Origin of the sequence: Chryseobacillus diguaensis (genome assembly GCF_049220665.1) — a bacterium.
GTDB lineage: Bacteria > Bacillota > Bacilli > Bacillales > Bacillaceae > Metabacillus_B.
In genome coordinates, this window is record NZ_JBMKNV010000004.1 from 288,358 (window position 1) to 346,028 (window position 57,671).

Annotated in this window: 57 protein-coding genes and 1 pseudogene (1 of these 58 running past the window's edge); 18 read left to right on the top strand and 40 right to left on the bottom strand. The window is 41.9% G+C overall.

Annotated features, from left to right (window positions below):
• Positions 1 to 102: 102 nt before the first annotated feature.
• On the bottom strand, positions 103 to 870 hold the full coding sequence (locus ACOT8F_RS08685) for an SDR family oxidoreductase (protein WP_421651503.1): 768 nt from the start codon (positions 868 to 870) through the stop codon (positions 103 to 105).
• Between the two features lie 627 nt (positions 871 to 1,497).
• Here ACOT8F_RS08685 and ACOT8F_RS08690 point away from each other — a divergent pair.
• The 4 genes from ACOT8F_RS08690 (at position 1,498) to ACOT8F_RS08705 (ending at position 5,397) form a co-directional block, all read left to right on the top strand.
• Positions 1,498 to 3,393, top strand: coding sequence for a T7SS effector LXG polymorphic toxin (locus tag ACOT8F_RS08690; RefSeq protein WP_421651272.1), 1,896 nt, complete (start codon positions 1,498 to 1,500; stop codon positions 3,391 to 3,393).
• Positions 3,381 to 3,995: a hypothetical protein gene (locus ACOT8F_RS08695; RefSeq protein WP_421651273.1), complete on the top strand. Its 615-nt coding sequence runs from the start codon at positions 3,381 to 3,383 to the stop codon at positions 3,993 to 3,995. The genes ACOT8F_RS08690 and ACOT8F_RS08695 overlap by 13 nt, the downstream gene beginning before the upstream one ends.
• Positions 3,996 to 4,071: 76 nt before the next feature.
• Complete coding sequence (locus ACOT8F_RS08700; protein ID WP_421651275.1) at positions 4,072 to 5,067, top strand: ADP-ribosylglycohydrolase family protein; 996 nt, start codon at positions 4,072 to 4,074, stop codon at positions 5,065 to 5,067.
• Positions 5,068 to 5,124: 57 nt separating this feature from the next.
• Complete coding sequence (locus ACOT8F_RS08705; protein WP_421651276.1) at positions 5,125 to 5,397, top strand: hypothetical protein; 273 nt, start codon at positions 5,125 to 5,127, stop codon at positions 5,395 to 5,397.
• 192 nt (positions 5,398 to 5,589) lie between these two features.
• Here the strand turns inward: ACOT8F_RS08705 and ACOT8F_RS08710 are convergent, their stop codons facing one another.
• Positions 5,590 to 6,273 (bottom strand): hypothetical protein, encoded by a 684-nt coding sequence (locus ACOT8F_RS08710; protein WP_421651278.1) that lies wholly within the window; start codon positions 6,271 to 6,273, stop codon positions 5,590 to 5,592.
• A gap of 98 nt (positions 6,274 to 6,371) precedes the next feature.
• Here ACOT8F_RS08710 and ACOT8F_RS08715 point away from each other — a divergent pair, with 98 nt between their 5' ends.
• Positions 6,372 to 6,584 (top strand): hypothetical protein, encoded by a 213-nt coding sequence (locus ACOT8F_RS08715; RefSeq protein WP_421651280.1) that lies wholly within the window; start codon positions 6,372 to 6,374, stop codon positions 6,582 to 6,584.
• A 280-nt stretch (positions 6,585 to 6,864) separates the two neighbouring features.
• On the top strand, positions 6,865 to 8,661 hold the full coding sequence (locus tag ACOT8F_RS08720) for an SEC-C domain-containing protein (protein ID WP_421651281.1): 1,797 nt from the start codon (positions 6,865 to 6,867) through the stop codon (positions 8,659 to 8,661).
• 795 nt (positions 8,662 to 9,456) lie between these two features.
• On the opposite strand, the gene ACOT8F_RS08725 is transcribed toward ACOT8F_RS08720, so the two are convergent.
• The 13 genes from ACOT8F_RS08725 to ACOT8F_RS08785 all read right to left on the bottom strand — a co-directional run bounded on the left by ACOT8F_RS08725 (position 9,457) and on the right by ACOT8F_RS08785 (position 23,057).
• Positions 9,457 to 9,783 (bottom strand): PTS sugar transporter subunit IIA, encoded by a 327-nt coding sequence (locus ACOT8F_RS08725; RefSeq protein WP_421651283.1) that lies wholly within the window; start codon positions 9,781 to 9,783, stop codon positions 9,457 to 9,459.
• Positions 9,784 to 9,851: 68 nt separating this feature from the next.
• On the bottom strand, positions 9,852 to 11,213 hold the full coding sequence (locus tag ACOT8F_RS08730) for a glycoside hydrolase family 1 protein (protein WP_421651285.1): 1,362 nt from the start codon (positions 11,211 to 11,213) through the stop codon (positions 9,852 to 9,854).
• A gap of 63 nt (positions 11,214 to 11,276) precedes the next feature.
• Positions 11,277 to 12,605 (bottom strand): PTS cellobiose transporter subunit IIC, encoded by a 1,329-nt coding sequence (celB, locus tag ACOT8F_RS08735; protein ID WP_421651287.1) that lies wholly within the window; start codon positions 12,603 to 12,605, stop codon positions 11,277 to 11,279.
• Positions 12,606 to 12,656: 51 nt separating this feature from the next.
• Positions 12,657 to 12,962, bottom strand: a complete 306-nt coding sequence (locus ACOT8F_RS08740) for a PTS sugar transporter subunit IIB (RefSeq protein WP_421651289.1) — start codon at positions 12,960 to 12,962, stop codon at positions 12,657 to 12,659.
• Between the two features lie 253 nt (positions 12,963 to 13,215).
• Complete coding sequence (locus tag ACOT8F_RS08745; RefSeq protein ID WP_421651290.1) at positions 13,216 to 13,533, bottom strand: PTS sugar transporter subunit IIB; 318 nt, start codon at positions 13,531 to 13,533, stop codon at positions 13,216 to 13,218.
• Between the two features lie 11 nt (positions 13,534 to 13,544).
• Positions 13,545 to 15,479 carry a BglG family transcription antiterminator gene (locus tag ACOT8F_RS08750; RefSeq protein ID WP_421651292.1) on the bottom strand — a complete coding sequence of 645 codons (1,935 nt, stop codon included), beginning with the start codon at positions 15,477 to 15,479 and terminating at the stop codon, positions 13,545 to 13,547.
• A gap of 972 nt (positions 15,480 to 16,451) precedes the next feature.
• Positions 16,452 to 17,777, bottom strand: coding sequence for a GntT/GntP/DsdX family permease (locus ACOT8F_RS08755; protein ID WP_421651293.1), 1,326 nt, complete (start codon positions 17,775 to 17,777; stop codon positions 16,452 to 16,454).
• Between the two features lie 55 nt (positions 17,778 to 17,832).
• A complete protein-coding gene (locus tag ACOT8F_RS08760; protein ID WP_421651295.1) occupies positions 17,833 to 18,552 on the bottom strand; it encodes a GntR family transcriptional regulator in 720 nt (239 codons plus the stop codon).
• A gap of 15 nt (positions 18,553 to 18,567) precedes the next feature.
• Positions 18,568 to 19,581, bottom strand: coding sequence for a sugar kinase (locus tag ACOT8F_RS08765; RefSeq protein ID WP_421651297.1), 1,014 nt, complete (start codon positions 19,579 to 19,581; stop codon positions 18,568 to 18,570).
• Complete coding sequence (dagF, locus tag ACOT8F_RS08770; protein WP_421651299.1) at positions 19,574 to 20,329, bottom strand: 2-dehydro-3-deoxy-phosphogluconate aldolase; 756 nt, start codon at positions 20,327 to 20,329, stop codon at positions 19,574 to 19,576. Before dagF ends, ACOT8F_RS08765 begins: the two co-directional genes overlap by 8 nt.
• Positions 20,326 to 21,435 (bottom strand): DgaE family pyridoxal phosphate-dependent ammonia lyase, encoded by a 1,110-nt coding sequence (locus ACOT8F_RS08775; RefSeq protein WP_421651301.1) that lies wholly within the window; start codon positions 21,433 to 21,435, stop codon positions 20,326 to 20,328. Before ACOT8F_RS08775 ends, dagF begins: the two co-directional genes overlap by 4 nt.
• Positions 21,413 to 22,516: an amidohydrolase/deacetylase family metallohydrolase gene (locus tag ACOT8F_RS08780; RefSeq protein ID WP_421651302.1), complete on the bottom strand. Its 1,104-nt coding sequence runs from the start codon at positions 22,514 to 22,516 to the stop codon at positions 21,413 to 21,415. The genes ACOT8F_RS08775 and ACOT8F_RS08780 overlap by 23 nt, the downstream gene beginning before the upstream one ends.
• A gap of 397 nt (positions 22,517 to 22,913) precedes the next feature.
• Positions 22,914 to 23,057 carry a YwzD family small protein gene (locus tag ACOT8F_RS08785; protein WP_421651304.1) on the bottom strand — a complete coding sequence of 48 codons (144 nt, stop codon included), beginning with the start codon at positions 23,055 to 23,057 and terminating at the stop codon, positions 22,914 to 22,916.
• A gap of 407 nt (positions 23,058 to 23,464) precedes the next feature.
• Here ACOT8F_RS08785 and ACOT8F_RS08790 point away from each other — a divergent pair, with 407 nt between their 5' ends.
• The 4 genes from ACOT8F_RS08790 (at position 23,465) to ACOT8F_RS08805 (ending at position 29,962) form a co-directional block, all read left to right on the top strand.
• Positions 23,465 to 25,057 carry an SWIM zinc finger family protein gene (locus tag ACOT8F_RS08790; RefSeq protein ID WP_421651306.1) on the top strand — a complete coding sequence of 531 codons (1,593 nt, stop codon included), beginning with the start codon at positions 23,465 to 23,467 and terminating at the stop codon, positions 25,055 to 25,057.
• Positions 25,050 to 27,815, top strand: a complete 2,766-nt coding sequence (locus ACOT8F_RS08795) for a DEAD/DEAH box helicase (protein WP_421651307.1) — start codon at positions 25,050 to 25,052, stop codon at positions 27,813 to 27,815. Before ACOT8F_RS08790 ends, ACOT8F_RS08795 begins: the two co-directional genes overlap by 8 nt.
• Before the next feature lie 24 nt (positions 27,816 to 27,839).
• Complete coding sequence (locus tag ACOT8F_RS08800) at positions 27,840 to 27,977, top strand: hypothetical protein (RefSeq protein WP_421651309.1); 138 nt, start codon at positions 27,840 to 27,842, stop codon at positions 27,975 to 27,977.
• Positions 27,978 to 28,186: 209 nt separating this feature from the next.
• Positions 28,187 to 29,962 carry a hypothetical protein gene (locus ACOT8F_RS08805; RefSeq protein ID WP_421651310.1) on the top strand — a complete coding sequence of 592 codons (1,776 nt, stop codon included), beginning with the start codon at positions 28,187 to 28,189 and terminating at the stop codon, positions 29,960 to 29,962.
• A gap of 112 nt (positions 29,963 to 30,074) precedes the next feature.
• Here the strand turns inward: ACOT8F_RS08805 and ACOT8F_RS08810 are convergent, their stop codons facing one another.
• The 5 genes and pseudogenes from ACOT8F_RS08810 to ACOT8F_RS08830 all read right to left on the bottom strand — a co-directional run.
• Positions 30,075 to 30,671, bottom strand: a complete 597-nt coding sequence (locus ACOT8F_RS08810; protein ID WP_421651311.1) for a YdcF family protein — start codon at positions 30,669 to 30,671, stop codon at positions 30,075 to 30,077.
• Between the two features lie 311 nt (positions 30,672 to 30,982).
• On the bottom strand, positions 30,983 to 31,279 hold the full coding sequence (locus ACOT8F_RS08815) for an alpha/beta hydrolase (RefSeq protein WP_421651313.1): 297 nt from the start codon (positions 31,277 to 31,279) through the stop codon (positions 30,983 to 30,985).
• Positions 31,280 to 31,751: 472 nt separating this feature from the next.
• Positions 31,752 to 32,828 (bottom strand): glycerophosphodiester phosphodiesterase family protein, encoded by a 1,077-nt coding sequence (locus tag ACOT8F_RS08820; protein WP_421651315.1) that lies wholly within the window; start codon positions 32,826 to 32,828, stop codon positions 31,752 to 31,754.
• A gap of 481 nt (positions 32,829 to 33,309) precedes the next feature.
• Positions 33,310 to 34,917 (bottom strand): phosphodiester glycosidase family protein, encoded by a 1,608-nt coding sequence (locus ACOT8F_RS08825; RefSeq protein ID WP_421651317.1) that lies wholly within the window; start codon positions 34,915 to 34,917, stop codon positions 33,310 to 33,312.
• Positions 34,918 to 35,389: 472 nt separating this feature from the next.
• Positions 35,390 to 35,551 (bottom strand): annotated as a pseudogene (locus ACOT8F_RS08830) (acetyl-CoA hydrolase); the annotation flags it as partial.
• A gap of 306 nt (positions 35,552 to 35,857) precedes the next feature.
• On the opposite strand from ACOT8F_RS08830, the gene ACOT8F_RS08835 reads away from it, so the two are divergent.
• Together ACOT8F_RS08835 and ACOT8F_RS08840 are read left to right on the top strand one after the other, a co-directional pair.
• Positions 35,858 to 36,208 (top strand): hypothetical protein, encoded by a 351-nt coding sequence (locus ACOT8F_RS08835; RefSeq protein WP_421651318.1) that lies wholly within the window; start codon positions 35,858 to 35,860, stop codon positions 36,206 to 36,208.
• Positions 36,209 to 36,217: 9 nt separating this feature from the next.
• A complete protein-coding gene (locus ACOT8F_RS08840; RefSeq protein ID WP_421651319.1) occupies positions 36,218 to 36,424 on the top strand; it encodes a hypothetical protein in 207 nt (68 codons plus the stop codon).
• Positions 36,425 to 36,685: 261 nt separating this feature from the next.
• Here the strand turns inward: ACOT8F_RS08840 and ACOT8F_RS08845 are convergent, their stop codons facing one another.
• The 5 genes from ACOT8F_RS08845 to ACOT8F_RS08865 all read right to left on the bottom strand — a co-directional run bounded on the left by ACOT8F_RS08845 (position 36,686) and on the right by ACOT8F_RS08865 (position 41,573).
• Complete coding sequence (locus tag ACOT8F_RS08845; RefSeq protein ID WP_421651320.1) at positions 36,686 to 37,246, bottom strand: YdcF family protein; 561 nt, start codon at positions 37,244 to 37,246, stop codon at positions 36,686 to 36,688.
• A 440-nt stretch (positions 37,247 to 37,686) separates the two neighbouring features.
• On the bottom strand, positions 37,687 to 38,982 hold the full coding sequence (locus tag ACOT8F_RS08850) for a glycoside hydrolase family 125 protein (RefSeq protein WP_421651321.1): 1,296 nt from the start codon (positions 38,980 to 38,982) through the stop codon (positions 37,687 to 37,689).
• Between the two features lie 212 nt (positions 38,983 to 39,194).
• Complete coding sequence (gene ssb, locus ACOT8F_RS08855; protein ID WP_421651323.1) at positions 39,195 to 39,536, bottom strand: single-stranded DNA-binding protein; 342 nt, start codon at positions 39,534 to 39,536, stop codon at positions 39,195 to 39,197.
• A gap of 210 nt (positions 39,537 to 39,746) precedes the next feature.
• Positions 39,747 to 41,090 carry a beta-N-acetylhexosaminidase gene (gene nagZ / locus ACOT8F_RS08860; RefSeq protein WP_421651324.1) on the bottom strand — a complete coding sequence of 448 codons (1,344 nt, stop codon included), beginning with the start codon at positions 41,088 to 41,090 and terminating at the stop codon, positions 39,747 to 39,749.
• A gap of 15 nt (positions 41,091 to 41,105) precedes the next feature.
• Positions 41,106 to 41,573: a hypothetical protein gene (locus ACOT8F_RS08865; RefSeq protein WP_421651326.1), complete on the bottom strand. Its 468-nt coding sequence runs from the start codon at positions 41,571 to 41,573 to the stop codon at positions 41,106 to 41,108.
• 23 nt (positions 41,574 to 41,596) lie between these two features.
• Between ACOT8F_RS08865 and ACOT8F_RS08870 the strand changes: the two genes are divergently transcribed.
• The 4 genes from ACOT8F_RS08870 (at position 41,597) to ACOT8F_RS08885 (ending at position 43,772) form a co-directional block, all read left to right on the top strand.
• Positions 41,597 to 41,827: a TcaA NTF2-like domain-containing protein gene (locus ACOT8F_RS08870; RefSeq protein WP_421651504.1), complete on the top strand. Its 231-nt coding sequence runs from the start codon at positions 41,597 to 41,599 to the stop codon at positions 41,825 to 41,827.
• 260 nt (positions 41,828 to 42,087) lie between these two features.
• Complete coding sequence (locus ACOT8F_RS08875; protein ID WP_421651328.1) at positions 42,088 to 42,552, top strand: hypothetical protein; 465 nt, start codon at positions 42,088 to 42,090, stop codon at positions 42,550 to 42,552.
• A 65-nt stretch (positions 42,553 to 42,617) separates the two neighbouring features.
• Positions 42,618 to 43,064, top strand: coding sequence for a YwpF family protein (locus tag ACOT8F_RS08880; protein ID WP_421651329.1), 447 nt, complete (start codon positions 42,618 to 42,620; stop codon positions 43,062 to 43,064).
• Between the two features lie 384 nt (positions 43,065 to 43,448).
• The gene (locus tag ACOT8F_RS08885) at positions 43,449 to 43,772 is read left to right on the top strand and encodes a hypothetical protein (protein WP_421651330.1); all 324 of its coding nucleotides are present in this window, start codon (positions 43,449 to 43,451) and stop codon (positions 43,770 to 43,772) included.
• 64 nt (positions 43,773 to 43,836) lie between these two features.
• Here the strand turns inward: ACOT8F_RS08885 and fabZ are convergent, their stop codons facing one another.
• From fabZ to spoIIQ, 8 genes are all read right to left on the bottom strand, one after another.
• Complete coding sequence (fabZ, locus tag ACOT8F_RS08890) at positions 43,837 to 44,265, bottom strand: 3-hydroxyacyl-ACP dehydratase FabZ (protein WP_421651331.1); 429 nt, start codon at positions 44,263 to 44,265, stop codon at positions 43,837 to 43,839.
• Between the two features lie 390 nt (positions 44,266 to 44,655).
• The gene (locus ACOT8F_RS08895) at positions 44,656 to 44,916 is read right to left on the bottom strand and encodes a DNA-directed RNA polymerase subunit beta (protein WP_421651332.1); all 261 of its coding nucleotides are present in this window, start codon (positions 44,914 to 44,916) and stop codon (positions 44,656 to 44,658) included.
• Positions 44,917 to 44,940: 24 nt separating this feature from the next.
• Positions 44,941 to 45,753 carry a flagellar hook-basal body protein gene (locus ACOT8F_RS08900; protein ID WP_421651334.1) on the bottom strand — a complete coding sequence of 271 codons (813 nt, stop codon included), beginning with the start codon at positions 45,751 to 45,753 and terminating at the stop codon, positions 44,941 to 44,943.
• A gap of 18 nt (positions 45,754 to 45,771) precedes the next feature.
• The gene (locus ACOT8F_RS08905) at positions 45,772 to 46,608 is read right to left on the bottom strand and encodes a flagellar hook-basal body protein (RefSeq protein WP_421651335.1); all 837 of its coding nucleotides are present in this window, start codon (positions 46,606 to 46,608) and stop codon (positions 45,772 to 45,774) included.
• A gap of 343 nt (positions 46,609 to 46,951) precedes the next feature.
• The gene (locus ACOT8F_RS08910; RefSeq protein ID WP_421651336.1) at positions 46,952 to 47,953 is read right to left on the bottom strand and encodes a rod shape-determining protein; all 1,002 of its coding nucleotides are present in this window, start codon (positions 47,951 to 47,953) and stop codon (positions 46,952 to 46,954) included.
• A gap of 146 nt (positions 47,954 to 48,099) precedes the next feature.
• Positions 48,100 to 48,375, bottom strand: a complete 276-nt coding sequence (spoIIID, locus tag ACOT8F_RS08915) for a sporulation transcriptional regulator SpoIIID (RefSeq protein WP_421651337.1) — start codon at positions 48,373 to 48,375, stop codon at positions 48,100 to 48,102.
• 239 nt (positions 48,376 to 48,614) lie between these two features.
• Complete coding sequence (locus ACOT8F_RS08920; RefSeq protein ID WP_421651339.1) at positions 48,615 to 48,974, bottom strand: hypothetical protein; 360 nt, start codon at positions 48,972 to 48,974, stop codon at positions 48,615 to 48,617.
• A 20-nt stretch (positions 48,975 to 48,994) separates the two neighbouring features.
• Positions 48,995 to 49,783 carry a stage II sporulation protein SpoIIQ gene (spoIIQ, locus tag ACOT8F_RS08925; RefSeq protein ID WP_421651341.1) on the bottom strand — a complete coding sequence of 263 codons (789 nt, stop codon included), beginning with the start codon at positions 49,781 to 49,783 and terminating at the stop codon, positions 48,995 to 48,997.
• A 140-nt stretch (positions 49,784 to 49,923) separates the two neighbouring features.
• Here spoIIQ and ACOT8F_RS08930 point away from each other — a divergent pair, with 140 nt between their 5' ends.
• Together ACOT8F_RS08930 and ACOT8F_RS08935 are read left to right on the top strand one after the other, a co-directional pair.
• Positions 49,924 to 50,361: a VanZ family protein gene (locus tag ACOT8F_RS08930; RefSeq protein WP_421651342.1), complete on the top strand. Its 438-nt coding sequence runs from the start codon at positions 49,924 to 49,926 to the stop codon at positions 50,359 to 50,361.
• Positions 50,351 to 50,845 (top strand): GNAT family N-acetyltransferase, encoded by a 495-nt coding sequence (locus ACOT8F_RS08935; RefSeq protein WP_421651343.1) that lies wholly within the window; start codon positions 50,351 to 50,353, stop codon positions 50,843 to 50,845. Before ACOT8F_RS08930 ends, ACOT8F_RS08935 begins: the two co-directional genes overlap by 11 nt.
• A gap of 42 nt (positions 50,846 to 50,887) precedes the next feature.
• Here ACOT8F_RS08935 and ACOT8F_RS08940 read toward each other — a convergent pair whose 3' ends face one another.
• From ACOT8F_RS08940 to ACOT8F_RS08970, 7 genes are all read right to left on the bottom strand, one after another.
• Positions 50,888 to 51,268: a hypothetical protein gene (locus tag ACOT8F_RS08940; protein WP_421651344.1), complete on the bottom strand. Its 381-nt coding sequence runs from the start codon at positions 51,266 to 51,268 to the stop codon at positions 50,888 to 50,890.
• A 260-nt stretch (positions 51,269 to 51,528) separates the two neighbouring features.
• Positions 51,529 to 52,560, bottom strand: a complete 1,032-nt coding sequence (spoIID, locus tag ACOT8F_RS08945; protein WP_421651345.1) for a stage II sporulation protein D — start codon at positions 52,558 to 52,560, stop codon at positions 51,529 to 51,531.
• Between the two features lie 314 nt (positions 52,561 to 52,874).
• Positions 52,875 to 54,182, bottom strand: coding sequence for a UDP-N-acetylglucosamine 1-carboxyvinyltransferase (gene murA, locus ACOT8F_RS08950; protein WP_421651346.1), 1,308 nt, complete (start codon positions 54,180 to 54,182; stop codon positions 52,875 to 52,877).
• Positions 54,183 to 54,214: 32 nt separating this feature from the next.
• Complete coding sequence (locus tag ACOT8F_RS08955; protein ID WP_421651347.1) at positions 54,215 to 54,952, bottom strand: YwmB family TATA-box binding protein; 738 nt, start codon at positions 54,950 to 54,952, stop codon at positions 54,215 to 54,217.
• Positions 54,953 to 55,288: 336 nt separating this feature from the next.
• Entirely contained in the window at positions 55,289 to 55,525 is a 237-nt protein-coding gene (locus ACOT8F_RS08960) for a DUF1146 family protein (RefSeq protein ID WP_421651349.1), read from the bottom strand.
• 137 nt (positions 55,526 to 55,662) lie between these two features.
• Positions 55,663 to 57,141, bottom strand: coding sequence for an NADH-quinone oxidoreductase subunit NuoN (nuoN, locus tag ACOT8F_RS08965; protein ID WP_421651351.1), 1,479 nt, complete (start codon positions 57,139 to 57,141; stop codon positions 55,663 to 55,665).
• Between the two features lie 3 nt (positions 57,142 to 57,144).
• Positions 57,145 to 57,671, bottom strand: the final stretch of a protein-coding gene (locus ACOT8F_RS08970; protein ID WP_421651353.1) for an NADH-quinone oxidoreductase subunit M. Its footprint extends 979 nt past the window's final position; only the last 527 of its 1,506 coding nucleotides appear in the window; its start codon lies beyond the right edge, outside the window; the stop codon is at positions 57,145 to 57,147.

Sequence of the window (57,671 nt, forward strand, 5' to 3'; positions counted from 1 at the left end):
CAAATTTAGAAAAGGGCTGTCTTTTCCTTTATGGGCAGAGATACAGGATAGCGGAACAGTAATAAATGTTCTACCTCTAGAATATAGCGATATTATTCCCCTCTATTTAATAGTATTCCCACCGTCAATTACAATATTTTCACCTGTAACCAAATTTGTTGCATCGCAGGCTAAGAATAAAGCAATAGCTGCAACTTCTTCAGGATATCCAAAGCGTCCAAGTGGAATTTCTTTTTTCGCTTTTTCACCTTTTTCCCCAGCCCAAGCCTTTTTTCCTAATTCAGTTAATATAACAGTAGGTGAGATAGCGTTTACTTTAATGTCGAATTGAGCCCATTCATAAGCAAGTACTTTAGTCATTCCAAGGATTCCAGCTTTACTTGCAGCATACGCCACATGATTATCTAAAGCAATAAGGGCTGCTTGGGAAGCTAAGTTGATGATGTTTCCGCCATTTCCTTGCTCAATCATCACACGTCCTGCTTTCTGGCACATTTTAAATGACCCAGTTAAGTTAATATCTATCGTTTTTTGCCAATAAGAATCAGAAATAGTTTCTGCATCATCGAGTAATGCAATACCCGCACAGTTTACTAGAATATCAATCTTTCCAAAGTGCTCTTTAACTTTCTGGACGGCATTGTCCAGACTTTCATTATTCGTAACATCACATTGTACACCCAAGGTGTTTTCTGCATTCAACTCCTTAGCTACTTCTATCACATCATCTTTTAGGTCAAAAATAGCTACTTTCGCACCTTTTTCTAAGTATAATTCTGATACGGCTTTTCCAATTCCACTTGCTCCACCTGTTATAATAGCTACTTTGTCTGTAATATTGAAGTTCTTATCGTATCCTTGAAAATTCATCATTAAGTCTTCCTTTCTATTTTTATATTTTGTTCACGCTCTCATTAAATAGAAGAATTTATTTTTAGAAAAAAAATATAACTTCTCTAAATCGCTTAAATAAAATGATCTAATCCATATTGCGAAGCAAAATTAATCCAAAATATTGATATCTATTAAAATTTTTCACTTACTTTTTTCATTTTAATATTTTTTTTATCATTTTTCCAATACTTATTTTCGTTTTAAATATATTAGTTTCGTTTGTTGTTATTTTTTATTGATATTTTATGAAAAAAGTAAATTCTCTTTTGTGTTGGCCCATCTATTGAAAACCTTGGAGAAAGCGCATTGTTTTTCCTTCAAACTAATTAGCTTATTGAAAAACAGGACATAGGACTGAAGGAAGTTTTAGGAATTAGAGGGAATTTTCAATCTATTATCCTGCTCACGATGGATACAGATTTATTTCTTTTTGCCCCGCTCAAAAGATTACTTCACTAACATTAGTTTAAAATACCTATCCGAAAATTAATTTTCAAAAAAGCCGGGACTTCCTCCTGATTTGGGTAAAGAGTAAAAGGTGTTACCATTTATGTTAGATGTTGTCATATTGCTAAAAACAAATCGAGAAAGGGCTTTTGATGTATGTCGAAAATTCTAGAAGCAGACTCCCTCATCTCCTCGGCCAAACAGCGTGCAAAAGAGTACATAGCACTGGAAGAACAAATGGATCATTTAGACAAGCAAATCCAAGCAATTGTTAATAATGGCAGTTTTACCGGAAAAGGAGCTCAGGCGATCAAAAGCTTTTACTCGGAGCAATCCTCCTGTATCCAAGAATGGAAAAAGCTAATCCAAATGAAAATTGCCTTCTTAAATACAATCGAGGATACTCTGGCAGGAAACAATCTTGCTGATGCCACCGTAAATGGAATTTTACTTGAAAACAGTCTTCCAAACGGCTTAAGAAATGCTCAAAGCCTTGTAGACAGCCAAAAGAGAGATTTAGATAGCATTTTTAATGAAATTGATGATATCCTGCCACTCACCTCTTTTTCGACAGACACCTTTGATCAGCAAATCCACTTAGCCGAAAAAAAGAAGAATGACACCCTTCAAGCTTTAAACCATTCTGACAGCCAGCTGACAAACGAATATGCAAAATCAGAAGAACTTGAACAATTTGTCAAAAGCTATTTTGAAAAACTAACAGGGGCAACAAATGGAGCGAAAGGCATCAACCCGATGAGCTTTAACCCCCGAGCGTTCCACCAAAGCGACCTTTTCAAACAGAAAATAGAAGTCAATAAAAACGCGGATGACTACTTAAAAATCAAAAAAGAACAAGCTGAGAAAAAACGGGCAGCGGGAATAGAAAAGCTAAAGAAAGAACTGCTTAACCCCTTCCATTCTAAAGAAGAATACATCGCCATTGCAGATAAAATCGGCTATGAGAATCTTTCTGCAACGGAAAAACTTGATTACAATTTTTATAAGTTTAATCTTGGTGCTGAAAACGGCATGAGAGATGCCTTCACAGATTTAGGGAACGATCTGTACAACCTTGTCACAAATCCGATGGATTCAGTAAATGGATTTGTAAATGCTGCCCTCCATCCTGTCGATACAGTTACATACCTTGCGATTGCTATAAAGGATTCCTTTATGAAGGACGTCGTAAATGGAGACAGTGAGAGCCGGGGACATTGGGTTGGGTATGTTACTGGGACAATCTTGCCTGCGGTTTTGACTGAAGGAGCTACTGGTGTCGGCAAGACAGCGCTTGGGGCGGCTAAAGCAGGAACCCAAGCTGCAGTACGAAAAGGAATCCATTATACAACGAGAGCTATTGGTAAAGGGAATGAGCTACTCTCACCTTATGGTACTCGTTATGCTCTTTCTGGGGTGAATGAGGGTACATTTAATGTGGTTGATATTGATAGTATAATTGAGAGGGATATTCAGAATGCAAAGATAAGAAATCCTGAAAGGACTTATCGCAATTCAGAAGAGCTGCAAAATGAAAACTACTATAAGAACGTTGAACCTAATAGAATTAGTGATGAAGATCGTGAAAGATTTGCTGGATGGAGGTTTCCTCCTAAAGAAGAAAAGTATTTAAAGTATAAAGAAATCTATGATAATCCAAAATACTATCATCAAGAAACTGGTGCTATTAACTGGCCTAAAAATGATGGGTTTGAAGGAGAACCAGTTAAAATGGTTATTACAAAAGGGGATTATATTGATAGATATGGAGGTCCTTCTGGGGAGTTCTTTTCACCAGCAGGAGTAGAATATGATAAACGTGCCCTTGCTCTGCATAGTGACGAGGAAGTATATTACGTTTACAGAGTAAAAGAAGATTTTGAGCTTATTGGAGGGAAAGCAGCTCCATGGTTTGACAGACCTGGCGGCGGCACTCAATTTTTAAGATATGATGATTTAGGTAAAAGACAGACTATAGAAGAAATGATTGAAGATAAACTTATCGAAGAAATTTTATCAGTAGACAAAGGAGAATTAAGATGGAAGAAGTAATTAGGAAACTTAAAGAGAAATATGCTGTGAATATCCAAGAATCTAAGCATAAACAATTTGCAATTACTGTTTATCCAAAAAATAGTATTGGAGAAGCAAACCAAGACGTAGGATATAAACTATTTAATCAGGAAAATGACTGGTTTTTAGTTAATCTTCAAAGAGACAAGGAGTACCCCTTAGCACAATTTACAACTAAAGAGACCGGATTTTTTGCACTTTATCTCGCTACAATAGAAAAAAAGGATATCAGTAACGACCCTCCTCTAACTGAGTTATCACAGATAGAAGATAATTTGGAAAATGGGGAACCTATACTTAAAAAAAGCATTAATATTAAATTCTTTTCATTAAAGGAAGAAAAAAAAGGGGCTATTTATATTTATGAAGAAAATGGTAAATTCAATGTTTACTATTTGAATTTGCTTGGAGAGAAAATATGGATCACTAAAGGAAGAGCCCTAAGTACATCATTAGAGGTTGTTTATAATTATGCTAAAAGACTTGAAGAATTCGAAGAAATCATCGCACCTTGGAAAAGCACACTAAGCATCCAATTAAAGGATGAAGAATTGCTTAAAAGGACCTTCATAAGAAAATGAATAAAAAGAAAACTATGAGCTTATAGATTTCTTTAAATCCTAATTGAATTGAGTGGATAATATGCCAGGAAAATCAATGCTAGATAGATGGGATGCAGATGACCGCATTTTCTTAACTCTTCGTATTAAAAAAAGGCTTTTTCCAACTCTAATTGGAGGAATAGTTGGCGATGCTTTAGGTGTCCCGGTCGAATTTGAACCTAGAGGTATAAATATATCTGGTATGACAGGCTATGGAACCTATAACCAGCCTCCAGGTACTTGGTCAGATGATACCTCGTTAACCTTATGCTTGATTGAGAACCTGATAGAAGAAAAAGACGAATACGGCTTAATGGAAAAATTCATGGAGTATAGGAATGGTTATTGGACTCCATATGGAAGAATGTTTGATATCGGCCTTGCAACAGATGATGCTATTGAGCGGTATAAAAATGGAATTCCTTTAAATGAATGCGGCGGAGCATCTGTTTCAGATAATGGGAATGGTGCCCTTATGAGAATTTCTCCGCTTATTTTCACTCTATTTCATGAGCCGGATTTTAATAAAAGACTACAGGAAATTGAGCGGGTTGCGGAAATAACGCATGCTCATCCCCGTTCTACAATGGGCTGTATACTTTATATTCAATTGCTTTTTTATCTTTTCCATAATTACGCTCCTCTTGCTGCTTTTGATCATACTTTAAAAACTTGCATACAAGGACTCTCAAGCAACGAAAAATACAAGACTGAATTTGAACACTATCGAAGAATTTTTGACAGATCTATCCTTGATTTGTCTATTAACGAGATTAAATCCGATGGCTATGTTGTCCATTCACTTGAGGCTGCAATATGGTGTTTTCTTATACATGATAATTACCGTCAAGCAGTATTGGAGGCCGTTAACTTAGGAGGCGATACAGATACCATTGCCTTTATAACAGGGACATTAGCTGGTATGCGCTACAAGATTGAGAGTATTCCAGAAGAATGGATAGATGCTTTAGCAAGAAAACAGGATATAGATGATCTCTTAAATCGATTCACTGAGTTTTGTGGCAGAAAGGCTCATCATCAAAGTACATAAGATTTTATTTGGTGGTCTAATGTACCAACTTTAGAAACTTAGCAATAGAAGGATTATATGAGGGAATTAAAACAACAATTTATTAAAGTCCTCTATTTATTAGAACTGCAATACGTTGAAACTCCAAGCCCTATGCTTGAATTGTTACTTAAAAGATACCAAAATGCCCTAAACTTGATTCAATCCAAACCGAATACATGTAAAAGAGAAGAATTCCATATTTCCGGAGGCGTCAGGGCTTACCTTGACAGTGCGAGTGATTACCTTAATCCGCTTTTAGGAGAAATGGCTAAGGCAGAGGAGCTGCTGGAAGATCACCTGAATTCCTGAAAGTGAGAATTTCCTATCAGGAAACGGCTATTTCACGGCTATATTCTTGTAAATAGTATTTATGCTCGAGGAATCTCATGTCGAATAACTCCACTATTTCCCGGAAAATATCGTATTACAAAATAAAAGCGCAAACTCTGTGTTCGCGCTTTATTTATATCTGGAATCTGAAATTTTAAAACAGGTTTAATTTTATTCTGACAAAACTAAATTTGCTGGAATAAGCAGACTAACTACCTTACTTAATCCAGGCTTATTGAAATCAAGATCGAGGTGTGAAAACACTTCCCGATAATGATTAACCCAAGTCTCTTTTCTTGTATCAATATAAGAAGGGTCCTCTTCAAAATTTATTAATACAAGCCATGTTGGTATACCAAGCTTTTCATTTAGCAGATATAAATAAGCTAATCGGTTTGAGAGCTGGTAATAGCGTTCAATCCATATTTTTAATTCAGTATTTGAGCCAAAATACTTTTTTACTTCCTCTAGGACCTTTATTATTCTTTCTTTGCTTTCATCTCTCGCTCTTATTGCTGAGTTCATTTCGTTTACATGTGCTTTTGCCTCAATTAACAATAAACCATACCGCCCGTCTTTTCCTTTTACAGCGGCTATTCCATCCCATTGAGGCCCCATTCTAGCCCATGTCTTGTCCAATACCGTTTTTTTCGCTTTCCAGTCATCCCATAGTTCCATAAAATTATTTCTGTACTCTTTATAACTATCCTTTTTCAAAGGAGACATCCACTCAATCGTCACTTCTCTATCTATAAAGGAAAGCAATGAAGGCGAACTTCCTAAGACCAGGTTATTTAAAAGTTCAGTTTTGTTATTTACTAATTCCCTTATTAAATGTTGACTTCCTTTCTCCATTATTCATCCCCTCTCTATCTTCAATATTTGACAGAATATTTATATGAATATTTTACCATTTTTTGAATTATCAATTAACCAAAAAGAAGATACATAGAATGAAAGCTCATATCATTAATACAAATCAATCTTCAAATTTACAGATCGACATGTTGAAAAATCAAAAATGTGCTGCCTATTACGGTAATTGGAAAAAACTGATTTCTACTATTAAAGCGAATGATATGGTGTTCTTATATAGTAACGGAAAAGGGATTATAGCCAGAGGAGTCGCTACAGGAATTGTTGAAACTGCTGACTATCAAGGATAGCCTGATGAAGAGTATTAATGCATCTCGATCGTTTTCAGGGATTAAAGGATCCTATGCCCCCTTCTGAAATCAAGAAAGTCTCCGGTATAAATGTGGTTTTTGGAACAACATTGTTTTCGTTCAAAAAACAGGAAGCCGGTTTGAGAGTTTGGCAGCAGATTACAAAAGATTATATTTAGGCAGATTATATACGGGTTGACCTCCCACAAAAAATACGATACTAATAGAAAGTACTACTTACTTTACATAAAAGAAATTTAACTATAGATAGGTGAACAAAATGGCAATTGACCGGAATGCTCCATGCCCTTGCGGGAGCGGGAAAAAATATAAGAAATGCTGCATGCTGAAGGAAAATGTGGTGCAGATGAGCGGGGCGAAAGTAGAGCGCTTTATGCAGCGGAAGCAGACGCTTGTTATGAAAATCGGTGATTTTCTTGGCAACCATATCTCTTTCTCAGAATCGCAAAAGCTTCAAGCAGAGTTTAAAGAAAGATCAGGCAATGTTATTCCTGACAGTTCTAAAGTGGGATTGATCGATTTCTGGATCCAATTCTTTTATAAATTTGAGAATGGCCTTCGGGGCATTGAGTGGTTTTATCAGGAGAATGCCGATCGGTTAAAAGGTGAGGAAAAGGAAATGGCTAAGTCCTGGACAGCTCTAAAACCACAGCTGATCCAAGCTGTGGATGTGTCCACTGAATTCATTACGTTTGAAAATATTTTCACAAAGGATACCTATAAAGTCCAAAATAGCGAGAAGCATGAATTCGCTCCTTGGTATGGTACCTTTGCTCTTCTGGAAGCTTTTGAAGGCTCTTACTATTTTAATGGTATGTGGACATTCCAAGACCCAAGAGGGATTCAAGCTGCTGATGAAAAAACAAATGAGCTTGCAGAAAAGCAGAACCTTCCTCTTGAAGAAGTTCTTTTTGACTATTATCCGGAAATTTTTGCTGCCATGCTTGGAAAAGAAGAAAGAAATCTTGATGATAAAAAGCAAGTTACCCATTATCATCAGGAGTACCTCGCAGCGAACGCGCAAGCCTTGCTTCCATTTTTCAGCGGGCAGGAAGCATTCAATATTGACAAATGGAATGATCAGGAGAAACGGATCACCTGGGTCGGCAACTGGATGCAATACGGTGACAGCGAGATAAAAGTGACAGGCACAGCTTTTGTCGGAGAGGTTTTCGGGACGATCTCCATTTTGGACGGGCTGCTTACTTTTATTAGCTCGGATAAAGAAAAAGCTGATGAATTCAAAAAACTGGCTGATGGTCTTAAAGAGCTTCTTTTCTTTAAGAAAGAGTTTGAAGAATCCATCACACTCCCAGCCCATATCGAAGTAAAAAGCCAAATTGCTTATGTAGATGAAGGCGTACCGATGTATTTCGCGAGCTTTGCTCAAAATGCCGTGAGTGAAGAGCTTGATAAACTGCTTCCTGTTTTCAGCAATAGGACCATTCGCGAGCTTGTGGAGGCTGGCGAAAAGGAAAAGGCAGAAAATTGGATGAGACAGAGAGAGTACAATATGTATCAGATTATGGAAACACAGTTTAGCAATAGAGAGGTAACAGCCGACTTTAACTCTGCCAGAAGAGAGCTTGGATTGCCGCTTTCTCCATTTGTAACAGGCGGAGCGGAGCGATATTCGATCCTGAGGAAAGCCGATCATCCAAACTCGTCTATTGTAGCGAATGAAGACATTCCTCTCTATGAAGCGATTGGCTTTACCCCTAACAATGTCCGAAACTTTTATGCGGAAGATCTTAAGGATTTCTTCTGGGAAAAAACAGAGGGCAAATCGGATAACACCATCCGAAAATACCGGAACAACTTATTCGACCTGAGGGAAATTCTTGAAAGCAAAAACCTAGAGAACTGGAATGACTGTGACAGCAGGTTTTGGAAGCAGCTCTTTAAAAAGGATCTTTTTGATTTATACCACACAACATCGAAAACACAGCTGAAGGAATTTGAAAGCACGATGAAGGCATTGGCCAAGTGGCTTGACAAAAAGCATGGGACAAAATTAGCTGAGATCGTTGTTCAGCTTGTCATCATTGCGAGATAAGCAAAAGGAGCCCTTTAACAGGCTCCTTTTGTTTATTCTGATAGAAGAAAAATCAACTTTGATTATATTAATTCGATCCGTTTTTTTTACCTTTTCCCAGACTTGCTTTTTCTGCAAAGCCTGGATCACAAAGGGAAAAAACGTATCCGTATAGACTAACCTAAGTAAATGAGACACTATGAACACCTTCGAGATAATTCACTTAAATTAAGTAATCAATCGGAGGTGTTTTTGCATGGGCAAAAACGTATATTCTAGCATGGCCAAGTTCCTTATCTACCTTAAAAACAATAAAACCTCTCCCCACCAATACGAATAGGAGGAATTTAATTCACAAATATTTGCTTCTCTATATAGGCAATCTTCCCATTTTTTATACTTTGATAGGTTCCGTATATTTGCCGTATTCAACAATGACTTTAACGAATTTACCTCTAGCCCTTTTGGATTTCAGCTTTTCATTTTCAAAGTGCAGATACTTGCGGTCCCATTCGAACTTTTCAGAGCGTTGCTTTTTAACTTCCTTATTTAATTGTACCCTTTTGGCAGCGAGTGGCCCTTTGCCAAAATAATCGCATCATTCGCTGACTCAATGACCGAGCGGAATTTCGGACTTTATGCCATTTACAACATAGGCTTGACTGTTGATTCTGAGCTTCGCGGAACACTGTCCCCAGCACAATCCCAGTTCCCTCCGAATCTGTATGCTGCTCCGAAAACAAAAAAGAACCGGCAAGAGCAAATCCAGAGAATGGGTCTCTTCGTTCCGGTTCTATTATTGATTTAACTAATTTATTAAGTATCAACCTTAGAAAGCTTAAGTAATTCATACAGTTCAACAAACTCTGTTGCCAGGTCTTTTAAGGTGATGGCATTCATTAAATGATCTTGGGCATGGACGAGCAGAAGCGATACTTCAGTTCTTTCTCCGCGCACTTCACCTTGGATTAACGAGTTTTGGATGGTATGGGCTTGGTTTAAAGCTTCACCTGCTTCTTTCAGCTTTTCACGTGCAGCAGTATAGTTACCTTGCTTGGCAGCCATAATCGCTTCCATTGCACTGCTTTTCCCATTCCCGCCGTGTAAAATGATTTGGAAGATTGTGCTCTCCAGATTATCCATTGCTGTTTCCTCCTGTTTTGTTCATACCCCCGCCTCCTAAGGGCGGAGAAAGTGCGTTGCAAACCTTTCTAATCCAGTTCCACTCCATTCGAACTGATAACTTTTTGGTACCAGCCAAAGCTTTTCTTTTTATATCTTTTTAAATCTCTTAAGTCTGTTTCATCACGGTTAACAAAAATGAATCCATAGCGTTTTTTCATTTCGCCTTTTGAGCTTAGAAGGTCGGTTGAACCCCATGTCAGGTAGCCAAAAATCTCGACGCCTTCTTCCATGGCAAGTTTCATTTGCTTAATATGTTCACGAAGGTAGCCGATACGGTAGTCATCTTCTACAGTATCACTTTCATCTAGTTCTTCTTGGACACCAATTCCATTTTCAGTGATAAAAATAGGCAGCTTATAACGATCATACATATCCTTCAATGCCACTCTTAAGCCGATCGGGTCAATTGCCCAGCCCCATTCGTTTGTATTAAGGTGCGGGTTAGGAAGCAGTTCCGGGATAATGACTTCTTCATCGGTATGCTTCGCAACCTTGGATTGATAGTAGCTAATGCTTAAATAGTCTACCGTATTTTCCTTCAGCAGTGCAGCATCTCCTTCTTCGAAAACAGGAGTAATACCTTTGCTTTCCAGATCCTTAAGTACATAGGATGGATATTCGCCGCGTGCGAATACCTCCAGGCTGAAATTGTTCCATAGCTCATTAGCCTTAACACTTGCAAGAACGTCTTCGGGCTTGCTTGAAAAAGGGTAGGTGGTCATATATGTGATCATGCCGGCCATTTTTCCATCCGGGATAATTTCATGCAGTGCCTTTACTGCTTTTGCATGGGCTATGAAGGCATTATGGACAGCCTGGTATCGTAAAGCTTCGTCTTTTTCATCCCTGAGCGTAACGCCCAAAAGCTGCGGCTGTCCGAGGAACAGGTTCTGTTCATTGAATGTCAGCCAATATTTTACCTTATCGCGGTAACGTGTGAATACAGTGCGCACATAGTGTTCAAACAGTTCAACTACATTTCTTGAAGCAAATCCGTTATATTTTTCTGCGAGTGCGAGCGGTGCATCAAAGTGGTACAGTGTGATCACAGGCTGGATGCCGTTTGAGAGCATTTCGTCAAATACATCATCGTAAAATTGCAGGCCTTCTTCATTTGGCTCGCCTTCGCCGTCAGGGAAAATGCGTGACCAAGAGATACTTGTCCTATACGCATTGAAGCCCATTTCTTTAAATAAAGCAATATCCTCTTTGTAACGGTTGTAGAAATCAACAGCTTTATGCCAATTAGAGAACCCTTCCGGCACTGGCCTTGCGTCGACAATTGAAGGACCTTTTCCGCCCTTATTCCAAGCACCCTCTGTTTGGAATGAAGTTACTGCTCCTCCCCATAAAAAACCTTCAGGAATGATGTTCTTTGTCATGATCATATACCCTCTTTCTTTTAAATGAATAATCTCAATAGCCTCAATGGTGCTTTCTAATTTTTTGTATTATGCTGACTTTCTGTTTGCAGAGAATTCTTTTTCTTCCTTTAGCTTCTGTTTATCCCACATCTTGAAGAATGGATAGTAAATAGCAGCGGAAATAACGACGTTTACAAGTTGAAGCACTGCTCCTGAGATTTTCCCACCAGTAGCCAGGAAGCCTCCAATTGGGGCAGGCGTTGTCCAAGGAACCATAATGCCGGCTGTTTTTGCGACAAGGCCTAAATCCATCGCAAAGTATGAAACTGTAACAACCACTACGGGCACAAGGATAAACGGAATCATCATGACAGGGTTCATTATCATTGGGAAACCGAAGATGATTGGTTCATTGATATTGAAAAGCGCAGGTGCTACTGCTAATTTTCCAAGCTGCTTTAATTGTTTGCTTTGGGACCTGAAGAACAGGATAAGCGCCAATCCGAGCGTGGTTCCTGATCCGCCGATTGAGTAGAATATATCCATGAATTGGACGTTAACAATGTTAGGAATCTGCTCACCAGCTGTATAGGCAAGCCTGTTTTCGTCAACAAGCGCTAGCCAGACGGGTGACATGATCCCCCATACTAGTGCCTGCCCATGGATACCCGTTACCCAAAGCATTTGGGCAATGATGACAGCGATAACTGCCCCTAAGAGTGACCCGCCGAGCATCGACAATGGTTTGCCCAGCAATTCTCCGATAATATTATGCATGTTTTCGAATGGGGTAACTTGGAGGATCAAACGAAGGATCCACATTGTAATCACGACCACAAAGCCAGGAATCAGTGAAGCGAATGATTTTGCTACTGCCGGTGGAACTCCGTCCGGCATTCTTATGACAAAATTTCTTTTTACAATCATTCGATAAATTTCAGTAGATAAAAGTGCTACGACGATGGCGACGAACATCCCTTTACTTCCGGTCAGGGCAAGGGGAATGCCTGCTACATCAAATGTTTTATCTATCCCTTCAGGAGTAAAGGGAATTTTATATGGCGTAACCAGCATGAAACTTACCAAAGACACTGCCGCTGTTGATAGAGGATCCATTTTATATCGTTCTGCAAGGCGGTAAGCCACTCCGACGGCAACGAAAATAGCTAGGAGGTCGAAGGTTGCCCCTACAGGATAGAGAAGATTTGTCGACCAGTTGGCGCCAAATATATTTTTCATGAATCCTTCATAACCGGGTATTGGCAGGAATGCCAGAATTAAAAAAAGCGAACCAATGATAACGAGCGGAGTTGTTAAAATAATGCCGTCACGTATTGCTTGAAGATGCCTTTGCTGGCCAACCTTGCCGGCAAATGGCATAATTTTTTCTTCCAGGAATTTTGTAAGCCTATTCATTTGTCATCCCCCTAACTATTTTACTAAGAAGTAATCAGAAAATATAAGGTGTCATTTTTTAACAAGTGCGATGGCACTTTTCAGCACTTCAGGCCCGTTGCACATTCCGTAGAAGACAGGACTTATGGTATCTACTGGGATATTTTTTTCTTCACCAAGTTTTTTCATTTGGGGCAAAAGATAACGTACTTGCGGTCCTAACAATAGAACGTCAGCAGTGTCAACGTGCTGATTGACCGTATCTGCACTTACCGCCCAAATTTTGCAATCCAAGCCTTGTTCGTTAGCGGCATTTTCCATTTTTGTTACTAGCAAGCTAGTAGACATACCAGCTGCACAGCACAGTAGAATATTCATATACGGAACCCTCTTCCTCTATAAGTTTGAACTACTCTCCCTTGTTGGATTTAGTATATTTTAAAAGCGGTTTCATTTACATATAATCTTTTTCCGTTACTCATGGGAAAAAGTTATTAATAATAGGAAAGGGGGGGATTTGAACAGTATTAGGCTTTTTTACGAGGTATGAAAGGAAGAAAAGAAGAGGCGCGGACCAAAATAATTTTCACACAGAAAAAGACCGCAAATTGCCGCGGTCTTATACTGAGGTTTAGCCACCCTTTTTATTATTTTGCAATGCAAATGCTTGCTGCAAAACCTTTTTCCCGTTGAAAGTCCCATAATCTTCAGCCTTGATTAATCCGACTGGGACATTGTTTTCCTCACCTAATTCCATAAATTCCATCATTAAATACCTTACATGAGGACCGAGCAGCAAAACGTCTGCCTGATCGATCTGTTGTGTAACAGCATCTGTAGGAATTGCCCAAATTTCACAATCAATTCTTAGTTCTTCGGCACTTTTTCTCATTTTAGAAACAAGCAAACTTGATGACATACCCGCTGCACAGCATAACAGAATTTTCACTTGCATCCTCCTCAGGAAATATTTTCAGTGAGTAATGAACTGATTTGATCATAAGTTTTGCATTTAATAACCTTCTGAACCAATTGGCTGTTATCGACTATTTTTATCAACATGTCGTACATGTCTTGCAGGTTATCGGTGCTATTCTTTCCTACATTCAGCAAGCATACGAATTGAACTCTTTTTCCGCCCCAATCAATCGGGTTTCGTAAGGTGCAAATCGTCCAAAAGCTAGAATCAGTTTGCGGTGTCATCGGATGGGGGATGGCTACCAGGTTTCCATAACTGGTTGGTGATAATGCTTCCCTTTCCAAAACAGCAGTCAAATAATTCTCAGTTACAAAGCCGGATAAATGGAGGTTACTGCTTAAAAACCTCAATACTTCATCCCTCTCCTCAAAGTCCTGGTCCAAAAAAACAAGCTTCTTCCTTAGATAGAAAAGGGCATGGTTACTCCGTTCCTTGAGACAGCTTTCAATCTTTTCAAGATCACTTTCTCCCAGGATTGTATTGACATGGATGACCGGGATTGGCAATTTATAGGGTACCGGGACAGTGCTAATAATAAAGTCTATTGAATTGAGCTCTGCATTAAGCAGATTATAATAGGGTGTTGTCCCGGCAATTTCCATTTCAACCGCGAACTTCGACCGAATTTTTGACTCTAATAATTTGGCACTGCCCACTCCCGAAGCACAGACAATCATGCATCTCTTCGTTCCTTTTTTCCTTCTTTCCATTGCGGCGCCAATATGCAAGGATAAATATCCTACTTCATGCTCGTTAATATCAATATTCAGTTCTTGTTTTATTACGGATCCTGCAATAACAGCTGCCTGAAAGGCCAGTGGATAATTCGACTTAATATCATTCAAATAAGGATTAGGCAGATTTATTCCGTACCTGAACCGATTAAGGGCTGGCTTAAGATGCAAACTCATGGCAATAAAGAGCTCTTTGTCATTTTTTATCCCCAAGTTAAGCTCTTCGTTAATCGTATCGACTATTTTATCGATTAGAAGGTAAAGGCGCCTGTCAATGATCCCATGCATGTCACGCTCACTAAAATTGAGTTCTGATATTATTTTCGTCCCTAATAGATGAATCGTAATATAAGCAATTTCAACCACCGGAAATTCGATTTTATAAATGCTCTCAAGGGAGGACACGATTTCTTCCGCGACCCTGTACTGCTTGCGCTCCTTGAGATCATCCAATTCTGCTGAAATTACATTGATATATTTCTTGTTTTGAATTCTGGTAATGGCAATGGCAATGTGGATTAAAAGATTACTCAGGCCGATATCCGAAAGGGTTATTCCATGCTCTTTTATATTTTCTATGATAGTCGAGCGGATTGCTGAGATATCTTCTTTTGTGATTGCCTCTATTCCAGCTGTTCTCGGGTCAAAATCAATATCGAAGGTGTTAAAAACCTGGTCAGCAATGCATAAACGGATTTTGAATTCATCCCCTTTACACTTCAAGCCAAAATTAGGACGCTTTTCTAATGTGATCCCATATGAATGTAAGATTTTCTTAACATCGCGCAGGTCATTATTCAGGGTAGATTTGCTGATAAACATTTCATCGGCGATATCATCAAGCTTGCTATACTCTTTCGCAAGCAAAAGCCGCCTTAAGAGATATTGGATACGTTCTTTAGGTAAAGCTGGGGTTTCTCCTGGTTTTTCATTCTCATTCTTTACGATTTCTTGAAGAAGCTCCCTGAATTTTTGGTCGTCTTTAATCACAAGCTGAAACCCGGTTCCTCTAATCGAATGAATATAGGCTCCAGATTTTAATATTAAAACATTAAGTTCCTTTATATCGTTTCTGATCGTTCTCGATGTCACACCGCTCAGCTTTGCTAAATACTCGCTCGTCATCGATGTTTCGGTTCTGATCAATTCTCTTAAAATGGAGGTTGTCCGAGTATTTAACATTATTCTCACTCCTTAAACCTTTGCGCATTCCTTTGAATTTTGTGGTTTTATACTTCTTTATTTCCAGCTAAAAAACAACAGCCTTCCTTAACATAGCCATGGATTAATGCGGTCCTGCTCACGCCTTTGATATCCTGCTGTTCAATAGGTTTTTTATAGGGATAAATGGGAGATTTCTAATCTATGAGGATATGTGAAGAGATTTGGGGAGTTTAGTTCACTTGGGACCTTAGGCTATTTATCACGAATCACGTCTTACACGAGTGCTCAATAGGATTATCCATAAATTCTCGGTTAAATTTGGCTGCTAGTTTCCACTGCAGGCGTCCACTTTCCGCGGGCGGTGCGGGAGCCTCCCGCCTTCCGCCCCAATCAGCAGGTGCTCAAAAATAAAGAACCTTCTTTAAAAGCGCTTACATCAATTATAAACAATTTTTCCTTTATTGGCATAAAATTTACTCATCATTTTGTACTATTACCATTTGTTTTAAATTCTCATTAGAAAATCTTTATACTCTCCAAAGCAGGAAAGAAGCTATCATTTATGTAACTTCTTTTCCATTGAATATCCTGCAACTTTTTCAGCAATGTGTTCACCGGTTTCTTAAAAAATATTTCAATGCCATTATATGAAATCGTTAACCTAATTTAAAGATGAAAGTTATGAATTTTCAGAAAATAAAACTTAAGGATCGGTTCTTAGTCACTGAGCATTTCTGTTCTAGGCTCACCTTGGAAGTCTAGTAATGCTGACAAGAAAGAAACTGTAACAGCATTGGCCAAGAAACATAGCTCTGCTTAAACAAATGATTTCAAGCGCCTTGAAAAATCCGGAAAAGAGGCAGTCCCGCCAAGTATTGCGAGCAAAAGGAGTATAAAAAAGTTCAATTTCACCTTTTTATTCTATTAATTAAAAAATCAAGGACCTTATTTGAGAGGTCCTTGATTTAGTATATTCTCAATTTCCCAAACTTAAATAAACGCGCTCAACAACAAGGTAAACCCAAACGCTACAAAAGAAAGTATTGTCTCCATCACCGTCCACGTTTTGAACGTTTCTTTCACAGTCAGTCCCATATATTCCTTCACAAGCCAGAAACCGGCATCATTGACATGGGAGAACATGAGAGATCCTGCCCCTGTAGCAATAACAAGCAGCTCAAGGTTCACACCTGACATATGAGCGACGACCGGTGACACGATTCCGGCTGCGGTTGTGAGAGAAACAGTGGCTGAGCCTGTTGCAATCCGGATCAATCCGGCTACCAGGAATGCTAGGACTATAGGTGATAGGGAGAGCTGATCGGCCATCGAAGCTATGGCGTTTCCTACTCCGCTTTCAATTAGGATTTGTTTGAACCCGCCGCCTGCTCCGATGATCAGAATAATAGAAGCGAGAGGCATTAAGCATTCTTCGGTCAGTTTTTTGATCAGTGTTTTGTCCATCCCTTGACGATAGCCTAAGAAGAAATAGGCGGCGAAGCAAGAGATTAATAGGGCAATAACCGGACTGCCGATAAATAGCAGGAATTTTTCGAGCCCTGCCGGCATGGACAGATACGGTGCTACAAGGGTTAACAGCATTAATATGACTGGAAGCAAGATGATTAAGAAAGATACGCCAGTTCCCGGAAGCTGGTTAATTTTTGTTTCTACCCGTACAATTGCTGGTTCTCCCTCCGGCTTCACTCTTTTGTGAATCCATTTGGCAAATAGAGGGCCTGCGATGACAGCTGTTGGAAATGCAATGATGAGAGAGTAGAGGAGTACTTTCCCTAGATTCGCTTTATAGATGCCGATGGCGGTCATGGCACCTGGGTGCGGTGGGACCAATCCATGAACGATGGATAAGCCGGCGAGCACCGGAATACCGATCAGTAAGATATTTTGCTTAGCTGACTTGCGGATAGCTATTACAAGAGGAAGCAAAATGACGAGCCCTACTTCAAAAAACACGGGGATCCCAATGATGAATCCGGATAGCAGCATCGCCCATGGCAGATTTTTCGCCCCGAATTTTTTGATAAAAAATTCAGCCACCTGCATACCCGCGCCAGAGTCAGACATCATTTTTCCAAGAATCGTCCCCAGAGCTAAAATTCCGATCAAATGACCGAGCACAGTGCCAACCCCTGTTTCATACGCGCTTACAATTTTGTCCATCGGCACACCGGCAAAAATCGCTAAAAATAAGCTTGCGACCGTTAAGCTGATAAAAGCATGCCACTTCCACCATGAAACTCCTAAAATCACAATGATAATCGCTACAACAGTAATTCCCATTAAATATAACGTCATTTCTCCCACCCCTTTTTAGTAACCGCTTACAAATTTATCAGCCTATGATTGATCCTCAAAAAGAATCACTGTAATTCACCACATAATTATGCTTCTCAGAATCGTAATATCCCTCGCTGTATTCGACGATCTTCCCTGATTCGTCACGCGACCGGCGAATTCTCTTTAGTAAAGCGGTTTGTTGATCAAGTTTTAGTACATCCAAAATATGTTTTGGAGGTATGGCAGCCCCAAATTCATCCTGGAAGGATTCAAGCCTGATGCTGTGTTCTTCTAAAAACCGGTACAGTGAATTGATCTGCAAGTCCCAAATTTCTTTTTCGGATAAATCTAAAGACAAGTAGTGCGTGAAATAAATATAAGGCTCTTGATTCAGCAAATATATCCGCTCGATTTTCAGGCAATTTTCTCCTGATAACGGTGAATGTCCGGCATTTTCCGGCCACTTCGCCTTTTGGATGCGAAGTATTTGCTTTGTGATGTGATGGCCTTCTTCTACTAACAGCTCGGTAAATCGTTTTCCCTTAGACAGTTTGGCATTGGACACATTTGCAATGACCGTTGTGCCGACCCCGCTTCTTTTTTCCACATAACCCTCTAGAGCAAGTTCCTTAATGGCATTCCGTATTGTGATCTTGCTTACTTGAAATTCCTCTTCCAGCTGCGGCTCGGACGGAATGGTGATGTGAATCGGATATACACCGTGCAAAATCCGATCCTTTATTATTTCTTTTATTTGCAGATAGAGAGGTCCCTTTTTTCTGCTTACATTCATCCTTCTATCTCCTGTCTATCTCTTTATATCTCCAGTCATTCCCTGCATTGCAGCAAGGATCTCAGCTTCTTGCGCCATTGGGGTATCACCAGCTGTTGTACAGGCAAGCATCCCTGAGGCAGCTGCAAAGTGAACGGTTTTTTCAGGTGAAAACGAAGCCAGCTCTCCATGAAGAATACCGCTTGCATACGCGTCTCCAGCTCCTATTCGATCATACACGGAAAATGAGATTTTTTCAGAAAATGTGAAAGAAGCGTTTTTGTATAAGTATCCTTGCAGTGAATGGGTGTTATCACTATTGATCCATCGATGAGTGCCTGCAACCGTGCGGATGTGAAATTGTTCAGCAATTTTAGGGATGAGATCCTTAAGCTGTTCCTCTTCTGATTCTGCTGCCGTTTCCATTTCTAAAATATAGATGGCATCCTTTTCATTCATCATGACAATATCGGCTATTGATAGCATTTCCTCATAATGAGGTTTCGCCGCATTGTAGCCTCCATCCCATAAGGACGGGCGATAGTTGCAGTCAAAGCAGACAAGCCCTCCTTTATCCTTCACCTTTCGGGCGAGGGTTTTCATCGTTTCTCGTACGTCTTCTGTCATCGAAAGGGCAATGCCGCAAAAATGAACAGCATCTGTGTTCCCGGCAATCTCCTCCAAATCGTAATCCGCAATAGAAGCTGTATTAAAGCTGCTCTCCAGACGGTTTGTATACGTCACCCGGCTTGCCCGCTGCCCGAAGCCATTTTCTAAAAAATAAAGGCCCATATACTTTCCGCTTTTGCCAATGTACCTACGGCTGATTCCAAGCTTTTGCAAAAAGGCAAGGGCCGCTTCCCCTAAGGGATTATCCGGAAGTCTCGTGACTACATATCCGTCATAGCCGAGCTTTGTCATGGCGGAAACGACATTTACCCCTGTTCCGGAAAAGGTATAGTGCAGCGTGTTCGCCTGTGAAAGCAGCTCATATCCTGGCACCTGCATGCGCATCATCACTTCGCCAAACGCTGTAATGGTTTTAGGCATAATGATCAACCAGCTTTTTCACGATCTCAAGCAAGACTTTTACATCCTCTGGTTTTGTTTTTCCGGATTCTTTCTCAATAATAGAAGAATAGACATGCGGGATGATCTTCGGTACATTGGCTTCCAGAGCTATCCCAACAATCTTCTCAAAATTATCTAAATCAATTCCGCCTGTAGGTTCTAAAGCAAATCCTTCTTCCCCGCAAGCCTTTGCGACTGCCCTGTACTCGTCTTCACATTGCAGTCCTTTCATCGGAAAATACTTCAATGCGCTTCCGCCCATATCCCGGACCAAAGCAATGGCAGCCTTAACCGGCACGATGGCTGATTCCCCTGCTTCAGCACTAATAGGGCCCGTGGAGATGTTAACATATCCTGGTTTCCCGCACGGTGAGACGAGGGCATTAATCCAGCTGTCCTTTTCGCCAAGGTTCGCTCGTGTCACCCCTACTGCAGGGAACACTTGATTGATGTGACTGCCGGCATAGGATTTCACAATTTCCGCAACGACTGCCGCCTGCTTGTTATCCCCAGCGCCAAGACCGATGGACACCGCTTCCTCTATCGCTGCTCCGCATTTATTCATTGCGGCAGCAGCCGTATCGGCATCAGAGAAATCCTTTGAAAGCACCCCAACCAACACATGCCCTTCTGCTGCTTCAAACACTTCCTTCGCATTTTCCAAGCTTCCAGCCAAAACATTCAGTGCAATACGATTTTTGTAAAACCGGTTTTCGATGTGTGTCATGCTTCTTTTCCTCCCAAAATCGCCTGTAATCTCGCTTCAATGACCTGCATGTCATCTCCCTGCAGCGGCCGGGGATCAATATCAAAAAAGCCCTGGCGGATGCCGTAGTCACGGGTGTAAATGGCAATGTACCCATTTTTCAGTTTTTCGTTTACTTCTTTTGCTGTAGTACCGGCTGCGTCGGGGTCGATACTAATGCGCGCCCGATAAATGGCCCGCCCCGCTTCATCCTGAACGATCGATACGCTCACTCCATTGATTGAGCTTAGGGATTCAAGAACCTTCAGGCTTTCCCGTTCTTCTTCGCTTCGATCTTTCTTCACAAAATACTCATCCATGGCCTGCAGCAAGCCGAATGCGGTTTCCTTCCCAACCTTCATGCTCCGGCCGATGCAGTGAAGCTGAACCTTGAGCCACTCTACGTATTTGTCCTTGCCGGCTACGATCCCTGATGTTGGACCTTCAATCGCCTTTGAGCCGCTGTAAATCGCAAGATCTGACACCTGGACATATTTTTTCAAATCCTCCTCGGCAGCCGCATCGATAAGGAAGGGAATATCGTGCTGCTTAGCCACTTCCCATGCTTCTTCAACAGAAATCATGTTTTTCTGCACTGCATGATGGGATTTGACGTAAAGAATCGCTGCCGTATTTTCGTTTATCGCTTCGATCAAATGCTCCGCTTTCCCCTCATTGGCGTAGCCGACTTCCACAGCTTTCCCGCCGCCAAGGTAGACCATTGTTTCAACTGGTGCGCCATATTGCACGTTATGCCCTTTAAATAGAAGGATTTCATTTTTCTGAATCGGCTCCTGATGCAGCCTTTCACTTTTGCGCCGGTTCCCTTCTGTGACAATCGCTGCTACAGACAAGGCAATTCCGCTTGAGGCCGAGTTCACCACAACTGCGGCTTCTGACTCAAGCAGCCCGGCAATATGCCGGCCTGATTTATCCACTAAATCAGCCATCTCCACATAATTCTGCCCGCCCGTTTTCATCGCATCCATTACGGTATCTGCTGGTGCCGACACCCCTAAAATGCTCATCCGTCCGCTAGCGTTAATGACCCGTTTCAAACCGTATTTAGCATTCAATGTATTCTCCATTGATCACCACTCCTTTTACCACGATAGTTTGATCAGCTGTCCGCTCTTCCCCTTCCGAATCCCGGAAGGTTGTTTTCTTGTTCTCTACTGTAAAAAAAGTCAGGTTTGCCGCATCTCCAATAGCGACTCTTCCAAGCTCTGGCCGTTTCAGCCACTTCGCCGGATTAATCGTAACAGCATCAATCACTTCTTTTAGGGAGTAGCCCAAGTATAAAAATTTCGACAGCACACTTGCCATGCTGTACACGGGTCCATTCAACCGGTTTTTACGATAAATATCTGTACTGATTGTGTTAAAACGGATTCCCGCATTTCTCGCCTGTTCGGCTGTACGGAAGGAAAAGCTTGCATTCCCGTGCCCAACATCCAGCTGAACACCCCGGTCAATTGCCTCTAAAAACTTAGGTAATGGCTTCCCGCTTTCGTCGAACAAATTATTCGCTTTTCCATTCAAGTAATGAGTAAGCACATCATTCTCTTCCAGCAGCTCCAGTACTTCATTAATATCAGGCGGACCTGAGCCGATATGAACCATCAGCGGAAGCCCTGTATCTTTTGAAAACCTCCTTGCCATCCGCAGCGGCTCAATGCCATTCGTGCCGACAACACTTTTGCTGATTCTTGCTTTAAGGCCAACAATATAATCCTTGTAGGCAGCAGCACTCTCTTTCAGCTTGTCTTCCTCTAACAAAGAAAGATCGGACAGCTCATCAATCCGCTGCAAACCAATCCGTGAAATATTTAAAAAAGCCAGCACCTTCGTTTTCGACTCTTCGCTGAGATGAATAAGATCCGGCAGCCGGTCCGCTCCCGTACTCCCGGCATCAACAATTGTCGTAACCCCTGTTTTATAGCCAATTTCATCTGCCTCATCACCATACGGGATAAATTCCGGAAAGGCATGCGTATGCAAATCGATCCAGCCACTTGAAGCATAAACCCCGTGCCCGAAATCCACCTTTTTGTCTCCATGCCCTTTTCCGGCAGGAACAATCTCTGCAATTCTTTGATTCTCTACCTTGATGTCTACAGAATCTCCATCTAGTAATCTCACATTCTGCAGCACGAAATTCTCACTCATTCTCCTCATCCTTTTCGGCAACAAATTGTATGCGTTTTCATTATTTTCTATGAGATTAAGTTAACATAGATTAAAATGCTAGTCAATATAACGTTATAATGTTTTGGTATCTTTATTTATGTATTTTTTTATGTTGGCCATTTTCTTCATCTCTTAATAAAGTTTTAAACTTTTATCCAGCTAATACAAAAAAGGAAAAGCAGGAACTTTGTCGGACGATGTCGATGGGCACAGTTTTTGTATCGACAAAAAAAATGAAATTTTAATAGGAAATATAAATTAAAAAACCGAAAATCCCGCAAAAATTTACAAATTGCGGGATTTTCGGATATTTCGGTATTTTGCGGTCTCCTAAAATACGAAAACCCGCTGAAAAATTTCAGCGGGTTTCCTTCATTTAAGAAGCATAAACTTTCTTTATTTGCAGGATAATCTCTTCCAACATTTCTTTTGTTGTTATTTCGTTAGTATACTCACCCTTTGTGTAGGCGTGCATTAGAATTTGCAGAAAATCTTCTTGCTTCATCTGTTTGGTATCCATTTGACAAGATTCCCTTTCATAATACAGTTTTAGACAACTCTGCACGTTGCTTATTATAATAAGAGATTGCTAAATTGGCAATCTTCCTTTAGACCCTTCCGATAAGTCCTGGTTTTTATCTCCCCGAATTTTGCGATATTGAAACCTTTTAAGTCAGGTTTTTTGTGCGGTATAATAGAGGAATTGAATACTTTGTCTAAATGGTGACAATTCTTAGCAGTCCTGTTTTCGTTAGGATTGCGCTTCCGTAAATACTATAAATACGTATTTATAGAGCAGTCGGGGCATCTTTTCTTAAATTTCCTTAAATCCTTTGTGAAGAATTTCTTCACAGTGATAAAAGTACTAAAAATTAAGAAAAGAGCCTTATGTCATCCATTTTCCGGAGAAGGAAAGGAGCATCCTACATGCTTGAGCAAGAGTTGGAGAGGAATACTGTACTGTTTGCTGCCGGTCAGCTGCAAAAAATTCTTTCTCCCAATGACGAGGATCACCGGAACCTGGTGAAAAAGGGAATGATTCTTTACAGACAGGGAAGTGTCTTCAATGTAAAGTCATCTCCATCAATAGTTACAGCAAAGGTACAGGATGTAACTCCTGTTAGCTGTGAGCTGGATCTGGATTTTATTCAGACGAGTACATGTTCCTGTCCAAATGACGGATTGTGCAGGCACTTGCTCGCTTTGTTTCTCTATATATATGCAAGAGTCGAGCGCGTTGGGACCTTTTTGGACACTTGGAACAGCGGCAAAAGCTCCAATGTCCTGGCCCATTTTCACGCAGCTAAAAAAGTGAAGGTGGATGATGCTTCACTTGATAGCTGGTACGAATTTTTCGACTCGGAGTATCAGGAATACCGTTCAAGCAATAATCTGCAGACGGCTGCGGGGCATTATGAGGTTTACTTTGACCGGTTAGTTCGGAAATCTCCTGTCAAAATGGAGATTAAACGTTTTTTTATTATTCATGCTGCTCTCGCGACGGCGCTTCGGATTCTTGATCTTCTTAATGAAAAAAAGACATCACAGCAAATGCAGTACTTGGCTGGCGCTTATATCAATAGTTTAGGGAAGCGTATTTCCACTGAGCTTAACGAAATGAAGCGTTATGCAATGCCGTTTGCGCTTGATCCGCTGCTTGATGCTAGTGTTGAGCGATTCAGGGAGCTTTTGTTCCACTCAAAAGAAATGCCGTTTGAACGGTTCAGTCTTTACCGGAATCTCTGGACGGCTTTATTGAACAGGGAAAAGTGGATCAATCAGGAAAGAGCGTATTTGCAGGATCGGCTTAAAACAGAAGATTTGTTTGGGCCTGAATGCCGTTTGGCTCTCGCTCATCTTGATTTTCTTCAGCGGAACGATGAAAGCATGAGTTCTTTTATAGAAGAAACAGGTGCTGAAGTGTATGCTTTTACCTTTGACTGGATTGGCGAGCTTGCGAACAGAAAGCAATGGAAACGGCTGAGTCAGTGGCTTGATTATATTTACACGCATGCAGGCGAATTTTTCAGCTCCAAGCTGCCGTTTGAAGAAAAGCGAAGTGCTGCCAGCTTTCTATTAAGTGTTCTTCAGGAATATTCGATTCAGACAAAGGAAGAAGATGCTTATGAGAAGGGATGCAGGGTGATGCTCCCCTACAGCTATGCTGAATATTCCTATTTTCTCGCTTTCAGGAAGCAGTTCAAAACGTGGGCGGAGCTGCAGATGCTGATTGGTTTTTCGATTGATGAAGTCGATAAGGAAACGCTGAAGGCTGCAGAAAAAGAAGCGCCGGAGTCTCTCCTTCCTCTTTACCATCAGTTTGTTCGAGTTGAAATCGGACAAAAAAACAGAGAGGGCTATAAAAAAGCTGTTCGAAAGCTAAAAAAAGTGAAAAAGCTGTATGAAAAGCTGAAGGTTAAAGAAGATTGGGAAGACTATTTGGAAAAGCTCCTTCAGGAACATAAGCGTTTGCGCGCTTTCCGGGAAGAATTGGTGAAAGGAAAGTTGATTCATGCTTAATTCTATAACATACAAGCTGCACATTGAACCGGCTGAAGCCTATCACTATTCTGTCTGGTGTACGGCGGAAGACGATGAGCCGATCGCTGTGGAGGAAATGAGGCGGAATCTGTTTACCTGGCACAGATCCTCTCAGAACGGGGCTTTCTTAGAAAACATTAGCTTTATCGGAATTCCTTCCTTTCTTTTATCTCCTTGGATGCTGGTCGAGCTTATTGGGGCGAGGCCGTTTAACTCCCTTGTTGAAATTGAAATGGATTTTGAGATAAAAAATGCTGGGCTGATTGAGGCGGCCGAAAAGGTATATGACCTGATATCAGATGGCGATTTTATGCCGGATTACCACGCATGGCAGCATCAGCAGGCTGGATTTAAACCGATTGAGGAGGAGCTTGAGGGCTTTGAGGCAGAATTGTTTAATGCTGCAGTAAGTGACTTTTTGGAACGGGATGCAAGTCTCCGCAAGGCATGGCATGAGGTGCGGGAGGCTCATCCCGCTCTCACCCATTATGAGGGTCATTTTTTGGATGAACGGGACTGGCTGGAGAAGATCGGTTATATTCTCGATGAGGCACCTTTTACGATTGGTCTGCGGCTGAATGAGCCGGATTATGACGGCGGCGAATGGCGGCTTGAGCTGCTTTTGCGGGATAAGGTTTTGGAGGAAAATGTTCGTGTTTATGACGGCAAGCGGTCGCTTCCCGCCAAGTGGAAGCCATTTGCTGAGAAGATTGAACGGGAGCAGGACCGGTTTAAAGAGGTTGTGCCGTGGCTTTCATTTACAAGCGGCACAACCCTTGTGACAGAGGAAGAAGCGTGGCAGTTTTTAACGGAGTCGAGCGAAAGGCTTGTGAATATGGGCATTGAGATTCTCCTTCCTTCGTGGTGGCAGGTTGTGAAAGAGTCACAGGTGCTCATGAAGGCAAAGGTATCCTCTACGCCTCGAGGCCCTTCTTACGTTGGAATGGACTCGCTTATTGACTTTAACTGGCGTTTTTCAACAAATGGCGTGGATTTTTCCGAAGAAGATTTTCTCAGGATGGTGAACGAAAAACGCCGTTTAGTAAATTTTCGCGGTCAGTGGATTAAGATTGACCCCGCTTTTATCCAGCATGTGAAAAACGTACTGAAGCGTGCGGAACGCGAGGGGCTTCATTTTTCAGATGTGCTTGTGCAGGAGCTCGCTGATCAGGAGCCTGGTGAAGACGGCGAAGAGCTGATTGATCCGAGGATTTTTGCCGGAATTCAAATTGAATTAAATCAGCAGATGAAAAAGATGATTCATCAGCTGACGTCCCTTCAGGATATACCGGATTATAAGGTACCGGAAAGCTTTCACGGGATGCTGCGGCCTTACCAGCAGCATGGTGTGAACTGGCTCCTGTTCTTAAGAGAGCAGAGATTTGGCGCGTGTCTCGCTGATGATATGGGACTTGGCAAAACGATTCAGATGATTGCATATTTCAGCTATTTGATTGAAAAAGAAAAACCAGAATATCCGGCATTAATCGTTGCGCCGACGTCTGTTCTAGGGAACTGGCAGAAGGAAATTGAGAAGTTTGCCCCTCATTTAACGGTGCATCTCCATTATGGGCCGAATCGGGTAAAGGGTGAAGGGTTTGAAGAGCGGATGAAGCAGGCGGATATTGTACTAACCTCTTACGGGCTCGCTGCGTCTGATGTCGAGGATCTGGCTGCGATGAAGTGGAGTACCATTTGTATTGATGAAGCACAAAACATTAAGAATGCTCATACGAAGCAATCGCGGGCCATTCGCCAGCTAAAGGGCACTCATCATATCGCCCTTTCCGGGACGCCGATGGAAAACCGTTTAACTGAGCTTTGGTCGATTTTTGACTTTACGAATCATGGCTATCTTGGTACCCTCCATGGCTTTCATAAGCGATTTGTGCTGCCGATTGAAAAGGATCGGGAAACGGCGACTGTTGAGAGGCTGCGCAAGCTGATTCGTCCGTTTTTACTGAGAAGAACGAAACGGGATGAGCAGGTTGCCTTGAACCTTCCGGAAAAACAGGAGCAAAAGGAATACATTCCATTGACTGTGGAGCAGGCTTCCCTTTATGAGCATCTTGTAAAGGATACATTTGAGCAAATGGCACAGGTAGCTGGGATACAGCGGAAGGCATTGATCCTGAAGATGCTTGGCAAGCTGAAGCAGATTTGCGACCATCCAGGCTTGTATCTAAAGGAAGAGCTGCCAAAACGGGTAGTGGATCGCTCGCTCAAGATCGAAAAGCTGATGGAGCTTGTCACAGCGATTCGGGAGCAGGAGGAAAGCTGCCTGATTTTCACACAGTATATCGCTATGGGTGACATGATGAAGCGGCTTTTGGAACGGGAATTCGGCAAGGATGTGCTGTTCCTGAACGGAAGCGTCTCAAAAGTGGACCGCGATAAAATGGTCGAACGCTTCCAAAGCAAGGATGTGCCGTTCCTGATACTTTCCTTAAAGGCAGGGGGAACAGGGCTTAACCTAACCGCTGCGAACCACGTCATCCACTTCGACCGCTGGTGGAACCCCGCTGTTGAAAACCAGGCAACCGACCGCGCCTACCGGATCGGCCAGGAACGGTTCGTGCATGTGCATAAACTGATCACAACAGGCACCATCGAAGAGAAAATCGATTTAATGCTTGAGAAAAAGCAGTCCTTGAATGAAGAAATTCTGCAAAGCGAAAACTGGATTACAGAGCTTACGACAGATGAGCTGGAAGAGCTGTTTACGCTTAGTGTATAAGGATGCTCGCGGGGAGGGGTTTTTATGGCAGAAGAGAAAAAGAAAAGAACGGCAAAGAAACAAGCTGTTCCCGCTCCGGAGCTGACAGAGAAAAAGGCTCCTGAGTGGGAGGAGCTCTATAGACTAGCGAAGAAGAAGGCTGGCGGGTTTAGGAAAATATGAATTAAGAAGAAGACAGAATTTCTCGGGATTCTGTCTTTTGTTTTGTAACGTTACAAAATAGAAAGATGGGTCTATTTCATCAATTTCACTATTTAAATTGACGCCATCTCTATTTGGTTTAATAATGTAATTCAAAGGAAAACTTTTACATTACAAATAATTTTTGTAATGTAATGGAAGCGTTAACAATCCAAAAGGAGCTGGAAATATTGAAAAAGAGAAGCATCCTGTTCATTCTGATCCTATTATTTTCTATGGCTGTCCCTGTATCCGCAGTAAAGACTCACACTATACCTATTACTCTCTCCCATTTAAACTTCCTCACTGAATCAGTAAAAATGGACGGAGAAGATATGCTGATTACTCATATTTACTCAGAGTATCCTGACTATAAATGGGTGGATGCATCTGGTGAAGGCATTGCCTGTGTTGATGATGTGGCGCGAGCAGCCATTGTTTACTTAACAGATTATGAACAGTCCCATCATCCAGATTCACTTGCAAGGGCTAAAAAGGCTTTGAATTTCGTTATGCATATGCAGGCTTCAGATGGAGAATTCTATAATTTCATAAACAAAGACCTCTCTATCAATAAAACTGGCTCAACAAGCAAAAAATCATTCGATTGGTGGGCCGCTAGAGGCATGTGGGCTCTTGGTTACGGCTACAAGGTCTTCAGCAAAATGGATCCGGCTTATGCTCAAAAAATAAATGAACATTTTTTGTTGGCTAATCAAGCATTGCAAAAGAAAATCAGTCCAAACTATGGCAAATTCACCATTCTTCACGGCTACAAGGTTCCTGCCTGGATCGATGGATTTGATGCCATGTCGAACGCCTTGCTTGGCTTATCAGAGTATTATGCTGTTTCCCCTAAAAAGGAGATAAAAAATTCAATGACCATGCTTGGGAATGGTCTTTCCGCATTCCAATACGGCAGCTATAGTGACTACCCTTTTAGCGCCCATCTGGACTGGAACGGATCTCCGACGCTTTGGCATGCATGGGGCAGTGCCCAGGCTTTTGCCCTGGCTAAAGCAGGAACCGTCCTAAAAAAACCGGAATGGGTCCAATCTGCAAAAGAGGAAGCTGATCACCTTTTTACTCACATTCTCGCAAATGGCATGATAAAAGAAATGGCACCTACCCCTTCAAAGGATGAACAAATTGCCTATGGCGTTAATATGCTAGTTCAAAGCTTCTCACAAATCTATCAAGCTACTCATGACAAAACATATGCAAAATATGCCGGCTTAGCTGCATCCTGGTTTACCGGAAATAACGATGCGAATTTCGTCATGTACGATCCAGAGACCGGCAGAGGATATGATGGATTAAATGGAGACACGAAAAAAGTCAATCAAAACTCAGGAGCTGAATCTACTATTGAAGCTTTGATGGCTATGCAAAAAATCAACCAGCTTCCTGAAGCTGTAAACTATCTCTATAGCAAAACAAACTCTCGTAATGGCACAAGGATTATGGAAGCAGAGAACTTTACCGCTGCCACAGGAAATCCTGCTGTTATTAATCCTGAAAGTCAATGGACAGGAGATGCAAGCTACAGCGGCAAAATTGTTTCTTTATTTCCAGGAGACTCCTTAAAAACAAAAATCCGATCCAAACAGAATGAAGCTGTCCTTCTCTATGCGGCTGCGGAGAAGACTGCTCTACCTAAGGGGAAAATCACCCTTGAAATAACGGTCAATGATAAAATCACAAGAAAATCCGCCATTTCTTATAACGGGGACAGTAATTACCTGACTTTAATCAAACTGGAAAAACCTGTTCCCCTGACAAAAGGAGAAAATTCTATCGAAGTTAAGGTAAAAGGCGAACAAAAAGAAAAAGTCATCTTGGATAATATTGTTATCCAGCCTGTGGAAGAATCAGCAGTTTTCACCTTGCAAAATGGAAAAATAGTTAAGCTGGAACGGAATTTTTCAAAAGAGAGAAACACACTGACTGAAAGCAGGTTTAACTAACTTATGACACGGGACAGGCTCACTAATTTGAGACTGTCTTTCTTAATAAAGGAGAAGAAAGAGATCAGCAAGCTATGGATATTCAGGGAACGCAAAAATAAGACAGCCTCGCTTAAGTGGCTGTCTTATTCGGATCCATCCCGTCCGGAAGATCAATGACATCATACAGGCCGAAAAAGTAGCCTGTGAGCCTGATATATTCCGAGATGGTGTGACTGATTTCTCTTGGATTCCGGTACCATGGGATTGGGCTGTCATATAGGGCAGATACATAGGTAAGCCTGATCCCGCTTCCATTGTATACCCGGTCAAAAGCGAGCTTCGATCTTCTCATGTGATAATCTGAAGTCACCACAATCGCACTTTTAAAGTGATATTTCTCTGCAAGCTTTTTTGTCAGCGTTGCATTGGTATAGGTGCTTGTTGCTTTTTGTTCGAAGATCAAATATTCAGGCTGAATGTCGTTGCTGAGCTGTTTTTTGCTTGATACTTCGAGTCCAAGCGGCGTTGAAAGCATCACATATTTGGCATAGCCCTCTTTATAAAGGGACATCGCTTTTTCAAGTCTGCCCCCATCCCCGCTCAGAACGATAATCACGTCTGATTTTTTTGGCTGCTCGTTTATGACAAGCATCGGCCGGCTGAGAAAGGCCAGGCATGCGAGAAGCAGAAGAATATAGAGGATTCGAATTATTTTTTTGATCATCATTCCACCGTGCCTTTTGGGATAGTGTCTCATCTATTATAACTGAATTTTTGGTTCTCCAATTGGAAAATTAGTGTAAATGAAATCAAAAATAGTAATAATAAAATATATATATAAATTCGATTAAAAACACATTTAAATACACATTTCGTTACTGATTTACATACTTTTAATATATAATGGAGGTGAGTTTTATTTGAAAGGGGTGCCACCAGCAAAACGCGGATTTACAAATGTAGCTTCGGTGACATTCACTTGAATAAAATCTTTGTTTGAACCTTCTGTACTAATGTTTAAATCGTCAATTGTGTTGGTTACTGTATAGTTTTAGGTATTTGTTCTTCAGAACCATCTTCAGAGTGATCTTCTTCAGAGCGAAGATACTCATCAAAAAAGGCTACCATTTTTGGTACAGCTTGGTCGACATATTGTGGAATATCATACATATCAAAATGAGTTGCACCGTCAAGAATAACCAGTTCTTTCAGTTCATTTGCCAGTTGATAAACTTCTTCACTTTGCCAACGTGTACCTGCTTTGCTTCCGGCAACTAACAAAAGAGGCTGCGTTAAGAAAGTGCTAATTTTATCGTCGATTGCAGTAAATGCCATGATTTTATCAACACGTGACGGGTAAAAAAAACCCTTAGGAAATTTATGGAAAGTTAGATTCGAAAAAGGGTACAGCCAACATTTTAACGAAATTATACGCTAAGAAAATATCTGGAATGAAAAAGCCGAATTTCCCTACTCTAAGGGAGATTCGGCTTTTGTTACGATCGATGTTAGTAACAGGAAGCTTTTATTACTAATAGAATCAATATGACTGTAACAAGATTAATCCAATTTTCACTTCCACAAAGAGGTGTTTTAATAGAGTGACGAAAAAGAGACCAATTTCTTTTCTATTAAGGAATTGGGCTTTTTTATTGAAAATTCCTTAACGTTGTAAATCCGCATTTTCCTGACGCTACCCCAGTAATAAACTGTCAAATAGAGCTAAAAAATTTTCACCATTTTCTGCAAAACTCAATAGCCTGAAAAACCGATCCCTACTGGAATCGGTTTTCCTTTTTTATTAATGCTATCTGTGGTTGTTGGGAGCTGGGTAGCGCTTGGGCAGTTCGAGACCACGCTGCTGCATAACCTCACGCAGCCTGTCCGGGTAGTCGGTGATTACCCCATCAACACCGTCGTCAATAAGCTTGTTCATAGTGGGTGCGTCGTCGACCGTCCACGGGATGACCTTCATTCCGTATCTGTGCGCTTCCTGCACCATGCGTTTCGTGACGTATGGCTCGTAGTTTTTGTCCGTTACTTTTCCGTCCTGCGGGAAACCGTGCACGGGGGATATGGCTTCTGCACCGAATGAGTGGACCGCCGCTACCGGGTCGCCCCCGAAGTCGTCAATGTCGATTCCTCCCAACCATGGAGACGCACCCGGCTGGCCGGGCTGCAGGAACTGCGGACCGTTGGTCAGTGCAACAAGGGGCAGTTGCGGCTCGACCTCGTGCATGCGCATGAGCGATCCCCAGTCGAAGCTTTCAATCGATACTCGGTGGAGCATACCAGCCTCGCGAACCTGGCGGGCGACGATTTGCACGAACTCTTCACGGGGAGCAGTCTCCTGCGGTGCTCCAGCCTCCACTTTCGTTTCGACGTTCATCCACACATTGTTGGCGTGGTAGTGCTTTACGAGGTCGAACACCTCGCTCAGTAACGGCATCCGAGCACCGGGGCTCAGGCGCTGCTCTGGAAATTGCGACAACCTTTGCGATCCGCAATCAAGCGTCCGCACTTGTGCAAGGGTAAGGTCCTTGACGTACTTGCCAACGTAGGGGTAATCAGGATCGCCAGCGAACACCGGGCCCGTGTCCTGGCACTTATCGCCCGAGATCTTGCGGTCGTGCGTGACGACAGCCTGATGGTCCTTGGTGATCTGCACGTCGAGCTCGAGTGTGCTCACACCGACTTCGAGAGCGCGGGAGAACGATGCTATCGTAGACTCGACGGTTAGCCCGATTCCGCCACGGTGCGCCTGCAGGTCAAACCCTTTAGGACCGTAACCTGACCGGGATGGGTTCTCAGCGGAAGAGGCAGCGTAAGCTGTTGTTGAAGCTACCATAAGTGCAGTAATTGTTGCTAATAAAACCTTTTTCATAAGCCCAACTCCTTATAAAATATACATTACTTTTATAGTTTAAATTGGTATTGTAAATCCCCGGTTACTCAAATAATAAGAAACAATAAAGAAAACTAAGTTTAATGGACTATAATTATTGAAGGAATAATGGAATAGAAAATGTCTTAATAGAGCAATTTCTTCTAGCAGTAAGCCTTTCTTGAACTAAACTGGTGAATCCTAGGGTAATGCAGCAATCGGAAGAATATTTTTACCTATCCAAGGAGCAGGCCCTGAAACTCGAAGACCACAAACTATTTCCCTTTATTGTCCCCTGAATTTTCCACCTGGAGCAATTGTCTATGTAAAACAATAGTGTTGATTCTTCACAAAGAGGCTGACTCAACAGCAAAAGTGCAAGGCACCTCTACACAAAATGGTGTATAAATAAGGTGCCTTACACTTTATGAGTTAGCCACTTATGGGATATTTCCTTAAAACAGTACTTGAGCAGCTTTATTTATTTTGGAAGTAAAAGAATCGCATCACCAATGGGGCGTTCTCCTGTTGGATCTGAAGGTCTGTTTTTAAGTTCGTTGCCGACAGTCATTGTGGTTGAACCACCGCCATCTAAATTTAGCGCGTCTTTTGCGCCAAGTGATTTCATTACAACGGCACTTTCATTAAAATTAGCCCCTACGCTCCAGCCGGGTTCATGCCCATCAATGGTAACAAACAGCAGATTTCCATTTGGTTTTATCCCTGCAAGTGTCCGCGGATTTCTGCGTTCTCCAAATCTATAATAAAATTCAGGGTTGTCCTTCATATGGAACCCTTCTTCCACAGGATTAAGTCTGATCTCTCCACCTTTTAATAAACGAGGGCCACCGTTGATCAGCTCAGTTGAGTCTTTAAAGTTTAACCGTTTACCATCCGCCGTTATGTTTTTCTTAACCGATATTTTCATTCCAACTTTGGCATGTTTATGAAGCCAAGCTGCTGCCTCACCCGTTCCAGCCAATACTGAACCTTCTTTTGGAATCGTTCCTCCCCGGCTGCCGCGACTCTGGATTACTTTTCCAGAAGCGTCTAAAACAGCTTCCGCTCCCTCTCCGGAATCGGATGACTCTCCATATAAAGAAGTATACTGGATTAACTCACTTTCATCCGTGCAAGTAAAATCGTGTTTTGGCAGTTCTGTAGGCGTGTCTCCGCCTACACCTCCGCAGCCGCGGATCTGGCCTGGTTTCCGATTTAACCCGTCAATTTCACGGCTAGTGCCGTCTGAAGAGGCAGCCGTTTGCTCGGAGGTAACTGAAGAAATTGCAGCATTTTGTCCAGATGATGAAGGGAAGATAAGACTTGAGCGGTTATTTACCGCCTCGCTTATGAGTTTCCCGCCAATCATGGATATACCCGCAAGGTCTCCCGGTGTACCATCACTGTCTGCCATGACGAAATATCCGCCATTTATTCCTGCAATTGCATGATGACGTTGACCCAAACTTGTTACTGTCTCTTTCCCGGTCACGACATCATTAGACAATGCAGGGCTTAGGTGTCCTTTATATTGATCAGGATCAATCTCGAGAATGTTCACGTTCCATGGACCTGTGGTTGATTTTCCGTCTTCGCCTGTATAAACTGTTTTAAGTCCTGTATAACCATCAGTTTCAAGCTTTTGCTGCATGGTTTTGGCAGTGTCTTCTTTCGTATAGGATCCAACTCGAACAAGATAGCCAAGAGGACCTTTTTCAGTATCGTCGGCCGGCCGGTTGGATATTGTCTCTATTCGTGGATGATATCCCTGAGAAGTGAGCTTGCTTGACAGTTTTTCTGCCTCGTCATGAGTTTTGAGAAACTTAACGTCTATCGTATAAACATCTGAATCAGAGGCAGTTCCCCGTTTGATATTGGTCTGAGTAACACCCGGCGCTACTTCCACTGTTTTTCTCGTTTCCTTCAGATCTGGAGAGCCTAATGGCAATTTATTTGTTTCAGTCTTAGTGCTCAAGGTTTGAGTTTGTGCGTGCACAACGCCACCAATGGCTGATTTGTCCATAGCAGTTGAAGGAATCAACGTTGCAGCTATTATGGGTATGGCTATTAGACTTTTAAACTTTGGCATAATTGTTTTACTCCTCTCTAGATGAATTTATACTTACCCATTTTAGTCTTCCGTTATTAAGCCAGCGTTAAGAACCTGTTAAAGATAATTGATATTCGGCTCGATTTTCTGCCATTTTACGTAAAAAAGGAATATCTATAGAAACACGTTATAAAGAGGCAGGAAAAATCCCCAAATTGAAAATACTGATTTTACCATTAAAACTGATTCACATAATAGGAGAGATCTGGACAAGAGAAGGAAATCCTAGGAAAACAAGTAACATTATTACTTTAACAATGCTTACAGCGTTGAATAGGCGGCACGAATTAAAACTTTATATGCGGCGGGGAGCAATGAAGAACGAACAGGGTAACCATCGAGGACCATCCTTTTTTTCAACTCACTAGCAATACCCCTATAAACATATAACGCCTTAAAGGCTCCCCTTCAAGGCGTTAAATATATTTTCTAATTTTATTAGGGTAATGGGTCCCTCTCTCCTTGTTTCGGACTGGGCTATATTTATCTCAATAATGATGGTCTTTGCTTTCTTGGCAAAGGTTAACGAATTACCGATAGAAGTTGTCGGGATAATCATTCCATCTTCTGTAATTGAAACAGCTTCCAAAATTACGAAATCTATAGGGGGTACAGCCAACATTTTAACGAAATTATACGCTAAGAAAATATCTGGAATGAAAAAGCCGAATTTCCCTACTCTAAGGGAGATTCGGCTTTTGTTACGATCGATGTTAGTAACTGGAAGCTTTTATTACTAATAGAATCAATATGACTGTAACAAGATTAATCCAATTTTCACTTCCACAAAGAGGTGTTTTAATAGAGTGACGAAAAAGAGACCAATTTCTTTTCTATTGAGGAATTGGGCTTTTTTATTGAAAATTCCTTAACGTTGTAAATCCGCATTTTCCTGACGCTACCCCTGAAAGAGAAAGGAATGGGCGAGTTGACTGCAAAGATGCTTGAAGAAATAGAAAAGATTCGGAATGGTTTCGAGCTCGGCTGTCGTGTTGGAGTGACGAAATTAAGCCGTTCCACACAATGGAGAGATGATCTTGAAAAATTCTCTGCTATGGAAGTTGTGGATCGGAACCAAACCGCAGCCATTCTGATGAAACCGGATTTGTTTAGGGTAATGGAGTATATTTATCAAATGGATGCTGAACTTGAGCAAGCCCAAATAGAATCATTATTTGAGCAACGCAGAGAACAACTGATTTCTCTTCTGGTGAAAAACTGGCATCAAAATCGAAGGAAAGTTTCAAAAAACGAAAAGACCATCTTTTAGGGTTATTAAATGGCGATCAGTGAACAATTAGTTGAAGAAGCGATTGAGTGTTTTGCCGCTATAGAAGGTATTGAAATGAATTCTGATGAACTTGTTGATGATGTTATTCTTGTTGCTTACGTGTTTGAAGAAGAACTTGCATTTAAATCGGCGATCTCACAAATAATAAACTCTTTGAAATTAATTACTCGAAATCGTAACATAGGCAACATTTAGTTAACAATTATGAAGGAAGGTTATCTTTTCACTTTCAGAGCAGAAGAGTCAATAAGCAGCCAGCGGATTTCCGGATTATGTATCAAGATACCGAGGGCCTTATACGGGTTCGCGGTTTCGGTCACAGGCACCTGCCTCGCAGTGTTTATCAAAGATTAATTAGCAGAAAAGGAAGATGACATTCTAATGGGAGCGTCTTTTGTTTGTCCATTTAAAAAATGCTCCAGCTCAAACTGAACTGCAGCATCATATTAATCCATCCTATTCCCCTTTAGCCTGATTGTCTACTGTTTTATAAAGCTCAAAATAATAGCCAATCAGCTTCACATATTCAGAAAGGGTAATTTTCACTTCCAGCGCATCCATAAACCATGGTTTTGCCAAGTGTTTTGTTGAGGAAACATACGTCAGACGCATGCCCGTTCCTTGGTAAACACGGTCAAATACGAGTTTGGCCCGTCTGATGTGATAGTCAGAGGAGACAACGATTGCGCTTTTAAAGTGATGTTTTTTCGCAAGCTCTCTCGTATACGTTGCATTTGTATAGGTAGTTGAAGCATTGTTCTCCACTATGAAATTGTCCTTCGGAATTTCAGATCTCAATTTGTTTTTCAGTTTCCTTTCAAAGCCCACCGGGGTTGAAAGCATAATATTTTTGGCATATCCCTTTTCATAGAGAGACATAGCTTTTTCCAGGCGGCCTCTGTCCCCGCTCAATACGATAATCACATCTGATTTTCGAGGCTGCTGGCCTGAGTCCAGTACCGTCCTGCTCAGTAAAAATGCTGCAGTGAGCAGCAATACAATAAATAAACTCCACAACAACGTCCGCCTTAATATCCGAACCACAATTTCACCGATCCTTTGCCATTCCGTCTCAAAAAACTGCTTTCGCACAATTTGTTGCTTTTCGTATAAGCTTTTATCACGCATTAGCCCTAGTTTCGGGGCATCTTTTCTAAAAGTCTTTGCGATACCCAATGTTTTGCGGGCTAACTATAGGTCATGAGCAACAAAGTTTTAGAAAAGAGCCTCTCAAAAAGAAAAACACACTTCCCTCAGGGGCAAGCTGTGCTTTTCGACCTCTCCTTATTATTACATCTCTGCCTGCAAAACAACAGACAAAATCCGCTCTTATACATAAGTAAATATACCCAAGTTTGCCCATGGTCAATCCTGTATACTCCCGGAGATTGGCCTGTCCGCGATGTCGGCAAATCCGCCAAAAAAGGAGCAATCCCTCTGGAGTGCTCCTTTCTTTACTATGATTTTATTTTAAGCCCTAATTCGCATTGCTCCATGACAAACTCGCTGAAAATGGCATTCGACCATGAAAACCATGGTCTAGTAAACCTTGATGGATCGTCAGCTGAAAACCCTTCATGCATCAGGCCAGTATCCGCATCTGTTGCTTCAAGCAAATCAAGGATTCTTTCTTTTTCAGCTGGATCTGATGCTGTCAGTCCCTGCATGGCAAGAGCGATATGCCAAATGTAGCCTTCAGGTGTATGCGGGCTCCCAATTCCGCTTGCAGCTGAACCTTCAAAGTAATACGGATTTTCTTTGCTCAAAATGAATTTTCTCGTATTTTGATAGATTGGATCATTCGCATCCCGATAGCCAAGGTACGGGATCGAAAGAAGACTAGGAACATTCGCATCATCCATCAGATGGACGTTGCCAAAGCCGTCTGTCTCATAAGCATAAATCGGGCCGAATGTCTCGTGATGATAGATTCCGTAAGATTCGATTCCGCCTTCTATTTCCTCACACAGGTCTGAGGCACTTTGTGCAAGCGTCGGGTCATTTAACACCTTCTCGGAAATCTCCTTCAAGTAACCAAGAACAACGGTCGCAAACATGTTTGATGGAACAAGATAGCCGTAAATGCAGGAATCATCACTCGGACGGAAGCCTGACCAGGTCATCCCTGCCGGCACAGTCTCACTCCCCTTGCCTTCTCGCGGCAGTGTATCAATCGCTGGGCTGCCCGGTCTTTCAAAGGTATAAGGAGAATTGCTCTCGTGATCCTGCTCCGTTTTCCAAACTTCTAAGATCGTTTCAGCAGCTTTCGTGAACGTCTCCGTAAAATGATCGGTCTTTCCTGTCGCTTTCCAAAGCAAATAGCTTAATTGCAGCGGATAGCATAGTGAATCGATTTCATACTTTCGTTCCCAAACGGATGGCTGCATGTCCGTTTTATCTGTTTGGTGCCCTGCCCCGTTCGCTTCTTCATTAAAGGCGTTTGCATATGGATCCAGTAAAATAAACTGAAGCTGGCGTTCCACCAGTCCCTTAATCAGCTTATAAAACTCCTCATCCTCGCGAGCGAGCGTAAGATAAGGCCTGATCTGGCACGCAGAATCCCTAAGCCACATAGCCGGTATATCCCCTGTGAAAATAAACGTCGTCTCATCCGGCTGCTTTCTGATCGTCGTTAAATATGTATTGGAAAAACAATTTTCAAACATCGCTGCAAGCTTTGGCCTATTGGTAAGCTTTTGCTGAACTCTCTCAATCATACCCCTCATTGATTGCGGCAATACCGTTTCGTTCATTTCTCCACCCCTGGTCTTTTCTTGATTCTATCTAATCACAGGGTGATAGACATATCAAGGGAGGAATTGGTTATGGATGAGATTTATTTCTTTATTAAGAACGTTTTTTCTTGAAAAATACCAGCCGCACCTGATCCGGCTGGTCCATATGGAGAATAAGGGGGAATTCATTGATTTTTTATAAAGGGGCTTTTTTGAGGGGGAAAGATAGATTATGTTTCAGCGAGCTCGCGCGGTTTGCCGCTCATGAAACGGACTGAGTCTGCGACAACTTCCGTTAGATAGACTCGTTTGCCTTCAGTGCTTTCGTAATTTCGGGTTTGGATGCGGCCAGTAACGCCAATGATGGAGCCTTTGCGGCAGTAGTTCGCTGTGTTTTCAGCAGTCCTTTTCCAGATGGTGCAGTTGACGAAGTCGGTGTCTATTTCCCCGGCAGCATTGCGAAAATTTCTGCTGACAGCAAGGGTAATGTTTGCGACAGGAGATCCATCTGACAAGTATTTCAGTTCAGGATCTCTTGTTAATCTGCCTACAAGGGTGACATGATTAATCACTTTGTACCTCCTCTCTCTTTTTCTCATAGCTATCGTAACGGAAAAAGGAGTATAGGTAAAATTAGGAAAAATAAGTTTTACCAGCCCAAAATCTGTTTGTTCTATTAAAATACCGGATTTCCTTTTCATTTCCCTTGAATAACAGTCTAACATTTTAATTTACGGAAATTTTTCAAAAAAAACCACTCACTTAAAGTGAATGGTTCCTGATTAGTAGCCAAGCTTTCTCAAAACCTGCAGATGCTCCTTGCTTCCAACAATCCGATCGGCCACATCTGGATCTGACTCTGTTTTGTCCTTCTTCGTCAGCTTATGAACAAGGATGCGGGTTACTGCTTCATCAATCCGCTGTTCTTTTATCTTGCCTGATTTAACTGCCTGAAGGACTCCATTATAAATTTCTTTTTGATGCTTGTATTCATGGCAGACAAGCAGAAGATCGGCACCAGCATTAACCGCTTCAATCCCCATATCTTTAAAGGAGTAATATTTATTAACGGCTCCCATCTCAAGATCATCTGTTACTACAATGCCTTTGTAGCCAAGCTTCTTCCTAAGAAGGTCTTGGATAATAGCTGGAGAAAGGCTTGCTGGCTTGACTTTGTCATAGGCCGGATACTTAATATGCGTCACCATAACGAAGAAATTCTGATTATCCGTATTCTTAATCATTTGCGTAAAAGGATATATATCTGATTTTTCCAAATCAGCGTCATTCGCCTTTACAGAAGAGGTATCTTTATGAGGGTCGATGGAGCTTCTTCCATTGCCGGGGAAGTGCTTCAATGCCCCAGTGATATTAAGAGAATGAAATGCGTCAACAATCTCTTTTCCGTATTGATATGTTTTTTCCGGCTGCATGCCGAGTGACCGCGTATCTTTAGCAGACAGATCCATTACAGGAGCATAATTAATATTGATTCCCATTGCCGCAAGTTCTGTACCATTCAGTTTGGCAATCTCGTAAGCTTCTTTTGGTGTAGCCTGCTGCCCTATTTTTTGCTGGGAAGGGATGGGAGACACCCTTTCCCTCATCCTCGTGATAGATCCGCCTTCCTGGTCAACGGCAATCATAAGCGGCAGCCTTAACCGTTCCTTCATAGCTTCCTTCTGTAAAGAGTTTGACAGGGAGGCCACTTGGCCCGGGGAGGACATATTTCTGCTGAAATAAATGATTCCTCCCACTTTTTTATTCCGTATCATATCCTCTGCTTCTGAGCTGATTTTCTGGCCATGAAAGCCGATCATCAGCATCTGTCCTACCTTTTCTTCAAGCGTCATCTGCTCAAGCAGTTCTTTTGCCTGCTCCTCGATGCTTTTAGATTTGTCTCTCTCCATCGGTTTTGCAGCAGGCTTCTTAGCTGCCTGAGGCTTTTCCCCGGCTGCCGAAGGATCTTCGTCTGATGTTTCTCCAGCCGTTTCAGCTGATTGCGGCTCAGCCGATTGCGGTTCAGCTGCCTGCCTGTTCTGCAAAAACTGTGGGATAATAACTGCCCCTGCAATAATAATGGCTGCCAGACAGACGGACAAAATTGTCCAATGTTTGTTTTTCATAAGGTTGGTTTACTCCTAGCGTAGTGTTATTTCAGGATCGTCGAGCTTCCACTCTCCATTTTCTTTGATCATGTGCCACTTGCCTCCAAAATCTTTGATATCCCCGTTTGCATCATAGGAGCTAAGCGAAAAGCTGACTGTTGCCGTGTCGCCTGAAAAATTATCAATGTTAATTCCTGATACATCATTTCTGTAATTAACTTCCACGCCTTTCTTCCAATTCCCAAAATCATTTTTCCCTTGATAATTGCTTGAGAAAAGCTGGTAAGCAGCCTCATAGGCCCCATTTGAAATGTCCAGGTAATGGGTGTTAACGGAATCAGCAATTGCCTGTTCCTCTGATCGCGTACTTCCATTTTCATCTAAATACGGGGTGTCATTTGTATAAGCAGAAGCTTCATCCACGAAAGAAAGGTCAATTTGTTCCCCTTCAGCCGTAATCGTATAATCAGCTGTTTTCTTGCCATTTTTTTCAGCATGCAATTTTATTGTACCATCTGTTGTAACTGGGCCAAAAGTGGCTAGATAAAAAAGGTATTAGAGAGGGTTACAATGGATTTGAACTAATCAGCTGGGAGCCAGCCCCAGAAGGCTATTACGTGCAGACAAAAGACTCCTTTACCATCTATTACAAGGATGGAACTTATAAGGATAAAACATTTCATTCGAAATTTCTGGTGGAATATGAGGATGGAACGTTTAAAGTCGATTCTCTTCTTAGTACAAATGAAATTTAATTTTTAAAGACTCCTCTTCTTTCAAGAGGGTTCTTTTTTTCATTCAATCAGTGTTTTTGCCTTGCCTCGGGGCATCTTTTCTTAAAGTTTTTGCCAAATCATTGGTCGTTTAAAAGAAATTTAAAGTGAGGAGCAACAAAGTTAAAGAAAAGAACCTTGAGAAAAGTGCCCTTTTAGAAAAATCAGTAATAGAGCCAGTCATATTTTTTAAAAGAGGCAATCCTAATGCATACCATTAGAAACTGCTTGGGGTGACCACTTTGCTCATTAAACTCTTGCTCTGGCTCGGATTCATCGCTCCATGGTTCTCATTATTCTTCATGAAAAAAGACAGCTTGAAACGGTATATGCCAGTTGCCGTTTTTGTTTCTTTATTGATTACCAACGTTTATGAGGCAGCCTACACCTTCAAGTGGTGGATTCTGAAGGAGTACATTATTCCTTGGGGATATATCACGAATACAGCGTTTGTGTACGGGATATTTTTTGTCGGAACCCTTTGGATTTTTTATTTTACATACAGGAATTTCAAGGTCTATATCATTGTTAATCTCATTGTTGATGCTATTTTTGCTTTTGGGTTACTGCAGCTTACTGAATATTTGAAGATAGACAGGTTCGTGAATCTGCCAAAATGGGGAGCTTACCTGATCATGGTCGGACTTGCCCTGATTATTTATGTCTATCAGCGCTGGCAGGAAGGAATTTTTAAAGAGAAGGCTTGAGCAATAGGTTCCTTTCATGTGTTATAATAGTCAGAAAATGGGCGGTACATGAGGAGGACCCGGATATGAAAACCTTTAGGCTTGTTGGTATGAAGCTTGAGCGTTCGGAGGATCCCGAAAAACGGTATGCAGAAATTCCTCTTGAGGGCGGATTGATTATCAACAAGGAAGACGGGGAAAACCGCTGGATGATTGAGGCGCTGTTAAATAAAAATTATCTGTCTTTTTTTCAGGAGCTGAAAGAAAAAGATGAAAACCTGAACATGCTTGTTACCATCACTAAGACGACCAACACTCCTGCAAAGGTAACAGCAAAAATCCGACAGGTTGTCGAACTGGAACAGGATAATGTTTCAGTGATGTTTGAAGGAAGCCTTGGAGCGAATAGACCCCGCGGCGATGCGGAAAAGCTTCTCTGCGAGCTGATTGATGAGGGACTTGGCGGCGAAGACTTACTGCATGCCTTCTCAGTAAAGTGGCACGGCCAAAAAGAAACGGAATCAAAAGCATAATAGAAATGGCACGCAAAGCTGCGTGCCATTTTTTATTTCACTGCTATTTTGAATTTTTGTCCAAATATCACGCGGTCGCTTTTTGGTTTGTTCAGTAATTTGATGTCTTTTGTGGAGACCCCAAACGTTCTTACTCTTTGGACTAGGTTTTCACCCTTACGGAACAGATTCAAGCAAATTTTCTCCACATTCGCGATACCTTTTTCTTTGCCTTCAAAGGCTGTATAGCCGGTCTCGAATTCTCTAAAAGGTATTGAGCCATTCCTTTTTCCAATAGGCTCCATGTAAGTTAATTTTTTGACGGCATATTTCTTTGCCGGGATGAAAAAAATATGAATTGATGAGCGAAATTTTGGCTTATTCAAATAGAAGGAGGGAAGATCAATGAACAATTGGATGACAGCTCTTCTTAATGCTAATCTTTTTGGTAAAAAAAGAAGAAATAAAGGTAGAGGCGGATGGGTATGGGGCACATTAATAGGAATTGGATTAAGTGCCGCAGCCTATGTTTTTGGAAGAAATCAAAACATGATGGGTCCGCTTCAAAATATGATGAAGCAAGGATCCCAAAATCAGAATATGGGCGGGTTAACTGAATTCTCTAAAGAGCTTGCCCCTAATAACATGCAAAACACTACTAGCGGGAAGCAGGCTCCACAAAATCGCGCTTCACATAACGCGAATCAAAATCCACATAATAACCGCTAGTAAAGACAATGGCATCCGGAACATCAATTCCAGATGCCTTTTGTCTGCCAACAGAAATAAATTATTATTTTTGAATAGCAAACATGATCTCGGCTTCCATTGCTATTTCTCCATCAACTGTAGCAACAGCCTTCCCTTTGCCGATGCCTCTGCGAATTGAATGCAGCTCCACATTCATCATGAGGGTATCACCCGGCCGTACTTGACGTTTCCATCTGCATTTTTCTACGCCAGCAAAGAAAGCTATTTTCCCGGCATACTCAGGCATGGATAAAAGCGCCACAGCACCAGTTTGGGCACAAGCTTCCAGTGTTTTCACACCTGGAAATACTGCATAGTCTGGAAAATGCCCATTAAAAACTTCTTCAGCAGCTGTAATATTTTTCTTTCCTACAGCTCGTTTGCCCGGTTCTAGTTCCTCAATAGTATCTATAAGCAGAAAAGGATACCGATGAGGAATAATCTCTTTAATTTGTTCAATATTAAGTTTCATTATAAAAATCTCCTTTTAATGGCTCTGTTGTTAAACTTTGTTTTTTTTCATCCATTTAAGTGAATATAGAACAAGAATACAGTTGCAAATTTTAAGAAAAGATGCTACGAATCTAATCTTTATGCTTGGTCTAAGACTATACAATAGATATAATCTTTAATAGAACTTTTCTTACACTTTTACGGAAACCCTCTTTGGGAATTTCAAGCATAATATAGGCGATTCTCCTATAAAACAATACTACAATTAAGGATTAAGCACAATTCACTTCCTAAATGGTCATTTCCACATCGGTTTCATTACTTGATTTCCTGGATTTTTGCGGAATTCCTCTTTTATACAAAAAAAAGGAAGGTCCTCCCTTCCTTTCCGTGAAAAAATATAGTCCAGTCAGGATTTTTTTTCAACAAGGTCAATGATATGCTGCCACGTTGACCACTTTAAGGCATCCAGCGGATTTTGACCGCCAAGCACTCCGTATCCGACCATGGCACCTACAGCCAGAGCTATAGCCATAAGCAAAACAACGATGATGAGGCGAAGCCAAATAGGAAACAACCGGATTCTGATTTTTTCGGTTCTTTCCTTATTGTCTTCTTTTTTGTTCAGTTCTTCTCTTGTCGCTGTTTTAACTTTATCTTCGGAAACCAAAGTGATAACTCCTTTTAGAGAAGGTTAACGGATCCCGTTAATTAAACCGAGCATCTGGTCACCCATTGTGATGGATTTTGCATTGAGCTGGTAGGCTCTTTGGGAAATCATCAAGTCGGACATTTCCTTTGAAAGATCCACGTTGGACATCTCCAAAGCTCCCTGCTGCATTCCGATTTGCTGCATTAAGCCTCCAGTAAGAGCAGTTAAAGCTTGCGGATCTCCCGGATTCAAGCTATATAGGCCTCCGCCTGATGGAATTAATGACTGCATCTTGTTCACTTGCACAATACCAAGGTTTACTTGCTGCGTTGTTCCGTTTGCTGCGGTCGCTTCAATCGTACCATCCGCTGTTATTTCGAAATCTTCTGCACTGCCGTCAAGGAGGATCGGCTGATTGTTATCACCCAATATTTTGTTTCCTTGGGAATTCACAAGTATGGACTTTCCGGAACCGTCAGTCAGCGGGGACAAATACATCGCTCCATCTCTTGTATATCGAACCTTGCCACTATCTTCTACTTTTAAAAACTGGCCAGGCTTGGTAAAGGCAATATCAAGCTTTCGATCCGTTGTTTTCAATGTTCCTTGAGAAAAAACGAGGTTTTGGCTCATAACAGCTCCGGCACCAGGACGAAGCCCGTAATCTGTTAGGCGCCCGACTTCCTTCGCTTTGTCAGGCTGGTTGTCAATCTGCTGGCGAATGACCTCTTGAAAGCTTGTATCGGTCCGCTTGTATCCCTCTGTATCAATATTGGCTATATTATGCCCAATTGTGTCCAATTGTTGCTGAAGCTGTCCCATCGTATTACCGGCACTGATCATCGTACTAAGCATAGCTGGTTTATCCCCCTATTATCGGATCCGGCCTATTTCGTTGGCGGCTTTGTCCATGCTTCTGTCATAAGCTTGAAGAACCTTCTGGTTAGCTTCAAAAGAACGGTAGGCTGTCATCATATCAGTATAGGACCGTGCCGGATCAACGTTTGACCGCTCCACATAGCCCTGCTTCAGGGCGTACTGAATCTGTCCGTTTCCAACTGCACTCGGAAGATTGCTGTTATCGACAGTTCTGAAAAGACCATTTCCTTCTTTCACAAGGTTTTTTACATCTCCTGCAAGGCGTACATCAATTTGGGCAACATTTTGCCCATTCACCATCACATTGCCCTCCGGAGTAATTTTGTAATCCTCTCCTGCAACTGTGATCGGCTGGCCTGTGGTTGAGAGAACGGGATTTCCAAGTGAAGTCAGCTGGTTGCTGCTATTCAAAGTAAAGTGGCCATTTCGTGTATACTTTGTTTTGCCGTCAGAGGCCTGAACGCCAAACATTAGAAATCCTTTTAAACCGGACTTCGCATTTTGAGGAACAGATTGTTCTACGAGAGCCATATCTGAGGCTAAACCTGTTTCACTAATTTCACCTTGTTCAAAAAGAGGCATTGCCTCTTGTATATACGCGCCTGTATTGATTGATCCAATCGGCGTTTGAATTCCAAAACTTATATTGCTGCTTGTAGGGGCTGAATGATTCTCCATGCGGTTAGGAAGCATTTCTGGAAATGCACGCATAGCAGACTGATCAGCTTTGTAGCCGGGTGTGTTCACATTGGCAATGTTATTCGACAGCATCTCTGTTCTGCGCTGCTCGGCAATCATGCCTGAAGCAGCTGTGTAAAACCCGCGAAGCATTCATTTCACCTCATTTTTATGAAGCCTTTCCCACAAATGGCTTCTTTTTCTATTATATAGGACGATATGCCAGAAGACATAAAATATTTTTTTTCGACAAAAACCAACAATTACAACTTCTGCCCCTTTATTTATCGGCACTATTTCGTATAATTTAATAGGAACATTAATTGTTCCCCTTTCAAATTGTGTTTGACCCGGTCTTTGCTCCCACTTTGACCGGGTCCTTTTTATTTTTGTCATATTTTGTCGAAATCAAGGCTGGTTTAGATTTTAGCCTTGCAGGGAAAAGAAAAAAATTAGACAGCAAAAAAGCCCGGCAGCGATACCAGGCTTTTTTCATTTAACCAAACTTGCGTCTTGAAAGCTTGTCTACATTATCAAGCATAATGCCCGTTCCAATGGCTACACAGTCCATCGGGTTTTCTGCAACAAGCACAGGAACCTTCAGCTCTTCAGCAAGAAGCTGATCCAGTCCGTTAAGAAGGGCTCCTCCGCCTGTCAAAATCACGCCTCTGTCAATAATATCGGCAGAAAGCTCCGGCGGTGTTCTTTCAAGTACTCCTTTTGCAGCTTGTACAATAACGGCCACTGACTCTCTAAGAGCTTGTTCTACTTCTTTAGTGGTTACCGTAATGGTTCTAGGCAATCCGCTTACCATATCGCGCCCGCGAATCGCAATTTCTTCATTCCGTGCGCCTGGGAATACTGTTGCGACTTTGATTTTGATATCTTCTGACGTACGTTCGCCAATCAATAGCTTGTATTCCTTTTTAATGTAATTCAGGATTTCTGTATCAAACTTGTCCCCTGCCATTTTAATGGAGGAGGCGGTAACAATATCGCCCATTGATAATACAGCAATATCCGTTGTACCGCCGCCTACATCGACTACCATGTTTCCGCTTGGCTGAAAAATATCCATTCCCGCTCCGATAGCCGCCACTTTTGGCTCTTCTTCAAGGAAAACGTGTTTCCCGCCGCTTTTTTCCGCTGCTTCTTTAATCGCTTTTTGCTCAACAGACGTAATGTTTGTCGGACAGCAGATCAGCATGCGCGGTTTTGAAAAAATCCCTTTTACATTTAACTTATTAATAAAATACTTCAGCATGGATTCTGTCACTTCAAAGTCTGCTATAACGCCATCCTTTAAAGGGCGAATCGCAACAATATTCCCAGGTGTACGGCCTACCATACGTCTTGCCTCTTCACCAACAGCAAGCACTCTTCCTGTATTTTTATCCATAGCCAAGACAGACGGCTCATTAAGGACAATGCCTTTTCCTTTAACATGTATCAGCACATTTGCTGTTCCAAGGTCTATACCAATATCCCTAGCAAACATTTCACCATTTTCCTCCTTGCAAATCTCTTTTCCCGCTTTTTTCCCGAGTGGGCCCTAATTTCATATTGTATCATAATTTGCTAAAAATAGGGTGTTTTTGTTAGTATGCGGAATTTTTTGATTTGCAATGAAGATTTTTTGATTTCTTACTTCACTGTTTCTTCTTCCAGAATTTCATCTTTCTTATATTTCAGCTTTGTGGCTTCCCCGCCTCGCAAATGGCGAATGGATTTATGGTAATCGAGGATTTCCTTCACTTCATTAGCAAGTTCAGGATTAATTTCAGGCAGCCTTTCTGTCAAGTCTTTATGGACAGTACTTTTGGAAACACCGAATTCCTTCGCAATCACGCGAACTGTTTTCTTTGTCTCAACGATATACTTTCCAATCTTGATTGTACGTTCTTTGATGTAATCGTGCACACCACTCGACCTCCCTAAAATGGATGTGAGAAGTGTGAAATGAGACCCGCATACGAAGGGATTCCCGCAGCATTGATGATTGTTGATCCTAAGATGCCTGTATTATTTCGTTCACATTGAACACCCACGATCCTCACCTCAAACACTCTCTTTGTTAGGTTTGTAACATTTTATTAGCTTGGGTGCGGATATATGCTAAAAAGTCAGTGGGGACAAGGGGTTTCTTCTGGTTTGTTTGGTTATTGCTGTTTTTTGAGGCGGTATTTGTAATTTGGGAGGAGTGATTTGTTCCTGGTTTGGACGGGGAGGGTGGCTCTTTGTTCATTTATTTTATGCTGCTGGAGGCTGGTTTTGACTTCGGCGGGTTGAGTGAGGATATTAATGGAGGTTTTTTCATTAATATTGTTGAGGATTGGAATTCTAGCGGGTGGCTTTGATTTATCGGCGGCGGGTACGGCGGCTCCTCTTTTATCAGCGCCAAACATCCATTTATCAGCGGACCGCACTTTTTCATCAGCCCCTCCCCTACTCGCTCCCATTGCCAGCAACACCATTTTAAAGTCCCCTACCCCATCAAATAAAAAACCCCCATCCATCAAGGACAGGGATCCTGCACACATTAAGCGTTAGAAGTCTGGTCTGCAGCTTTAGCGTCTTTTTTATCGTTCTTTTTTTCGCTGGAGTTGTCAGCTTTTCCGTCAACTGCTTTTTCTTTTGCAGCTTTTTCAGTAATAGCTGTCGCCGGCTTATCGATGAAATTGCTTGGGTTTACGGCTTTGCCATCTTTGCGGATTTCAAAGTGGACGTGAACGCCAGCTTTTTGGTTATACAGGTTTTTGCCGGATCTTCCGATGATTTCGTTTTGAGCGACTTTATCCCCTTTTTGTACATCAAGGACAGATAGGGATTGATACATTGTGACAACACCATTTGCATTTTTCACTTCGATCACGTTTCCAAGGACAGGGTCTTTTTCGGCTTTTGTTACAGTACCGCTTAGAGCTGCTGATACGTCAAATTCCTTGCCATCCTTGCTTGCGATGTCGATCCCTTTATTTGGGCTGTACGTGTTATTATAGGAGACAAGTGCTGCTACTTGATCTTCTTTTGATGCGTTAAGATCGTAGAACTTCGTTACAACTTTTACTGATTCTTTGTCTAGCACTGGCAGTGATACAGTTTCGATGGCTTTGTTTACTTCAACGGACTGATGGCCTTTTGAAGTATTCGGATTTGTCGGATTGTCAGCTATGTGCTTTACATCGTTGCGTGCTGCTTGATACCAAAGTACACCTGTTAAAATCACGGCTGCACTGACTAAATAGATTGCAGGAAATACCCAGCGTTTTCTTAAAATCTGCTGAAATTTAGAGCTTAGAGAAGTACGTTTCTTTTCTTCCTCTCTCATCTTCATCACCTCAGCAATCATTCTGAACACAATTCAGAAAATATATACATTTGCTTAAAAAATTTTTAACCCTTATTGTTTGCTTGAGGTCTTTGAATTATACATATTTGTTTTTTGGGGTGAAAAAAGGAGTTATTTCAATGAATCGAAACGTCAAATGGTTTTTCACAATTGCTCCTTTTCTTTATGCAGCCTTAATTTGGTATTTGTCCAGCCAGCCTGGAAAGCCGCCTTCAATTGGGTTAACCTTTTGGGATGTATTTAAGGATTCGCTTCATTTGATTGAGTTTGGTATTTTGTATTGGCTGATTGCATTTGCTTTTGCTGCGCATGGGCGGTTTACTGCCGGTGTGAGCGCTGCAATGATTTTTGTCTGCATATTGTTTGGAGGAATCGATGAAATTCATCAGCTTTTTACACCATGGCGCTCTACTACCTGGATTGATCTTTTTAAGGATGCAATTGGGGTGAGTGTATCTTATATTATTTTGAGGAATACGTATTTTACGGATAAAAATACTAGAATGAAAAAATTCATTTCATCATTGGATCAGGGAGGAAATCATAATGGATATTAATATTCGTCAGGCGATGTTGGAGGATTTAGAAAGTATCGTCGCTATTTATAATTCAACTGTTGCTTCACGGCTAGTGACGGCAGATCTTGAACCAGTTACCGTTGAAAGCAGGCAGGAGTGGTTTGAGCAGCACACGGCTGACCGCCCTCTTTGGGTCGCTGAGGACGCTGAAGGGAACATCTGCGGCTGGGTTAGCTTCAATACGTTTTACGGCAGGGCGGCTTATCAGTACACGGCTGAGGTCAGCATTTATGTGCACGAAGGGTACCGCGGAAATAAAATCGGCCATGAGCTATTGGAAGCTTCCATTGCAGCGGCACCTTCTCTGCAGATCAAAACATTGCTTGGCTTCATATTTGGGCACAATGTGCCATCATTGAAAATCTTTGAAAAATTCGGGTTCGAGCAATGGGGCAAGCTGCCGAAAGTGGCGAGCTTTGAGGACGGGGAACGTGATTTGATTATTATGGGCAAGAGAGTTTAATGAGCAAAAGCACCCGGAGATGTGATTTCCGGGTGCTTTTTTTTATACACTCTTCTTCTCTTCATTTTCCCGAAGCCTTCTTCGGAGTTCTGCAGCGGCTTCTTTTGGATTCTTAATTTGGACGACGACGTATTTGTATTTTCCGCTTCCGTCAAGTTCGACCATGAAAAAGGGCTGTTTGCGCTCAAAGGAGAGGAAATACCATTCATTTCGATAGAGGTAGCTGCCTTCATAGATGTAAAGTGGCGCAATAGCGGTTCCAGGCATTCTGAGCATCCAGAATGGCGGTTCGAAGACATCTACATACACGCTCTTAATCTGGTCATATGACATTTTCACTTTGCTTTTCAAGGCAAAAAAGGCTGGTGCACCAGTCAGTTTGACAACACATTCGTTTTCAGTAAATTGAACAGTTCTTCCCATCGCAAGTCTAGCTCCTTTCATTTGGCAGAGCATTTTCATCGACTTTCCTATTGTTCTTAATGAGGAGTTAAGTGTGAGGAGTCTTTCTTACATCTTGTGGGGTTTATCCTGTTTGGAGGGTGCAATCATTCTACTAAACGGAATGAATCTCAGTTCTGTTTAATAGAAATGGAACTGTGATTGTCCTTTCTTCCATATTATCATAGAAAAACCCCCTGATAAAAAGGAAAAAACCGGCATAAGCCGGCTGATTTCTTAGATTAGTATTTAGCTGTTAGTGTTGGCATGTACTGTTCGGCAGAAGCTACTGTTGTGCCTTTGTAGTAATATTTCACAATGTCAGTGAAGCTTTTTCCTTTTTCGGCCATAAAGTTGGCGCCATATTGGCTCATGCCTACACCGTGGCCAGATCCGATCGAGTTGATGACAACATTCCCGCCTTTTAAGGACCAGGTGAAGTCGGCGGATGAGAGTTTTAATTTTTCTCTGATATCTGTTCCACTGAGTTTTTTGCCGTTAAAGCTGACCATACCGACGCGTTTGCCCGGTGTCCGTTCGATAATGGTTCCGATGGAGCTGCCATTGATTCTTACGCCAAGGAGATGCTCGAACTGTGCCACTGAGAAGATTTTTTGGTTGTAGAATTTCGGTGACTCCTGGTCCCATGGGCTTTTCACACTTTTTAAATAAGGAAAGGAATTGGACCAGACAGCCTCTGAGTTTTCTGTATAGCCGTTGCTCGTTGAGAAAAACTGGGCATTAATCGGCTTGTTATTGTAGGTTAAGATTTCTCCGCCCGTTGCTGCAACAGCATCCTCTACTTTTTTCATTTTCCAGCTATAATCGGGCCCCCATAAGCGTTTCAATTCTTCTTTATTTTTATACACTTGATGGTTCGTGGTATCCGTCACAGCGGCATTATCAGGTGTTGCAAGATGCTTATCGGCTAAAAGGTATTTGATGATATACGTTCTTGCTGCGAGCGATTGCGCCTTTAATGCTTCGCTTTGAAATTCGGCCGGCATTTCAGAGGCGACGACACAGGTAACGTATTCTTCTAGAGGAACTTTTTCAACGGTTCTCAATTGAGTGCGATAGACAGGCACAGTAACAGAAGCATCAACGGCTTTTGTCTCCCCGTCCCCCGCCGCTTGCTCTTGCTGCTTTTGCAGTGATTCTGATAGGTGCCCATTTGTTTTGTTAGTAAATGGTGAGACGAGCATGGCTGGAATCAATAGAATGATGATAAAGAATCCAAACAGTACAAATAGTACTGGTTTCATTGAGTTCATCGTCAACCCCCTGATAGATTTGTATTTTCTCTTTTCATCATATGGGGCTGGACAACCATTTATGACTTCCTTTTCAAGTCACTTTTTCAAAAAATTTGTTGGCAATTGACAGTTTCATTATCCAGAAACCCTTGCTGCAAGCCGTGAGGATGGAGTATAAAGCACTTCCAAATAGCGACAAGCTATCAAATCTATCAATTGAATGAACTCTTATGTAAGCATTTTCATAATTAAAAAATCATATATATGAAAAAAGCCAGAGCACTGAGCTGCTCTGGCTTTAGAAATAATAATGAAATAAATACTGGATACTCTTATGCGTTTAGGTCGGAAACAGCTGCTTCTTCGATTTCGATCACTGAATCTTCTGTTACACGTTCGATGTCTGCTCCAAGGCCAGCCAGCTTGCCATTGAAGTCTACATATCCGCGGTCTAAATGTTTCAATTCAGTCACGCGTGTATACCCTTCTGCAGTCAAACCGGCAAGAACTAATGCAGCTCCTGCACGAAGGTCTGTTGCAGCAACTTCTGCACCTTGAAGGGAACCAGGTCCGTTAATGATAACAGATCGGCCTTCAATTTTAATGTCTGCGTTCATGCGGCGGAATTCTTCCACGTGCATGAAGCGGTTTTCAAATACTGTTTCAGTAATCATGCTTGTTCCTTGCGCAGCAAGCAGTAATGACATCATTTGCGATTGCATGTCAGTCGGGAACCCAGGGTGAGGCATTGTTTTGATGTCAATGGCTTTTAGTACTTCAGGTCCGATAACACGCAAGCCATCTCCTTCTTCAATGATCTCAATTCCCATTTCTGCCATTTTCGCAATCAGGGATGTCAAATGTTCCGGAACAGCGCCTCTTACAAGAACGTTCCCTTTTGTAATCGCAGCGGCTACCATGAAGGTACCTGCTTCAATACGGTCAGGAATGATTGTGTGGCGTGCACCATTCAGATGCTTTACGCCTTCGATGCGGATTGTTGCAGTTCCCGCACCGCGGATTTTACCGCCCATTGCATTGATATAATTCGCCAAGTCCACAATTTCAGGCTCTTTTGCACAGTTTTCAAGAACAGTCGTTCCTACTGCCAATGCTGCAGCCATAATAATGTTTTCAGTTGCGCCAACGCTTGGGAAGTCGAGGTAGATTTTAGCACCGATAAGTCTTCCATCTACTTCTGCGTCGATAAAGCCGTTTCCTACTTTGATCTTAGCTCCCATTGCTTCAAAGCCTTTTAAATGCTGATCAATTGGACGGGAGCCGATTGCGCATCCGCCTGGAAGGGCGACCCGGGCATGACCGGTCCGCGCAAGAAGCGGTCCCATAACCAGTACAGAGGCACGCATTTTTCGAACATATTCAAATGGCGCTTCTGTTCTGAGCTCTCTTGATGCATCTACAATTACCTGATTATCTTCAAAATGGACGTCTGCTCCTAGATGGCGCAGAACTTCATTAATTGTATATACATCGGAGAGCGTAGGTACATCACAAATGATGCTTTTTTCTTCACTTGCTAATAAGGATGCAGCGATAACTGGCAAAACGGCATTTTTTGCGCCTTCAACCTTTACGGTACCGTTTAACTTTTGACCGCCGCGGACGATGATTTTTTCCAAGGTTTTCCCCTCCGCGTCCCAAATTCTCTATATTAATATTCAGTCGTTATGATTGGTGTTCCTATTGTGACCGTAGGATTTTCGCCCAATCCAGCGTTTCTGAGTGCAAACTGCACATTCATTTTGCCTTCTTTGGCAGGGATGGCCAGATCCCAATCGTTTGTTAAAGCCGATACCGAAATGAAGTTCTTTTCTTCAAGCTGTTCCTTTGGTACCGCGTTAAATTCATGGAGCATGGCTTCTGCTTTAAGCCGCAAAACACCTTCAATTTTACCATCATAATGACCATTGATACAAGAGAAAATTGCTGTTTTTTCATTTAAAATGTCGAATGATTGCTTGTTGAATTTTTTTACAATTTGGTCCCAATCCCTGGGCGCGCCTTTTCCCTGGACCTGATACAAGATATACGATTGAGAATTAGCATTTGTGAGGGTGGCTACCACCTGAAGCTTGTCAAAACCTTTTATCTGCTTGTTATACCTGGTACCAATTGCTTTCACAAAATTCCCTCTGGTTTCAAAGCTCCATTTAAATAGACGATGCTCCGCTGTGAAACGTTGCACATAATCTGCAGGATTTTTTCCGCTCAGAGTCTCTGATTTTTTGGAATACAATGTCCACTGATCAAGCCTAGCCCCCTGATCCGCTAAAACACCAGCGATTTTTGCAATGACAGGCTGTTCGCACTCTGCGTGAACCATTTTTCCGGCAAAAGCCAAACCTACTAAAATACCAATAAGTAAAATTGCTGCAGCTTTATTTTTCATTTCCGTCCACTTCCTCTCCATAGTAACAGTGTTACCGGATTGGAAGCAGCCATACTATTGAATACTCGTCAATATTCAACAACACGATGTTTTCAGACGGGAAAAGGTGCACTCTTTAAGTAAATATGTCCTATTAAATGACTGCCCCTGCTATCCCTTCTCAATCCATATTCCCACGAAATCAGTGGACTAAACTTAATCTAAGGCTGTTTTCGCTAAAAATAGCACCTGCGCTTGCTGATTAGCTTCGCGGCATCTTTTTTTAAAATCAGCAAGTTTATCCATGCTCTATAATCACTTAAATGGATGAAAAACAACAACGTTTAAGAAAAGATCCTAAAATAAAGAAGGAAGCTGACGTGACCAGTAATAATAATCCATAAAAAAATTGGAGACAAGTGATGCGATGCCGATTGTCAATAAAATCAGCAGGACTCTCGCCTGTACCACACGGTTTTTTCTGATGAATTTTTCAAAATTCAGTGACTGAAGCGCCCACCAGGTAACACAAATAAAGAAAAGGTGCGAAATGAGGCCTACAAGTGCCCCCTGCCCAATTCCGAATTGATCCATATGTATAACCTCCATTATCATTAAAAATAAAATAGAAGAGGTGGCTGCCTCTTCTATTATATAGAAACGTTCACGAAAAATGTTTTCATTTTTACATTATGTGGTGTCGGATTTTTGAACAATTTTTTTCTTGCTTTCTATTTAATCAAATAGAATAGATTCAGTCCAGCGTTGGGAAAGAGTCCAAGAAGGACAACGGCTATGGAGCAGATGGCCAGGATAGTCAGAGACGGCCAGTTTAGTGATAAACGCTTTTGATTCTCTGCATCCTTAAAAAACATTTGAGAAAAAATGCCGAAATAATAAACATAGGAAATGACGGTGGCTGCAATCATAATTGAAGCAAGCATGATCATCGGTACCTGTGCTGAAAAGGCGCTCATAAAGATCCCGAGCTTTGCAATAAATCCTGCCGTACCTGGAAGCCCTGCGAGCGACAGCAAAAACAAGGTCATCGCAACAGCTGCAACTGGCGACCGTTTATACAAGCCTGAAAAGGAAGAAAGGCCAAGTCCGCCTGTCTCCTTCTCTACGAACTGAAGAACACTAAAAGCACCAAGGTTCATAAACAAATAGGCGAGAAGATAAAACCAGATGCTTTCAAAATAAAAATGCTGGGCAAAGGAAACAAAGGCGACCAGTACATACCCTGCATGGGAAATCGATGAATAAGCAAGCATCCGTTTCACATTGGTCTGCTTTAAGGCGGTGACATTTCCGATGATCATCGTTGCAGCAGCGATGACAGCAAGAATGGCCTGCATGGAGAAAATGACCGGCTCCTCTTTTCCTTGAGGAACAATCGTAAAAATAGATAAAAAAATTCTTAGAATAATAATGAACCCTGCTGTTTTCGAGACAACACTTAAGAAAGCTGTGACAGGAATCGGCGCCCCCTCATAAACGTCAGGCGCCCACATTTGAAATGGCACCGAGGCGATTTTAAACGAAAGGCCGACAAACAGAAGGAAAAAGGCAATTCCCATCAAGTATTCACTTTGGGCGTCTGCGAGGTTTTGCAGGATATGGAACATGTCTGTAAGACTGGTCGTTCCGGTAATACCATATAAATAGCTCATTCCAAACAGGGTAATTGCTGTTGAAATTCCGCCGCTGACTAAATATTTCAGTGCCGACTCGTTTGATTTAATATCGTCCTTTTTCAGTCCTGCTAAAATGTAGGACGAGATGGATAAAAGCTCAAGGCCGGTAAACAGCGTAATCAAATCCCGGCTTGAACTCATCATCATTGCCCCAAGCAATGCTGTAAGAAGCAAGTAAACATATTCCCCCCGCGCCCTGATGCCCCTTCCTTTTTCCTGAAAAACCAGAAGAAGTACGATGCCTGTTCCTATTAAAAGAAGCAGCTTAAACATTTTTGCAAATTCATCAAGCACAAAGCTGTCGTTTAAAATAGTAACGCTTTTTGTTCCAAACAGAAGAACAAGGCTTACTAAAGCAGCACAAATACCGAGAAGCGCCCCCCAGATCAGCCAATTTTTTTGTTTTTTTCCTAAAAACAAATCAGCAGCAGATAAGAGGAGTGCTGTTCCGATGATGATCCATTCAGGCGTCATGGCATACCAGTGAAAGCTCGCTAACGTATTCATATTCATCGGTTATCCCCCCATTCCTTGCAGGATCGTTTCAATCGGAAGCTGCAGCGGCCATGCAAGAATATTAGGGTACACGCCGATCGCAACGATAAACAGCACAAGAACAAAAACGGGCACTGTCTCGTACCATTTTAAATCAGCTGGGCTTCCGTACTCCCGCTTCTTTTGGCCAAAGCTTATGGCAAGAAGAGCGCGGAGCAAGTAAGCTGCTGTTAAGATGAGTCCGAGTGCTCCAATGGCGCCAAGCTCTGGCTGTACATGAAAAAGGCCGAGAAAGGACATAAACTCACTCACAAATCCTGACATCCCCGGCAAACCAAGAGAAGCCATTGCAGCAGCCATCAAAAAGCCTGAAGCAATCGGCATCGCCTTGGCAAGTCCGCCAAGCTCCCTGATATCTGTCGTCTGGAGACGGTTCGCCATCACTCCGACCAGGAAGAACAAAAGGGCTGAAATAAATCCGTGCGAGACGGTCTGGAAAATGGCCCCTTGAATCCCTGCTTCATTTAAAGCTCCCAGTCCTATCAGGA

Coding starts and splice junctions, on each gene's coding strand:
- ACOT8F_RS08685 (WP_421651503.1), bottom strand. CDS start 870: ATGAATTTTCAAGGATACGATAAGAACTTCAATATTACAGACAAAGTA.
- ACOT8F_RS08690 (WP_421651272.1), top strand. CDS start 1,498: ATGTCGAAAATTCTAGAAGCAGACTCCCTCATCTCCTCGGCCAAACAG.
- ACOT8F_RS08695 (WP_421651273.1), top strand. CDS start 3,381: ATGGAAGAAGTAATTAGGAAACTTAAAGAGAAATATGCTGTGAATATC.
- ACOT8F_RS08700 (WP_421651275.1), top strand. CDS start 4,072: ATGCTAGATAGATGGGATGCAGATGACCGCATTTTCTTAACTCTTCGT.
- ACOT8F_RS08705 (WP_421651276.1), top strand. CDS start 5,125: ATGAGGGAATTAAAACAACAATTTATTAAAGTCCTCTATTTATTAGAA.
- ACOT8F_RS08710 (WP_421651278.1), bottom strand. CDS start 6,273: ATGGAGAAAGGAAGTCAACATTTAATAAGGGAATTAGTAAATAACAAA.
- ACOT8F_RS08715 (WP_421651280.1), top strand. CDS start 6,372: ATGAAAGCTCATATCATTAATACAAATCAATCTTCAAATTTACAGATC.
- ACOT8F_RS08720 (WP_421651281.1), top strand. CDS start 6,865: ATGGCAATTGACCGGAATGCTCCATGCCCTTGCGGGAGCGGGAAAAAA.
- ACOT8F_RS08725 (WP_421651283.1), bottom strand. CDS start 9,783: ATGGATAATCTGGAGAGCACAATCTTCCAAATCATTTTACACGGCGGG.
- ACOT8F_RS08730 (WP_421651285.1), bottom strand. CDS start 11,213: ATGATCATGACAAAGAACATCATTCCTGAAGGTTTTTTATGGGGAGGA.
- celB (WP_421651287.1), bottom strand. CDS start 12,605: ATGAATAGGCTTACAAAATTCCTGGAAGAAAAAATTATGCCATTTGCC.
- ACOT8F_RS08740 (WP_421651289.1), bottom strand. CDS start 12,962: ATGAATATTCTACTGTGCTGTGCAGCTGGTATGTCTACTAGCTTGCTA.
- ACOT8F_RS08750 (WP_421651292.1), bottom strand. CDS start 15,479: ATGTTAAATACTCGGACAACCTCCATTTTAAGAGAATTGATCAGAACC.
- ACOT8F_RS08755 (WP_421651293.1), bottom strand. CDS start 17,777: ATGACGTTATATTTAATGGGAATTACTGTTGTAGCGATTATCATTGTG.
- ACOT8F_RS08760 (WP_421651295.1), bottom strand. CDS start 18,552: ATGAATGTAAGCAGAAAAAAGGGACCTCTCTATCTGCAAATAAAAGAA.
- ACOT8F_RS08765 (WP_421651297.1), bottom strand. CDS start 19,581: ATGCCTAAAACCATTACAGCGTTTGGCGAAGTGATGATGCGCATGCAG.
- dagF (WP_421651299.1), bottom strand. CDS start 20,329: ATGACACACATCGAAAACCGGTTTTACAAAAATCGTATTGCACTGAAT.
- ACOT8F_RS08775 (WP_421651301.1), bottom strand. CDS start 21,435: ATGGAGAATACATTGAATGCTAAATACGGTTTGAAACGGGTCATTAAC.
- ACOT8F_RS08780 (WP_421651302.1), bottom strand. CDS start 22,516: ATGAGTGAGAATTTCGTGCTGCAGAATGTGAGATTACTAGATGGAGAT.
- ACOT8F_RS08785 (WP_421651304.1), bottom strand. CDS start 23,057: ATGGATACCAAACAGATGAAGCAAGAAGATTTTCTGCAAATTCTAATG.
- ACOT8F_RS08790 (WP_421651306.1), top strand. CDS start 23,465: ATGCTTGAGCAAGAGTTGGAGAGGAATACTGTACTGTTTGCTGCCGGT.
- ACOT8F_RS08795 (WP_421651307.1), top strand. CDS start 25,050: ATGCTTAATTCTATAACATACAAGCTGCACATTGAACCGGCTGAAGCC.
- ACOT8F_RS08800 (WP_421651309.1), top strand. CDS start 27,840: ATGGCAGAAGAGAAAAAGAAAAGAACGGCAAAGAAACAAGCTGTTCCC.
- ACOT8F_RS08810 (WP_421651311.1), bottom strand. CDS start 30,671: ATGATGATCAAAAAAATAATTCGAATCCTCTATATTCTTCTGCTTCTC.
- ACOT8F_RS08815 (WP_421651313.1), bottom strand. CDS start 31,279: ATGGCATTTACTGCAATCGACGATAAAATTAGCACTTTCTTAACGCAG.
- ACOT8F_RS08820 (WP_421651315.1), bottom strand. CDS start 32,828: ATGAAAAAGGTTTTATTAGCAACAATTACTGCACTTATGGTAGCTTCA.
- ACOT8F_RS08825 (WP_421651317.1), bottom strand. CDS start 34,917: ATGCCAAAGTTTAAAAGTCTAATAGCCATACCCATAATAGCTGCAACG.
- ACOT8F_RS08835 (WP_421651318.1), top strand. CDS start 35,858: ATGGGCGAGTTGACTGCAAAGATGCTTGAAGAAATAGAAAAGATTCGG.
- ACOT8F_RS08840 (WP_421651319.1), top strand. CDS start 36,218: ATGGCGATCAGTGAACAATTAGTTGAAGAAGCGATTGAGTGTTTTGCC.
- ACOT8F_RS08850 (WP_421651321.1), bottom strand. CDS start 38,982: ATGAACGAAACGGTATTGCCGCAATCAATGAGGGGTATGATTGAGAGA.
- nagZ (WP_421651324.1), bottom strand. CDS start 41,090: ATGAAAAACAAACATTGGACAATTTTGTCCGTCTGTCTGGCAGCCATT.
- ACOT8F_RS08880 (WP_421651329.1), top strand. CDS start 42,618: ATGAAAACCTTTAGGCTTGTTGGTATGAAGCTTGAGCGTTCGGAGGAT.
- ACOT8F_RS08885 (WP_421651330.1), top strand. CDS start 43,449: ATGAACAATTGGATGACAGCTCTTCTTAATGCTAATCTTTTTGGTAAA.
- fabZ (WP_421651331.1), bottom strand. CDS start 44,265: ATGAAACTTAATATTGAACAAATTAAAGAGATTATTCCTCATCGGTAT.
- ACOT8F_RS08900 (WP_421651334.1), bottom strand. CDS start 45,753: ATGCTTAGTACGATGATCAGTGCCGGTAATACGATGGGACAGCTTCAG.
- ACOT8F_RS08905 (WP_421651335.1), bottom strand. CDS start 46,608: ATGCTTCGCGGGTTTTACACAGCTGCTTCAGGCATGATTGCCGAGCAG.
- ACOT8F_RS08910 (WP_421651336.1), bottom strand. CDS start 47,953: ATGTTTGCTAGGGATATTGGTATAGACCTTGGAACAGCAAATGTGCTG.
- spoIIQ (WP_421651341.1), bottom strand. CDS start 49,783: ATGAGAGAGGAAGAAAAGAAACGTACTTCTCTAAGCTCTAAATTTCAG.
- ACOT8F_RS08930 (WP_421651342.1), top strand. CDS start 49,924: ATGAATCGAAACGTCAAATGGTTTTTCACAATTGCTCCTTTTCTTTAT.
- ACOT8F_RS08935 (WP_421651343.1), top strand. CDS start 50,351: ATGGATATTAATATTCGTCAGGCGATGTTGGAGGATTTAGAAAGTATC.
- ACOT8F_RS08940 (WP_421651344.1), bottom strand. CDS start 51,268: ATGGGAAGAACTGTTCAATTTACTGAAAACGAATGTGTTGTCAAACTG.
- spoIID (WP_421651345.1), bottom strand. CDS start 52,560: ATGAACTCAATGAAACCAGTACTATTTGTACTGTTTGGATTCTTTATC.
- ACOT8F_RS08955 (WP_421651347.1), bottom strand. CDS start 54,952: ATGAAAAATAAAGCTGCAGCAATTTTACTTATTGGTATTTTAGTAGGT.
- ACOT8F_RS08960 (WP_421651349.1), bottom strand. CDS start 55,525: ATGGATCAATTCGGAATTGGGCAGGGGGCACTTGTAGGCCTCATTTCG.
- nuoN (WP_421651351.1), bottom strand. CDS start 57,141: ATGAATATGAATACGTTAGCGAGCTTTCACTGGTATGCCATGACGCCT.